We start from the raw sequence: 57,671 nt of genomic DNA, 5'->3' as shown, positions 1-57,671 counted from the left end.
CTTCACCAGAAGTAGCGCCAATGAAAGTTGCATTTTTGATTGTAGGGTTAGATCTAGGGTTTGCATCTTTGTTATCAGCATTGTTATCAGCTTCAATACCTCTGTTTCCTACACCTGTTGCTCTTCTTTTTGTATAGATGTTCGTTGCAGTTCCGTTCCAGCCTTCTGTCCAGTCAAAAGCATCATCTTCGTTTCCTACAGAAATGATATTAGATACATTTACAGTTCCGCCAAAGAATTCGATACCGTCATCAGTTCCGTTGATCATAGAAACATTGTCTATGACAGTTCCGTTACCAACTCCGAAAAGCGAAAGTCCGTTAAATTCTTTAGTTCCTGTATAAACTGCTCCTGCATATTCTATTCTTACAAACTTCAATGATCCTGAATTGTCATTAGCAACTGTACCACCATAGATTGCTTCACCTACTTCTGAAGTAGCAGTAGTACCTCTGTTGATCGGGGCTTTTCCGCAGATTACCAAACCTCCCCAGCTTCCTGGTGTAGGTGCCGGTGCTGTTAATACTACAGGAGCAGCAGCTGTACCGTTTGCAAAGATTTTACCATCCTGCTCAACTAAGATATAAGCAGATGTACCACCGTTAGCTTCAATTCTTGTTCCGGCAGGAATCACTAATGTACCACCCGCTTTTACTTTTAAAGCACCTGTAAGCTTGTATAATTTTGTTGCATCAAGAGTAACTGTTTCGCCAGACTTAATTTCACCTTTAAAGTTGTTTGGGTCTGAAGCAGCACCATTTCCGGGGTTTGTAATGATCAGCTCTTCATCATCGCTGTCGCTACAAGAATGAAATACTACAGCTGTCGTTGACATAATGAATGCAGCAGCTATTAATTTTAAAGTGTTCTTTTTCATTTTACAATATTTTTATAATTTATTTTTTATTTAGAATTCGTAAGAAACGCTGGCTCCTATACCAGATCCTCTTTTATATTTTCTTGAAACCTGCTCACCTACGCTGTTATCCTGAACCCTTGTGAAGTAAGGATTGAGTAGGTTTCTTCCGTTCACAGAAAAGCCCATTCCGTTGGCTAATTTGATTTTTAAGGTTGCATCTAATGTGCTGAATGCTTTGTCTACCAGATTGCCTTTTTCTAAAGTACCGATAGCGTAAACATTATCAGAGATGTATGAGTAAGAAACTACAAAATCCATTGTGTTTTTATTACCCCATTTCTGCTCTATACCTAAGTTTGCATTCGCTAAAAATTCTGAAGCTCCCTGAATTTTATCTTTATCTGAATTGAAGTTTACACTGAACTTACTGTTTCTGTTTTCGCGTGTTACTTTTTGATCATCAAGATCTTGTTCTGTATTAAGATATGTACCGTTTAAGAAGGTGTATAATCTTGTTTTACCAGAATCATAGATGTCTTTTCTTACCTCTGCTTCCAAACCAAAAACTCTACCTCTGTCGCCAACGTTTATAAAAGAAACTGAATTTGAAGATGATGCGATTACCACTCTTGCCAATGGGTTTTCAATCATTTTACCAAAGGCAGTAAGTGAAATCAATTCGTTTTTCTTTGGAAACCATTCCCATTTCAAATCAACATTGTAATTATCTGCAAGATAAGCGTCTCTGTTACCAATGCTTGATTCATCGATATCTTCATATTCGAAAGGTGCAACTTCAAGTAGTAATGGAGTCGTATATGTTTTTGAACCTGCCAATCTGAAGTTGTGCTTATCATTCAGACTATACTTTACATTGAATGCCGGTAAAATTTTTGAATAATCTTTGTTTACTTTTCCTCCGTCAGCAAATAGAGCAGTGTTGTATATAATTTCCTGTTTCAGATTATCATAACGTACGCCAACCTGTGCTGTAAGTTTTTCAGAGAACTTGTAATCTACATTCAAATATCCTGCATTGTTCATAATTTCAGATGTGAAATACTGAGGGACAAAAGCATTTTCGTTAGCTTTGATGTCACCTCTGAACGTTACGATATCAAAGAATCCACCCGACTGATAATTGGCATTGTTGAAGAAAGAATCGTAGTTGTTGGGATCAACAAAGTAAGATCCTTGTACCGGAAGAATTCTAAAGTTGTACTGAGTTGCTTTAAAATCGCTGTCCTTATATCTTCCGCTGTATCCTAAAGTAATTTTAGCTTTTTCGCCTAGTTTGTAATCTGCATGTAGATCTCCTACAAAATCATTTTCCAATAACCTGTCATAATATCTGTTGTTGGCTCCTGGGTTAGAACTAGCAAAGAAACTGGTGTCATTCAGCTTATCGTAAATTGTTACATTTTGCTGTCTGTCTGGTCTTCTGCTGTCGAGTCTGTTGTACCCAATATTCCAGCTGATTTTTAATGGCTCTGTAATAGTATGCTCACCTCTCAATTGGTTGACCAATAAATCATTGGTTCTGTATGTTGCACGTCTCAATTGAGTAACATATCTTTCCTGAGAAACGTCTACATCATAATAATCTCTGTTGTATCCATTATAATGACCAAGTTTCTGCTCGGTAGTGTGAATGTAGTTTGAAGATAAATTGATGTTGTGATTAGGATTAATCTTATAATTAATATTTACTAAACCTGTGGTGTTCGTAGTATATTTAAATTCTTCAGAATTGTCATAGATTTTGTTTGGACCTTTTGCGGTATCAAATGATCCTCCGGTAATTCCCTGAAAATAATCATAACTATTATCAAAGCCAGCGTATCCAAAAATGCTTAATTTTCCTTGTTCACCAATTTTAAAGTTGGTGCCAAAATCAAAACTTAGAGCAGAGTTTATAGGATTATTAATCTCCTGATTTTTTAAAGAAGTTGTGAAAACATAGCCTCTGTTTAAAACAGCATTTTTAGAAGGTTTCTTAAGTATTTCAGAACCAAAGTAGTTTGGTCCGTCTTGTAAGAAATAGTTGTTTTTCTGAACTGCATTAAAGTTTACGGAAGAACCCAAATTCACTTTAAAATAAGGCTTTCCGGTGTATACTTTCGTTACAATATCAACGTTAGCTCCGGACATATCTCCCCAAAGTCGAGGATTATATACTTTCTCCAGACCAATAAAATCGATCATGTCGGTTTTAATGATGCTCAGATCAATGTTTTTGAATAGCGGATCGTTTGACGGAACCTGAAGTCCGTTTATCGTTGTAGAATTGTTACGGTCACCCAATCCACGGATGAAGATTTGTCCGCTTCCTTCCTGTTTTTGTGATCCAGTCGCTTTAGTTACCGCTATAGAAACGTCACCTACGCCTTGTTTTTCAAGCTGTACAGATCCTACTCTTTCTATAACTTCCACAGATTTTCTCTGTACGCTGATAATATTAGCTTCCGTTCCTTTTTTTGTTGAGCCCTGAATGACAACTCCTTCAATTTTCTTTTCATTTTTTACGGTGTCAGTTTCCTGAGCGTAAAATAAAGTTCCGGATGTTGTAAGGAACAAAACAGCGATACTTAGTTTTCTAAAATTCATTTCTTTTTTTACTAATTACTTTCGGTGCAAAGGAATAAAAGAAATGTGGGGTAAATGGTTTAGCGAAATTTAAATTTTTCTTAACTAAATATTAATAAACTCCTATTAATATTAAGTTTATGTAAACGAAAATATATTATCGGTTGTATTATTTAAATTTTGTTAACTTTGGATTGTAAAATTTGAAAATGAACCAAAAAAAGATTCTATTAATTGATGATGAACTGGATATTCTTGAAATTCTTTCATACAATTTAGAAAAAGAAGGCTACGATGTTACTACCGCTACAAACGGAAACGAAGGTATAGAGAAAGCCAAAGAAATTATCCCGGATCTTATCTTATTAGATGTCATGATGCCAGAAAAAGACGGTATCGAAACTTGTCAGGAACTGCGTAAAATAAAAGAACTTCAAAAAAGCCTTATTGTTTTCCTTTCGGCAAGAAGTGAAGAGTTTTCTCAGTTGGCAGGTTTTCAGGCCGGAGCCAATGATTATATAGTAAAGCTTATCAAACCGAAAATTTTGATTTCAAAAGTAAACGCTTTATTACAGTTGACTTCTCAGGTTTCTGATAATGCGAAATTAATTGAAGTCGGAGATTTGGTAATAGATAAGGACAACTTTAGAGTTTCTAAAAGCGGACAGCAGTTTTTACTTCCGAAGAAAGAATTTGATTTACTGTATCTTTTAGCTTCAAACACCGAAAAAGTATTCAAAAGAGAAGAGATTTTAGAAAGAGTTTGGGGTAATGATGTCATCGTGGGCGAAAGAACAATCGATGTACACATCAGAAGGCTGAGAGAAAAATTAGGAATCAACACCATTCAGACTTTAAAAGGAATTGGATACAAACTGATTGTTTAGTTCAAAAATCCTATCTTTACAATTAACCTTTAAATTTTGTAAAATTGAAATTTTACAGGCTTAGTTTTATTTCATCTTCACTGCTGACGATGGTGATGCTTGCTTTAGTAATCATATTTGATTTGCTGAATCAAAAGTATTATCAGAATTCGTTCTTCAAAATTGGTTTTTTGATATGCATTATTGTAATGTTTATCGTCAATTATATTGTTTTGGAGTTACTTTTCAGTTATTATGCCAAAAAGCAGATCCGCAATATTTCCAAGATTCTTCCCGAAGAAATTGCTTATGATAAAGAGCAGAATATCACCTTAAAAGAATTGGGTGAAAGGTTTTCTGATTTTAACCAGCAGAAAGTCACGGAAATGGATATGATGAAGAAAATGGAAAGCTACCGAAAAGAATATATCGGAAACGTTTCTCACGAGCTGAAAACGCCGCTTTTTTCGATTCAGGGATATGTTGAGACGCTTCGCGAAGGTGGTGTTGAGAATCTTGTGATCAGAGACAAATATCTCGAAAGAATAGCGATTTCTGTGGAAAGGCTTATTGCGATTGTAAATGATCTTGATATGATCAATAGGCTCGAGGCTGGAGAAATCAATCTTACCATATCAAAATTTGATGTTAATATCCTTATTAAAGAAATATTCGATCTTCTCGATCTTGAAGCCGAAAAAAACAATACGGTTTTACAGCTGCAGACACTGCACAGCCAGATATTTGTAGAGGCCGACAAGCAGAAAATTTCTCAGGTTTTTATCAATCTTATTTCCAATGCCATTCATTATGCCAACAGGCAGGAAGCAAAAGTGGTGGTGAAAACAAGTGTGCTCAAAAATAAAGTTCTGATCGAAGTCATTGACAACGGAATGGGAATAAAATCTGAGCTTCTGCCAAGAATTTTTGAAAGATTCTACCGCGTGGAAACCAGCCGCAGCAGAAGACAGGGCGGTTCTGGATTGGGCCTTGCCATTGTAAAACATATTCTAGAAGCTCATAACGAAAACATTACGGTGGAAAGCGTTTATCTGGAAGGCGCAAAATTTAGCTTTATGCTCGAAAAAAGTAAATAAACGCCCCAAAAATGTAAGCAAAAAAAATATTCTAAAAAGTCATTAAATATTTTTTGTGAAATCTCATTTATTATATATTTGCAACATAATTTATCAAAGATAAAAAGGCAAAAAAAGTAATTGGAATAAATGATATGGTTTACAAAATCCGTGTAATATTAGATACAAAAGAAGATATTTTCCGAGATATTGAAATTAAAGGGAAACAGACGCTCTGGAATTTGCATTTGGGAATAAAAAGTGCATTCAATCTCAGTGGAGATGAGCTGTCTGCTTTTAACCTTTTGGAAGAGGACGGCACTATCGTAAAAAGTGTTCCGCTGGAAGATATGAGTGATGATGGCGATGGCGAAATTATGTCAGATGTTTACATCGATGAAGCATTTGAATCCGCTGGTGTTAAGGCTCAGTTTCAATATGGTCTGCTTGATCTTTGGGAATTTTTCTGTGAGCTTGTGGAAATAATTGATGAGACAAAAGGTGTCAATTATCCTATCACGGTTTACAGATTCGGAAATGCACCTTTGAAAGCACCCGGAAAAAGCGGAAATGGAGGTTCTAAAAACAAAAAGTCTGTAATGCCTCTCCTGGAAGATGATTTCGGTTTTGATGAAGACTTTGGCGCAACCACTAGTTTTGCAGACGAAGACGAAAGTTTTGATGATGACGAAGACGATGACTATAATGATGATGTTTTTGAGGACGATGATGACGGCGAAGACGACAGAATTTAAACATACAACCCTGAATTTTCACATTCAGGGTTTTTTATTGCTGGATTTATTCAGCCACAATTCTTATTTTTGTTCAAATTAAAAAGATGAAAAAATTAATTTTAATTGCAATTATCAGTTTGGGCATTATGTCCTGTACCTCTCAAAATACCAAGAAAAATATGGATTTACCTACAGAATGGAAACATACCACCAATATTTATGAAGTCAATTTAAGACAATATACTCAGGAAGGAACAATTAAAGCTTTTGAAAAAGAAATGCCGCGTCTCAAAAAAATGGGCGTGAAAACATTATGGTTTATGCCGCTCACTCCAATTGCCCAACAAAATAAAAAAGGAACATTGGGAAGCCAATATGCGGCTGCAGATTATACTTCCGTCAATCCGGAATTTGGGACAATGGATGACTTTAAAAATATTGTGAATGAAGCGCATCGATTAGGTTTTAAAGTGATTATCGACTGGGTTGCAAATCACACGGGTTGGGATCATGTCTGGACAAAAACTCATCCCGAATTTTATCTGAAAGATCCAGACGGAAAGTTTCACATCGCATCAGGGATGGACGATATTATCGAATTGGATTACAAAAATCAGGAAATGAGATTAGCTATGATTGATGCCATGAAATTTTGGGTGAAAGAAACCAATATTGATGGTTTCAGATGTGATTTGGCGGCATGGGTTGAGGTCGATTTTTGGCAGCAGGCAAGACCCGAACTGGAAAAATTAAAGCCACTTTTTTGGCTTGGAGAGTTTGATGAGCTGGAAAATCCGGAGCACGGTAAAGTGTTCGATGCCAGCTATTCCTGGAAATGGATGCACAAATCTGCCGATTATTACAAAAATAACGAGCCGATAAGTGAGTTGACAGATTTACTGAAAAAATATTCCGCAATTGGAGATTCTTCAATGCGCGCCTGGTTCACAACTAATCACGACGAGAATTCATGGAACGGCACGGAATACGAAAAATACGGCGACATTACAAAACCGATGGCCGTGTTTTCAGCTACTTGGAACGGCGTTCCTCTTTTGTATTCAGGACAAGAACTTCCTAATTTGAAAAGGCTTGAATTTTTTGAGAAAGATCCAATCGAATGGAACGGTAAATATGAAATGGCAGATTTTTACAGAACATTATTAGATTTAAAATCCACAAATCCTGCTTTAAGAGGCGGCGATTCCGCTGTTTCAACCTATCTTTTGAATACAACAGCCAATGATAAAATTTTTGCTTATATAAGAAAAAATGGTAAAGATGAAGTGCTCGTTGTTTTAAATTTTTCTAAAGAACCGGTCAACTTCAGTATTCAGGATGAACATTTAAATGGAAGTTTTAAAAACGTTTTTGACGGATCAAAAAGAGATTTCGGTACAGATAAAGATTTTAATTTTAAAGTTTCAGATTTTGCTGTATTTGAGAAATAATATTGCATTTATACTTTTAAAAAATTAATTGAAGCAGGCTTTGGTCTGCTTTTATTTGCAATAATAAATAAATCTCTATTTTAGATAGTTAATTCCACTTAAAACTAATGAATAAAGAAGAAATATTAAATATTTTAAAAGATAAAATTTTCCAAAAAATTCAGACTTTTGAAAATCTCATTGCCGAAACCAGAGCTTCAAGCAACGATACAAAAAGCTCGATGGGTGATAAATATGAAACCGGCCGCGAAATGCTGCAACAGGAAATCAATAATATTCAAAGACAACTGAATGAATCATTAAATCAACAGGCTTTTCTTCAAAAGTTAAGTATTGAAACCTGCTCAAAAGTTCAGAATGGAGCTTTGGTAAAAACAGATAAAGGACTATTTTATATCTCGGCATCTCTTGGCGAAATCGTTTTTGAAAGCTTAAAAGTCATGACGATCTCCAGCGAATCTCCTTTGGCAAAAGCGATGTTTGGCAAGAAAATAAAAGAAACATTTTCCATAAATAATACTCATCAAACGATTGAGAATATTTGGTAGCTAATCTTTGTAAAATGAAAATTAAAAGTTTATTTCTGATTGTTTTTGCTAGGTGATATTCTGATTAACATTTACTGATAGAAATTAAGAAAACTTTATTGCTTACTTTTGAAGCATTTGAACTTTTGGCCTTAAATTAGCTGTTAAAATAAAAATTTATCAATATGGGAATTTTACAAAATAAAGTTGCTTTAGTGACAGGAGCCGGATCAGGAATTGGATTGGCCATTGCCCAATTATACGCAAAAGAAGGTGCAAAAGTTATCGTGTCAGATATTAATGTAGAGCACGGTAAAGAAGCGGTAGAAAAAATCAAATCTGAAGGAGGTGAAGCCTCTTTCGTAAAAGCTGATACATCAAAAGCAGAAGAAGTGGAAGGATTGATAAAATCAACCGTTGAGTTGTACGGAAGATTGGATATTGCTTGCAACAATGCAGGAATCGGCGGTGAAGCCAGTCAAACCGGAGATTACAGTCTTGATGGCTGGAAAAAAGTAATCGACATCAATCTTGATGGCGTTTTTTACGGATGCAAATATGAACTTACTCAAATGGAGAAAAACGGTGGCGGAGTAATCGTCAACATCGCTTCGATTCACGGAACGGTTGCAGCACCACTTTCTTCAGCATATACTTCAACCAAGCATGCCGTTGTTGGATTAACGAAAAATATAGGTGCTGAATATGGACAAAAAAATATCCGTTGTAATGCGGTGGGTCCCGGATATATCGATACACCATTATTGAATCAGCTTGACAAGGAGCATAGAGATGCTTTGATAGCGAAACATCCTATGGGAAGACTTGGTACATCAGAAGAGGTTGCAGAATTAGTTCTTTTTCTAAGTTCTGAAAAGTCATCATTCATGACTGGAGGTTATTATCTTGTTGATGGAGGATATACAGCTGTTTAATAGAAAACTGCGTAAATTCAAAATAAAGCATTCATGAAAATGGATGCTTTTTTAATAGTTTTTTAAGTTACTTTTTTCTAAATTTGAACCTTGAAATAAGCTCTCAAAATGCAAAATTACTTAGACCTTTTACAACATATTTTAGACAACGGAACCGATAAAACCGACCGTACCGGAACAGGAACAAGAAGTGTTTTCGGATATCAGCTGAGATATGATTTGTCGGAAAGTTTTCCTTTGGTTACGACTAAAAAAGTGCATTTGAAGTCAATTATTTACGAATTGCTTTGGTTTCTGAAAGGTGATACAAATGTAAAATACCTAAACGACAACGGCGTAAGTATTTGGGATGAATGGGCTGACGAAAATGGTGATTTAGGTCCTGTTTACGGAGCTCAGTGGAGAAGCTGGAACGGTGCAGACGGTAAAATTGTTGATCAGATTACAGAAGTGATTGATCAGATTAAAAAAAATCCTGATTCGAGAAGATTAATTGTTTCTGCATGGAATGTGGCGGAAATTCCAAATATGGCTTTGGCGCCTTGTCATGCTTTGTTTCAGTTTTATGTAGCCGACGGAAAATTGTCGCTTCAGCTTTACCAAAGAAGTGCAGATGTATTCTTGGGCGTTCCTTTCAATATTGCAAGTTATGCTTTGCTTTTGATGATGGTTGCGCAGGTTTGTGACCTTGAAGTAGGGGATTATGTTCACAGCTTTGGTGATGTTCACATTTACAACAATCATTTCGAACAGGTTAATAGACAACTTTCCAGAGATCCAAAGCCGCTTCCTGTAATGAAACTGAATCCTGAAATCAAGAATATTTTTGACTTTAATTTTGAAGACTTTACATTAGAAAATTATGATCCGCACCCTGGAATTAAAGCGCCTGTTGCTATTTAAAAGTATATAAAAATCAATATAAGGTGAAGTAAGGAAGCTTCACTTTTTTTGTAACTTTCAATCTAAATCTGCTACTTATTCATTATGAAATCAATCAAGATTAGTATCGATCAAAATACGGATGCCGAAAAGCTGAAAGAGCTATTGCTTCAGGTAAAAGGTGTCAACTCAATAGAAATCATTGACGAAGAAAATCCGGAAAGTGAGCTTAAAAAAGCATTTGCCAAAACCAAAGAACAACTGAAAAAGGGAGATTATGAAACTTTAGTCAACGATATTTTCGATATTTTAACAAAAAGCAATTCAAAGAAATAATAAATTAAACATGAAGAAAGTCATTTTATCTATTGCAATTCTCGGAGCACTTTTTTCCGGAAATGTATCTGCTCAAACCGCAACTTCGGGTAGAGAAAAAGTGTACAGAGCAACCCATACAAAGCTTACAGAGCTGAAACATACCAAGCTAAAAGTGAATTTTGACTATCAAAAAGAGCAAATGAATGGCGAAGAATGGTTGACGGCTTCACCTTATTTTTATCCTACAAACGAATTGATTCTGGACGCAAAAGGAATGCTGATTCACGAGGTGGCTTTAGATAACAATGGTAAAAAATCTCCTTTAAAGTATGATTATAAAAATGATGTTTTAAAGATCAATCTAGATAAAACATACACGAGAAATCAAGATTATACGGTTTATATAAAATATACTTCACGTCCGAACGAAGTGAAGCAGGAGGGGAGTGCAGCCATCAATGATGCAAAAGGTCTGTATTTTATCAATGCTCAGGGAAAAGAAGAAGGCAAGCCTACTCAAATCTGGACTCAGGGCGAAACTGAATCTTCATCAGCGTGGTTCCCAACCATTGATAAGCCGAATCAGAAGACCACTCAGGAAATTTATATGACCGTTCCTGATAAATATGTGACGCTTTCCAACGGAATTTTAAAAAACTCTCAAAAAGAAGCCAACGGTTTGAGAACCGATCATTGGGTGATGGATAAAAAACATTCCACATATCTGTTCTTCATGGGAGTTGGAGATTATGCGGTAGTAAAAGATAAATGGAGAAATATTCCTGTAGATTATTATATTGAAAAGGAATATGAGCCGTATGCAAAGCAGATTTATGGAAATACGCCGGAAATGATGGAGTTTTTCTCTAAAAAATTGGGCTACGATTATCCTTGGGCAAAATATGCGCAGATTTCGGGTAGAGATTATGTGAGCGGTGCCATGGAAAATACAACTGCAACGCTTCATGGAAGTGATATTCTGCAAAAACCAGGACAATTAATTGACGAAAATAAGTGGGAAGATACAATTGCACACGAATTGTTTCACCATTGGTTTGGAGATTTGGTAACGGCAGAAAGCTGGAGTAATTTAACAGTGAACGAGTCTTTTGCCAATTATTCAGAATACCTTTGGAACGAATATAAATACGGAAAAGACCAGGCAGATTATCATCAGATGGTGGATGTGAATCATTATATTCATAATCCTTCCGATTTTAAAAAAGATCTGGTAAGATTTGATTACGAATCTCGTGAAGATGTTTTCGATTTGGTGACTTATCAAAAAGGCGGCGGAATCCTTCATATGCTGAGAAACTATCTTGGAGACGATGCGTTTTTTGCAGGAATGTCAGATTATCTGAAAACAAACGAATATAAAAATGCGGAAGCTCATCACGTAAGACTTTCTTTTGAAAAAGTTTCAGGAAAAGATTTGAATTGGTTTTTTAATCAGTGGTTTTTCGGGAGCGGAAATCCAAAACTGACTTATTCTTATACATTTGAACCTGTTAAAAAGCAGGTTACAGTTACAATCAATCAAACTCAGGAGCAGCCATTTCAGTTTCCTTTAGCCATCGATGTTTATGACAACGGAAAGCCAAAAAGATACAATGTGTGGGTAAATGCTGAGGCAAAAAACACGTTTGATTTTGATGTTTCGAAAAATGCAGATTTGGTGAACATCAATGCAGACGGAGTTTTAGTGGCAGACATTACAGATACAAAAACTCCTGAACAATATTTCCTTCAGTTTACAAATTCTAAAGAGTTTAAAAGCAGATACAGTGCTTTGGAAGGAATTAAAGACCAGGTTGGAAAAAATTCTTCTGCTACAAAGTTGTTGGCTGCGGCATTAAAAGATCCATATTTCAGAGTAAGAATCAAGGCATTGGAATTAATGGATTTATCAAATGCTGAGCAAATGAAAACTTTAGGATCTGAAGTTGAGAAATTGGCAAATAATGACCCGAAAACTTTGGTGCAGGCCGCTGCTATTAATGCTTTGGCTAAAACTAAAGATAAAAAATATCTTCTGGTTTTTGAAAAAGGAATTAATGCAGTTTCTAATTCTGTAAAAGGAAATTCTTTAGGAGCTTTATTGGCAATTGATCCTTCAAAAGCGAATACATTGGCTGATAAAATTGATCTGGAAGGTGCTTCTGAAGAAATGCTTACTCAATTATTACCAATTGTTGTGAAGAATAAAGTAACCTCTCAAATGGCAAATATTGCACCGATTGCTGCATTTTATCCTTTCATAAAGTTTCAGAATCCTGAATTGGGAAAAGTAGCTGAAGAAGGATTCAACTGGATTATGAGTTCTGATAATTTAAAGGCTACTGAAAGTATTACGAAGATTCTAAGTCAGGCAAAAAGTCAGATGGGAGATAATCCGCAGGTGAAAATGATGATTTCACAAATGCTGAAAAGCGGGTTGAGCAAGAAAATGGAACTGCTGAAACAGAATCCTCAAAAAGCTTCGGATATCAATCCTCAAATTGATGCAATCAATAAATCAATTGAAGAATTCAAATAATAAAGAATTATACTTATTTTAAACGTCTCTTTTTTTGAGGCGTTTTTTTTTATGAAATTAATATTAATTCTCAATATAGAAGTCTACAAAATTAAAATCATTACTGATTGCTATTTTTCGTGGATCTGAAAAGATTATTCTATGCAACTATAATAAACGAGCAATTAATGCGTTATATTTGTATACAATCCGGTAATGTGCCGGAAAACTCAATATTTCTCCTTATTCCAACACCCGATTTTAACACATCTGTTTGTTCGCGTTAAGTAGACAAACATGATATTTTATGTCACAAAAAGTAAAATTCTCATCCGCTTCCGGTTCACGCTTTTATGCAACCGTCCGAAGCAGAGTCGATCAATTTTTTATTCAGCAACAATTAAGTCAACATGCCAATGGCCATATGTGGGGCAAAACGGTGTTTTTCCTTGCTGGGTTCGCTGGAATTTACCTTTTAATCATTTCGGGCCTTTTGCCTACGTGGACGCTCTTGCCACTTGCGGCGGTTTTAGGTATGTTTAGTGCCTTTGTCGGCTTCAATGTATGTCATGATGCTATACATGGTGCGCTTTCCGGTAATAAAAAAGTGAATAAACTGTTCGGGTTTATTTTTAATCTGATCGGTGCTAATCCATACGTTTGGAGCATCACCCACAATGTAGTTCATCACACCTATACAAATATCCCCGGGCACGATGAAGACATTGAGGTAGCGCCGGGATTGATCCGGATTGCTGAAGAAGACGAAGTGAACAGGATTCAACAATACCAGCATTGGTATGCCTTTCCGCTTTACAGTCTGGCCTCCCTGTCATGGGTGTTCCGGAAGGATTATGTGAAGTTTTTTCAGAAAAAAATTGGTGCGCATCAGAACAAACATCCTAAGTTGGAGTATTTCAATTTATTTTTCTATAAAGCGCTTTATTACTTTCTGTTTATTGTATTGCCGCTATTGGTGCTGGATGTAAGCTGGTGGCAGTTTCTGATCGGTTTTCTGCTTTTACATATAGCCGAAGGATTGACGATGGGATTGGTGTTTCAACTAGCTCACGTTGTTGAAGGTACTAATTTCCCGATGCCTAATGAAACTGGACAGATGGAAGAAGCCTGGGCGGAGCATCAGATGCGAACAACAGCAAATTTTGCAACGCACAATAAGCTCGCGGCATTTTTCCTTGGAGGATTGAACAGGCAGATCGAGCATCATCTGTTTCCTAAAGTTTGTCATATACATTATGGAGAAATCTCTGTCATTGTGAAAAAGACAGCAATGGAGTTCAATTTGCCTTATATTGAAAATAAGAGCTTTTTATCTGCATTACGCTCGCATTTTCTAACGCTGAAAAAATTTGGCAAAGAGGCGGCCGTCAATTAATAAAATTATGCTTGATAGCTTTTAAGAAAAAGGATCAAACTTTAAGTTTTTAGAAAATCAAACCTTTAATAGTAGAGTTGGGCAAATTGCCAAACTCTATTTTTTCTTTATGAAGGATTCAAAGATAATTATTGGTATAAAAAAAGAGACAACTATACAAATAGTGTCTCCTTAAGTGAGCGCGAAAGGATTCGAACCTTTGACCGTCTGCTTAGAAGGCAGATGCTCTATCCAGCTGAGCTACGCACCCATTAAATAATTTTTGAAAAAATTACCAAAAAACAGTCGGGGCGGCAGGATTCGAACCTGCGACCTCCTGGTCCCAAACCAGGCGCGATGACCGGACTACGCTACGCCCCGATTAAGGTCATCTAAACGATATTATCTCGTTTTTTGTGGGTGCAAATATATGATGTTTTTGCTAATTAAAAAAGTAAAAATTGATAAAATATTATTTAAGTGTAAATCTTTTTTTTAGCTATAACCAAAAGCTTTTATCAATTCTTAAAACAAAAAAGACTCACAAAAAATTGTGAGTCTTGTGTGAGCGCGAAAGGATTCGAACCTTTGACCGTCTGCTTAGAAGGCAGATGCTCTATCCAGCTGAGCTACGCACCCATTGTGTAATTTTGAGAAAATTACCAAAACAGTCGGGGCGGCAGGATTCGAACCTGCGACCTCCTGGTCCCAAACCAGGCGCGATGACCGGACTACGCTACGCCCCGAATTATATTGTTAGGAAAAGAAAGCGGAGGGTAAGGGATTCGAACCCTTGCGACACTTTCGCGTCGACAGTTTAGCAAACTGCTCCATTAACCACTCTGGCAACCCTCCTTTATCTTTATATTTTAATGATCACTATTCCGTTATTGCGAGTGCAAATATAGAATAGATTTCTTTATTTACCAAATAATTTTAACAAAAAAATTGTGTATTTTTGAGGGAATAAACGATTAAAAATTTAAACTAATGCGTAAAACATTATATATCATCGGCTTAAGTGTGTTCGTATTTTCGTGCGCTCCACAGAAAAACGTTAAAAAGACTGTAAGTAAGCCTAAAACGGCAGTGACACAGCCTAAAACAGCTGTAAAATCGCCGATTCAGGAAAAAACGAAGCCGCAGATTACTAACGAAAGAGGTATAGAATTTTTTACTGCAAATATTGCAGATGTCACAAAAAATGACAACACAGCAAGTTATGGCTCAATTGTTTCGGCAAAACCGGCCGGATATAAAGTTGTGAAAACTTATTTCCCTGCAATTGCTCAAAATTTCAGACAGAAATATCTGATATTACATTATACCGTTTTGCCAGATGATAAATCTGTTACTGTACTTACGCAGCAATCGGTAAGTGCGCATTATCTCGTAAATAATTTAGGGGATAAAGAAATTTATCAGTTAGTTGATGAAAATAAACGTGCGTATCATGCCGGAATAAGTTCTTGGCGTAACGATAAAAACCTAAATGACACTTCTATCGGGATAGAAATTGTAAATATGGGCTATAAAACTGATTCAGCAGGTGTGAAAGTATTCGAGCCTTTCAACGATGAACAGGTGAGAAAAGTGGCAGCTTTGGCAAAAGATATTGTTACAAGATACCAGATTCCACCAACCAATGTTTTGGCACATTCGGATATTGCTCCTACAAGAAAACAGGATCCCGGGCCACTTTTCCCATGGAAAAAATTATATAATGAATACCAAATAGGAATGTGGTATGATGAGACAACAAAGCAAAGCTTTTATAATGCAGCAGAATCGGATCTTGTGACAAGGTATAATGAGCCTTCCTTTATCTTCTTGGTACAGACTTCGTTACAAAAATTTGGCTATGATATACAACCGAACGGAAAGTGGGACGATGCTACAAAAAAAACAATTGAAGCTTTACAATATCATTTCAGGCCTCAAAATTATAATGGAATTATGGATGCCGAAACCTGGGCAATTTTACAGGCTTTAAATTTAAAATATCCAACAAAATAAAATTGAAATGCATCTTAAACGGTGCGTTTTTAATAACTATTAAAAGTACTTTAATGGAAAATTTCAGAAAGGAAAGTGATTTATTAGGCGAATTAAACGTTCCTATAAATGCATATTACGGTGTTCAGACACAAAGAGCAATCAACAATTTTAAAATTTCCGGGCAGCTTTTGTCTTCATATCCCTATTTTATAAAAGGATTGGCTTTTGTGAAAAAAGCGGCGGCACAAACAAATTATGAATTGGGTCTGCTCGATGAAGATTTGTATTTTAAAATTGCTGAAACTTGTGATGAATTAATCAAAGGTGAATTGCATGAGCAGTTTCCTGTCGACATGATTCAGGGTGGAGCGGGAACTTCCATTAATATGAATGCCAATGAGGTAATTGCCAACAGGGTTTTAGAAAAATTAGGAAAAAATAAAGGCGAATACATATTCTGCTCGCCAAATGATCATATCAATCTTTCGCAATCTACCAACGATGCTTATCCTACAGCGATCAAAATCGGATTGTTGCAGATGAATGAAAATTTGACTGAAAAACTTCAGAAAATCGTTGAAGCATTCCGTGAAAAAGGCAAGGAATTTCATGATGTTATAAAAATGGGACGAACTCAGTTGCAGGATGCTGTTCCGATGACTTTAGGACAGGAATTTGAAGCATTTGCAGCAACTTTGGAAGAAGATATTTCAAAATTGAATAACAACGCCAATCTTTTTGTTGAGGTAAATATGGGCGCGACAGCGATCGGAACAGGATTAAATGCTCCGATCGGATATGCTACGCTTTGCGCTAAAAATTTAGCTAAAATCACAGGTTATCCTGTAATATCTGCTCCGAATTTGGTTGAAGCAACTCCAGATACAGGTTCGTATGTTATTTATTCATCTGCAATGAAGCGCCTTGCAGTAAAATTATCTAAAATATGCAATGATTTAAGATTGTTGTCTTCAGGGCCGAGAGCGGGACTTTTTGAAATCAATCTTCCGCCAATGCAGCCTGGCTCATCAATCATGCCGGGGAAAGTAAACCCTGTAATTCCGGAAGTCGTTAACCAGGTTTGCTATAAAGTGATCGGAAATGATTTAACGGTTACTTTCGCAGCAGAAGCAGGCCAATTACAGCTGAATGTGATGGAGCCTGTGCTTTCTCACGCAATCATGGAAAATATAAATTTCCTTTGTAATGCTTTGGACACTCTTCGCGAAAAATGTGTTGTGGGAATCACCGCAAATAAAGAAGTCTGCCTAAATATGGTACGACACAGCATCGGTATTGTTACGGCCTTGAATCCTTATATTGGCTACAAATTTTCAACAGAAATCGCCAAAGAAGCTTTAGAAACTGGAAAAAGTGTATACAATCTGGTTTTGGAAAAAGGTATTCTTTCTCAGGAAAAATTGGATGAGATTCTTGATCCTAGAAATATGCTGAAACCGCATAATTTAGAACTGTAAATGAAGTTTTTAATCATCATTCCTGCACACAACGAGCAAGATAATCTGGGATTCACGTTAGATTCTTTACAAAAGCAAAATTTTAAAAATTTTAAAGTTGTAATTGTCAATGATGGCTCAACAGATAAAACTCCTGAAGTTATAAAAAAATATGCGGATGAAGATTCTAGATTTGAAACGTTAAACCTTCAAAAATCTGAACATCAGCCCGGTTCCAAAGTCGTAAATGCTTTTAAAAACGGATTGCAGACTCAAAATATTGATGATTTTGATGTCATCTGTAAATTTGATGCAGATATTATTTTAGATGAAAATTATCTTCAGACGATAAATAATGCTTTTCAGGACAATTCAAAATACGGATTGATCGGCGGTTTGTTATATGTTCAAAAAAACGGAAACTGGGTGTATGAGGGAAATTCCAATAAAAGTCATGTAAGAGGCCCGTTAAAAGCTTACCGAAAAGAATGTTTTGTTGCAATCGGAGGCTTAAGAGAAACTTTAGGTTGGGATAATATTGATTCGATTTTGCTTGAAAACCTTGGCTGGAAGGAAGTTGTTTTGCCTGAACTGCATGTAAAATTAATAAAAGTAAAAGGAAAAGATTATACGGTAAAACCTTCGGATTATTATGGAAGATATTTTTATTTTTTGGGATTAAAAAGATTTTTAGCTTATGTTGCGGCCTCAAAAGAAGCAATGAAAATAAAGTCTTTTTCGTTTTTCTTTAGCATTATAAAGTCGTACGAAAATTGTCGTTCAAATAACTTAGAACTGAAAATTTCTAAGGCTGAACAAAAAGTTATCAATGATCAGCGTTGGAAAACTTTAAAGAAGAAATGGCTGAAAGTATAATAGTTTAACTTAGAATTCTGATCTTGAAAAAAATAGCCTACATAGAAATTGATACGCACGCTGAAATTGCTCAGGATTTTATGAATATTATGAGCGATTCAGATGCATTTTCTGTGGATTATTATTTTTCAGAGAAAATAAAAAAGCAGATAAAAGAAAATGATGAAACAGTTTATTTGTCAGATTCTTCAATGATTTTAGATCAACTGAAAGTTCAAAAATATGATTTGATCATTATCGGAACGGTTCATCGATATTTCAATACTTTTTTGGTAATAGTTCAAAAATATAACACTTCAATTATTATTCATAATCTGAATTTTTCACAGATTTCAAAATTGAATTTGTTTAAAAATATTTTTAAACATGATGTGATTTTCCGTCTGAAACTTTTGTTGAAAGAAAGTCTTTTTTATTCTTCAAAAGTTTATAAAAATGCTAAAAATCTATTGGTTTTAGATGAGCAAATTTCTTCTGAAAAGCATTTGTTTTTACCACTTTTTTATACTAAAAGTTATGAAAAAGTTGAGAATAAAATTCTTACAATTGTAATTCCGGGGGGTGTTTCTCAAAATAGAAGAGATTATCAGCGCATTTTTGAAATCATTAGAAAGGTTGAAAATAAAGAAAATTTAGCGTTTATTTTTTTAGGAAAAGCAAAAGATAAAGAACTGGAAAAGCTTCAGGAATTATCATCAAATCTGCCGCAAAATATCAATTTGACTTATTTTTCAGAAAGAGTCTCATCAGATATTTTTGATGAATGGATGCAAAAGGCAGATGTTTTGTGGTGTCCGATTCAGCAGGAAACAGAATTTTTTAGTCAGCGGGAAATCTACGGAAAAACAAAAATGACCGGAAATTTAGGCGATGCAATCAAATATGGCAAACCTGCTGTTTTCCCTAAAAATTATTCTTCAAAATTGGAGTTTATCATTCCTGAAAAAGAAAATATTATTGAACAGTTTCACGATTTGAAAAATTCAGAATTTGATTTTCAGACAGATTTTAACAAAGGAAAAGTTCAGAAGAATTTGGAAAGGGTTCTGAATCAATTGATTGTTACTTAAATTTCAAAACGCTTTTTATGAAAGCCAAATTCAGATATTGTTCTACCGGAAAGATTTTGGTGAAGTGATTCCCAATAAAAATCAATACTAAAACGACAGCCGGTTTGTAAACCAGATTGATGAAATTATTATCAAAAGTTGGCAAAACAATCGCCACCGTGATTGCCAAAGTACAGATTATAGACACGAAAATCATCTCAATACTTAATGGCGAAACCTTAAACATAAAGTAATTAAAAATAATTTTAATCACATTATAAGTTGTTAAAGAAATAGCGGTAGCTAAAGCAATTCCGATTAGTTTAAGATCAGTGTTTTTAATGAAATATAAATTTAAACCGATCGTCAACCCAGCCAATAAAAGCATCACTAAAATGTTGAAACGGTAATATTTTGAAAGCGAAATAATATTTCCATTGAAACCTGTCGCAAGATCAACCAAAACAGCGGATCCCCAAATCCAGATTACAGGTTCGTATTCTCTTAGCAAAACCCCGTTTTTAGGCATAAATTGCGCAAGAAAAGGAAATCCGACCATAATACATGAAAACAAAACTGCGCCAAGAAAGTAAAGTGAAAGCGATGTTTTTTTATGGAATCTGTCCAGTTCTTCCATGTCGCCTTCAGCTAAATTTTTACTGATAATCGGTGCGGAAATATTAAATAAACCAAGCTGCGGAATTGAAATAAGCGAAATCAAAGCATAAAGTACAGAATAAATTCCGTTTTCTTCCATCCCCAAAAATTCTCCGATCATAAAGCTGTTGATCGCCAAATAATTCCCGAACGTTCCCAAAAAACCAAAAAAACTGTAAGTTGAAAATTCCTTCCAGAAATTGTCTTTTTTGAAATATTCTGTGCTTACATCAAATTTTATTTTTTCGAGCCGATTTGTGTAATAAATATATCCGAAAAGCATTAACGCAAATATTCCGAAGAAGAAAGCAAAAGCAATTTTTTGTGATAAAGCAAAATAGAAAAACAGACAAAATGCACCAAGATTTGCTATTTTAGGAAATAAATTGTCGAAAATATTGGCAACAACAATTCTTTTATAATTGGAAGTGTATTTGTTAAAAACTGCACAAAACGAAAGCAGCAAAATCATCGGAAGAATAATTTCCTTGATATTCCAGGCTTCAGAATTTTTGAAATTTGGATAAAAATAAGGCAAAATAAAAAAAACAAGACAAAAGATACAGAAATTAACCAAAATAGCAACTAAAGAAAGCGAAAGCATATTCTGCTTCTTACCGTCTTCTTCTACTTTATGAAAAAATTTTACGTTTGAATAAGAAATTCCTAAAACTACAAACGGAACCAACATTTCTGCAGTTGGCAAAATATATCTGAGTTTTCCGTAAAATTCAAAATCATTCGGGAAAATAAATATCGCCGAAATGGTTCCCAATAAAAAACCTACATATCCAATGATAGAATATTTGAAGCCTTGCCTTGCAACTACACTCATAAAGGTTTTTGAGGTTTGGGAATGAAAATAATATTGTTGATATATTCGGTCTTATTCTTTTCGTCGGTTGTGTTTTTAATCAGAATTTCTTCGGTAAGCTTTTCAAGTTCGAAACTGTTTCTGTTGAGATAATTGGCTTCAAAACCCCAGCTTTCGACTTCTGAAATTTCATTCCAAATTGGTTTTTGATGATGTCTTTGCTCCATTTCAACCATCAAAACAGGTTTCAGCTCCTGAATAGTTTTTTTTCCGCCGAGCAAAGTTTTCATTTCATTGCCTTCAACATCAATTTTTATAAAGCTTAAATTTTTTAAATTCTCTTTTGCTGCCCAATCGTCGAGTTTCATCACTTCTACCTTTTCGGTATAGCTTTTTTCTTCGCCTTTTTCCTTGTAGGAAGTATTTAAAGTTCCCCTTGAAGCAACCATTTTTCCGTTGATAATTGGCACTTTGAATTCTGCGGTCGTATTTTCGTCTGAAAGCGCAAAAGGCAAAATATGCATTGAAGGAAAAAGCCTTTTCAGCCTTGAATTCAATTTTTTATTAGGCTCAAACGCATAAATATTGGAATGCGCAAGCTTGTTTTCAAGCTGATAAAGAAATGTTCCGACATTGGCGCCAATATCAAGAATAACAGCGTTTTTTGGTAAAAATTCTTTAATCCAGACCAATTCCGGTTCTACATTTCGGGCAGAAAAATTTTCTTTACTGAGATGATGCAAACTTTTGAAATATCTCTGTTTGTAAAAAGCCGGACTGATGTACTGCAGATTTTCTGCAAGTTGCTGGTATAAAGACATTGCTTTGTTGTTATGACGACCAACAAAGGTAAATAAAAATGTTAAATACTTATAAAATTAAATTGGGATTGCTTAAATAATTGAATGTTAGCGAATTGTAATTTCGTGAATATTATTTGAAAGGCGCATTCAGAAAATCATTTAAAGGTTTTGCTGATTTTAGAATTTCTGTAAAATTTTTGATTGAATTTTTATCTGAAACATCTTTATCAGTAAGCTTACGAACGCCGATGAAACTTTTCAGCTTCAGATATTCAGCCATCGGATCTTCCTTTTCAAAGCCTTGAGGTACATTTTTAAGGGTGTGTTCACGGTCAAGTTCGCCGTAATATTTTTTGAAATCTTTGTTGTTCACCGCTGCTTGAAAATCATTTTTAAAAACAGAAATTTCTTTTCTTATCTCTTTTAAAACAGGAGCTTCAGGCAGATAAATTCCGCTTGCTATAAAAGATTTTCCGGGTTCAATATGAAGATAATGCCCGGATTTCTCATTGCTTTTCCCCATTCCGAGTGAAGCGCCAAAATAAGTTTTGTAAGGTGTTTTATCTTTTGAAAATCTGATGTCGCGATAGATTCTGAGCATCGACTTTTTTGCATTCAGCTTTGCTATATTTTCATCGGATTTTCCAAGCTCATTAATCAATGTTTCAATGTAAAATTCAAAATCGTGCTGAGCTTCTGTAAAATGGTTTTTATGATCATTAAACCATTCGCGATTATTGTTTTCTTTAAGGCTTTTCAGGAAATCAAGAATTTTAGGCGAAATTGTAGGATTCATAATTTTAATTTATTCAAATTTAAATAAATCTGTTAATACTTCATTTCTTATTTAATGATTCTGAACGATTTTGAAGTTGATAGAATTGATAAAACAGGATAATTTTGAGAATTTATTAAATTTAAAATAAAATTTTTGTCCTTTTTTTGTATAAATATGAAAATGTTTGTAGTTTTCTAAACTAAAATTATCAATTCCTTAATATTGTATAAAGTGATATCCAAATATTAGTTGTATCTTTGCAGAAATTTTATAATACTTAATGAATTTATTTACGGAGACCAATTTAAGTCCTGATATCCTTAAGGCCATTGGCGAACTGGGTTACGAAAGCCCGACAGAAATCCAAAAACAGACTATCCCTTTTATTCTTTCAGATATTCGCGATCTTATCGCACTTGCGCAGACAGGGACAGGCAAAACAGCAGCGTTTTCGCTTCCGATTTTGGATATGATTGACGATACGAGTCGCAAAATCCAATTTTTGGTGCTTTGCCCGACACGAGAATTATGTCTACAGATTTCTAAAGACATAAACAACTATTCGAAGTACATGAAAAACATCAAAACTACAGCAGTTTATGGTGGAAGCAGTATTACGGATCAAATGCGTTCTTTGAGAGATAAGCCACAAATCATTGTGGGAACTCCGGGAAGGGTGATCGACTTGATCAACAGAAAAGCTCTTGACTTCTCTGAAATCCGCTGGTTGGTTTTAGATGAAGCAGATGAGATGCTTTCAATGGGTTTCAAAGACGAATTGGAAACAATTTTAAGCGAAACTCCTGAAACAAAACAAACTTTCTTGTTCTCGGCAACGATGAGCAAAGAGGTTGAAAGAATTTCTAAAAGTTACCTTACAACACCTCACCGTATTTCTGTGGGTTCTATTAACGAAGTTAAGAAAAACATCAAGCATGAATATTATGTGGTAGGTTACCGTAACAAAAAAGAAGCTCTTAAGAGATTAATTGACGCAAACCCTAATCAGTATTCCATTATCTTCTGTAGAACAAGAATGGAAACTCAGGAGGTTGCAGACTTTTTAATGCAAAACGGTTATGCAGCTGATGCCCTTCATGGTGATCTTTCTCAAGCGCAGAGAGATACGGTAATGAAGAAATTCAGATTGAAAAACATCGATATCTTGGTTGCGACAGACGTTGCTGCAAGAGGTTTGGATGTAGATTCATTGACGCACGTTATTCACTTCTCTTTACCGGATGATCCTGAAGTTTTTGTACACAGAAGCGGAAGAACAGGTAGAGCGGGTAAAGACGGTATTTCTATGTCATTGATCAAGCCTGAAGAAAGCAGAAAGCTTAAGCAGATAAAATCTACGACGAAAATTGATATTGTTGAAAAGAAAATTCCTACAGGTGACGAAGTTATTTCGGCTCAGGTGAAAGGAGTTTTTGAAAAATTAATGACTGAACACGAGAATATCTTTGATTTTGATCAAAGTCTTGTTCCGGATTTAAGTAATTTCACGAAAGAAGAATTGGTTGTACAGTTGCTACAGTTTCAGTTGAAAGACCTTGCTTTGTACTACAAAGACAAACAAGATCTTACAGATCAGAAATTCAGCAGCAGAGGAGGAGATGAAGATTTTTCACGAAGAGACCGAGACAGAGGCGGAAGAGATCGTGACAGAGGAAGAGACCGCGATAGAGGTGGTGACCGAGGTGAAAGAAGAGGCGAACGTGGAGGGAAACCTAAAAAAAGAGATGAAAATATGACCAGATTTTTCTTCAATCTTGGTAAAAAAGATCAGTTGAAGAAATTGGATGTATTGGAAATCATCAACAAAGCTACTTCAAGCAAAGGAAATAAAAGAGCCGAGATCGGAAATATCGAAATTCTTGAGAAATTCTCTTTCTTTGAAGTTGAAAAATCTTACAAAGGAGAACTTTTGGGCAATATTCAGTCTATGAAGTTTAAAGGAAAGGATATGAGAGCTGAAGAAGCGAACTAATCTTATTCTTAAAATATATTGAGCCGGCAGTTTTGCCGGCTTTTTTTGTATGTGAACAAATATTACGTCAATATTAACAAAAATTAATGCTAGATGCTTTTTGTTCAGATCCTTTTTTTGGAAATTTGCACTCGAATTAAATAAATACAACTTACAAATGGCAATTGGTAATATTTTCCACGCTTTTCAGCCGAAAGATAAAATCTTCTTTGTGCTTTTCGAAAAGGTAACAGAGAATTTAGTTGCAATGTCCAACGATTTCAACAACGGAATCAAAGATTTTGACCTAAACGACGATTCAATGCTAAAGCTGATGAGCGACTATGAACATAAAAACGATGAGCTTACTCATGAGATTTTTATAGAATTAGGGAAAAACTTCATTACGCCTTTCGATCGTGAAGATATTCATACGCTGGCTACCGGTTTAGACGATATTGCAGATTACATTTATGCTTCTGCCAAATATATTTTCCTGTACAAATCTCCTTTAATGAAGGCTTATGCAGACTTTTCGCTCTTGATACACAAAGCTTGTCTGGAAATACAGAATGCGATGAAAAACCTGAAAGGTTTCAAAAACATGGAGCAGGTAAAAGAAGCCTGTATCAAAGTAAACTCTATCGAAAATATTGCAGATGACCTTCTTTCAAATTCTATGGTAGAATTGTTTGAAACAAATGATGCCATCAATATCATCAAAATATCATCTGTACTTAATTATCTTGAAGTAGTAACCGATAAAGCAGAAGATGTTGCCAATACGATTGAGAACATCATGATTAAATACGCCTAAACAAAATAACATAAATGGAATTTCCTATTTTACTTACGGTTATTATTGCTTTGGCTTTAATCTTCGATTATATTAATGGTTTTCATGACGCTGCAAACTCTATTGCAACTATTGTTTCGACAAAAGTTTTAACTCCTTTTCAGGCCGTGCTTTGGGCGGCAGTCTGGAATTTTGCAGCCTTCTTCATCGCAGCATATATCATTGGTGAGTTTAAGATTGGTAACACCATTGCCAAAACCGTCAACGAAAATTTTATTACTCTTGAAGTTATTTTTTCAGGATTGATCGCTGCCATTGCCTGGAATCTTCTGACATGGTGGTTTGGTATCCCCTCATCATCATCTCACACGCTGATTGGCGGTTTCCTGGGAGCGGCATTAATGCACGCTTTCCTGATGGATTACCGTGAAGTTGTGACTGCCACTCCGGATTTGGGAATATTTGATACTTTAAAACATACAATTACTAAAGTAGCAAGTCAGGATGTTGTGAAATTCAGCAAAGTAATTCCTATTTTCCTTTTTATATTCTTAGCGCCGATTATCGGTATGGTGATTTCCATTATCATTACTTTAATTATTGTACATCTTTATAAAAAATCAAATCCGCATAAAGCAGATAAATCTTTCAAAAGACTGCAGCTGGTATCTTCGGCTTTATTCAGCTTAGGACACGGTCTGAATGATGCACAGAAAGTAATGGGTATCATTGGTGCAGCGTTGATCTATTATCATGTCGAAATGCTTCAGGATCCTATTTATTTAAATATTGCTACTGCTGAACGTTTTAATTATTTTGCAGAGCATTATATGTGGGTGCCATTGGTTTCGTTCATCGCTATCGCTTTGGGGACCATGAGTGGAGGCTGGAAAATCATTAAAACAATGGGTACTAAAATTACAAAAGTAACTCCATTGGAAGGCGTAAGTGCCGAAACTGCAGGTGCGATCACATTATTCATTACCGATCATTTTGGTATTCCGGTTTCTACGACGCACACGATTACAGGTTCAATCATCGGGGTTGGACTTACGAAAAGAGTTTCTGCGGTTCGCTGGGGAATTACGGTAAGCTTACTTTGGGCTTGGATTTTAACGATTCCTATTTCTGCGATTGTTGCCGGAATGACTTACTTGGTGATTACGTATTTATCCTAGAATAAGAAAAGAATTATCATTAATAAAACAAATAGAACCGAAGATATATCTTCGGTTTTTTTCATGAAATGCAGCCTTAAAGTGTTTCCATTAGATAATTATACTTTATCGGAAAGAATGTTTTCTAACGGGCAAGATTAATGAAGCTCAACACACGGATTTTTGTGTCCAAAGGCCGGATCTTTGAGCTTTTTACTCGGATGTTTGGGCTTTTTACTCGAACATTTGTGCTAAAAGCTCGGATAGTTGAGTCTAAAGCAAGGATATTTGTGCTAAAAGCTCAAATGTTTGAGCAAAATGCTCCGATTCTTAAGCTAAAAGCAATAGTGCCGGACAGATAGCGTAAAATATTAAGATAAAAAGATTTATTAGCCTCTACAAACCTTTTTGATAAAGTATTGTTTCTTTATTTCAGTTCTTTAATAATTTTTCGATCAACTTATTTTGTAGATCAATTAATTGGCTTATTTGTGCTTGGTTTTGAATTAAGCTTTCCAATACACTTTCAGAAGTAGTAGAATTGTTAATAGTTATGGTACTGTGATGCATGTTTCCCACCGCAGAATTATGATTATCCGTATTGGTTTGAATCATTTGTTCATCTAAGAAAAACTGTGGCTCAACCTTGAAAAAGTCTGCAACTTTCTGCATAAACAAAAAATCTATTTTTTCTATTACCCCGTTTTCTATTTTACTGAGATAGCTTTGAGAAATATCCAACTGATAAGCCATATCTTCCTGTGAAATATTTTTCTGTTCTCTTAGTTTTTTTATTTTAAAGCCTATACTGTTAATCATCGTTATTGAATTGAAAGGTAAAGATAATATTTTTTAAATGATTTTTGTATATTCCAAACTGAACAACGCTTTATTCCATTTGGAATTGTTTATTAGGGATTTATGTTACAATTTTAAGAAAAGTTTTCGCGAAAATACTTTTAAATTAATATTTTAATAACTTTAAATTTCAATTAACATGAAAAAAATTATTTTATTGGCAGCTTTCGGGGTTGCTGGATTAGTGAGCGCAAAAACATCTGAGGTTGTAGAGAAAGTTGAGACTGTAAATACAGATAATTCTACAATGGTTTCGAGGGTTGTAAAAGAAGCAATCGTAGACGATTGCTATACTGTGACATACGTTTTATCGTGTGGAGAAAGAATAACTGATTCTCATTGTGATAGCTATGATGATATTGAATGTGATATTATGGTCATTTGGGATGCTTGGGATAATGAACTTTGTTAATTAATATGAAAGAATTAATATCTATTATATTTTTACTTTCATGCTTTTTAACTAAGGCACAAAACAATGTTGGTGGAGCAACCTCCAACATTGTTTGCAGATATCAGGTTCAATTTCTAAAAGACACGCTGAATGTAGAAAGTAAAACAAATGAAATTATGGCTTTGCAAATTGGAAGCAATATTTCATTATATAAAAGTGAACAAAAAAGGAAAACAGACTCTTTAAGGCATGAATCTCTAAAAAAAAGTATGCAAAATATGCAAGATAAAAAATCTTTAGTCATAGATTTTTCCAAAATTCCCAAAGTTAATTTAGTTCATGAAGTATATAAAAATGGCGATGACTTATTTATTTTCGATAATATTATTAAAGATCAGTATGTCTATCCAGCTAACAAGAAAATTAATTGGAAAATAGATGTGGGAACTAAACAAATTGCAGGCTATACTTGTCAAAAAGCTACAGGAGAATATAATAATAGACTTTATACTGCATGGTTTACCAAAGAAATTCCAATTTCAGAGGGGCCATATATTTTTAAGGGGTTGCCGGGTTTAATTTTGGAAGTATATGACACCAATAAGTATTTTTTTATTTCCCTAGTCTCCATACAAAGATTAAATGAAGAAATTAAACCAACGAATAGAGCAATTAAAACAACTTATAATGATTTTAAAAAGAAAAGAAAAGAGGTAAATGATAATCCTATCGCTGAATTGCAAAAATTGTCAAAAAATCCAATAAGCAAAGAAGTTAAAGATAAGGTTATAGAGAATAGAAAGCGTAAAAATAATTATTTGGATTAATCGTTTAAGATATACAATGAATCCGCCTAAGTTATCAGGCGGTTTTTTCTTTTACAAAACGTTGAAAAAACCGTATTTTTGTTCAAATTAAAAGATTTTATGGAATTTTTAGACACCTACCAACAGATTGTTGCTGATGCCATTACGAAATACACCTTCAAAGACAAACCAAAAGAATTATATGATCCGATGAATTATATCATTTCGCATGGAGGAAAACGCCTTCGTCCGATTATGGTGCTCATGGCTTGCGATCTGTTTGGCGGTGACATGAAACAGGCTATAAAACCTGCTTTGGCGATAGAATTTTTCCATAATTTCACCTTGATTCATGATGATATCATGGATGAGGCTCCTTTAAGAAGAAACAAGCCCACAATACACACTTTACACGGCCTTAATGTAGGAATTCTTTCCGGAGACGGATTGATGCTGAAAGCCTACAAGTTTTTTGAAGACCTTGAGCCAGAGATTTTCAAAGCATGCGTCAGAATTTTTACGCATACAGGATTGCTATTGTGCGAAGGCCAGCAATATGATATCAATTTTGAAACTCAGGAAAATGTGACTTTTGATGATTATATCAGAATGATCACCTATAAAACAGGTGTTTTGAGTGCTTCCTCATTTGAGATCGGAGCATTGATTGCAAAAGCAGAGTTCAAAGACGCCAAAGCCATTTTCAACTTCGGAAAACATATTGGTATCGCTTTCCAGATTATGGATGATTATCTGGATGTATTTGGAAACCAGGCACAGTTTGGGAAAAAGCATGCAGGAGATATTTATGAAAATAAAAAAACGGTTCTATATCTTTTGGCAAGAGAACACGGCACGGAAGAAGAGCAAAAAGAGCTGGATTACTGGTATTCCAAAAAAACTGATAATATTGATAAAGTATATGGCGTTGAAAAGATTTTCAGAAAAGCCAAAGTAGACGAAAAAGCTTTAAGATTGATTGAAAAACACAACGAAATCGGACAAAGCTATCTCAATAAGATCAATATTCCGGAAGAAAAGAAAAAGCCTTTTGTAGAGTTAGCCAATTATTTATTAAGAAGGGAAAGCTAAACCTGCAACTTGCATTAATAATGAAATTCAGGACAGAAGTAGACATCAAATCATCTGAAAAGAAAATTGAAATTGAAGATAAAATATTTTCAATAGGTTCTTGCTTCGCCTCCGAAATGTCCGATTTGTTTGAGCAAGGCCAATTGCAAACGCTAAATAATCCTTTTGGGACGATTTTTAATCCTTTTTCGATCAATAATTCTATAAAAAGACTTCACGATTCAGACTTTTATACGGAAGAGGAATTGATTACTTTTAATGAAGAATTTATTTCTTTAGATCATCACACAAGCTTTGACACGAGATATGTTCATCAGACTTTAGAAAAGATCAATCAGAAATTGATTGAAGGAAATCAATTCCTGCAAGATTCAAATTGGGTGATTATTACTTATGGTACGTCCTTTATTTACGAGTTTGAGCCTAAAAAAAAGCTTGTTGCCAATTGTCACAAAATTCCCGGAAACTTCTTTGAAAAGAGATTATTAACCAATCAGGAACTTACGGATTCTATTTACGACACTGTTTTGAACCTGAAAGATATCTGCAAAGAAGATGTTCAGATATTATTCACCGTTTCGCCGGTTCGTCACACAAAAGACGGAATGATTGAAAATCAACTAAGCAAGTCGAAATTGATCACGGCGATTCATGAAACAATTTCTGTGATCGAAAACTGTCATTATCTTCCTGTTTATGAGATTTTGATGGATGATCTTCGTGATTATCGTTTTTATAAAGATGATCTGATTCATCCGAATTCCCAGGCGGTCAATTATATTTTTGAGAAATTCGGTGAAGCATATTTCTCGGAAAACACTAAAGATTTTATTAAAGAAAATCTTAAGATCAATAAAGCTTTGGAACACAAATTTAAAGATGAAACTGATCCGAAGTTTATCGATTTTAAAGAAAAGTTGAATCTCAGAATTGAATCTCAAAAACAGAAAGTAAAACATAAAATATTTATTTCAAATGATTGATTTTACAAAGCTTGATTATTTGAAAGAAGGAAATAGCAGACAAAAAAGAGCTTTTGAAGTTCTTACAAAGTACAAGATCTTCGAGAAGTTGAAGTATTATTCGCCTATTTTAGCAGGAACTGTTCCTATTGAAATTGATATTGAAGGAAGTGATTTGGATATTATCTTTGAAGTTGATCTTAAGTTTGAGGAAGATTTTTTGGATGATTTAATGTTTGCCAGATTTATTCCTTATGATATAGAAGGGATTGAATATCCTGTTATCAACGGTGAAAAATGCATTGTTTTAAACTTTATTCTTGAAGGGTTTCCGATCGAAATTTTCGGACAAAATAAGCCCACAAGTCAGCAAAATGCATATCTTCACATGATTGCAGAATACAAAATATTACAGGAAAAAGGAGAAACTTTTAAACAAAAAATAATAGATCTCAAAAAAAAAGGAATAAAAACAGAAGTCGCTTTTGGAATGCTTTTAGGCTTGGAAAATCCTTATGAAGATCTTTTGAAATTTTAAAAATAATGATTGATACACATACCCATTTATATTCTGAAGAGTTTGACGAAGATAGAAAAGAATCAATTCAAAGAGCTTTAAATAAAGGAATTACGGAGTTTTACCTTCCTGCAATCGATTCTGAATCACATGAAAAAATGCTTCAGCTGGAAAGTGATTATCCCAACCATATTTTTTCCATGATGGGGCTTCATCCGTGTTATGTAAAGCCTGAATCTTGGGAAAAAGAACTGGAAATTGTGAAAAATTATCTGGATCAAAGAAGCTTTCCGGCAATCGGAGAAATCGGGATCGATCTTTATTGGGATAAAACAACTTTAGACATTCAGGTAAAAGCTTTTGAGCAACAGATTGATTGGGCAATTGAAAAAGATTTGCCAATTGTGATTCATACAAGAGAAAGTTTTGATGAAACTTTTGAAGTTTTAGAAAGAAAAAAACATCTAAAGCTTCGTGGAATTTTCCATTGCTTTTCAGGAAACCTTGAGCAAGCAAAGCAAGCTTTAGATTTAAATTTTATATTAGGAATCGGTGGAGTATTGACTTTTAAAAACGGCAAAATAGATCAGTTTTTAAACGAAATTCCTTTGGATAAAATTGTTCTGGAAACAGATTCACCTTATCTTGCTCCCGTTCCACACAGAGGAAAACGCAACGAAAGCTCGTATCTTGATTTGGTGGTCGGAAAGCTTGTAAATATCTACAATAAAGATTTTGCTGAGATTGATAGAATTACAACTGAGAATGCGAAGGCAATTTTTAAAGGATAATTTTACATTATTGAAATGAGATTATTTATAGATTATATAAAAAGAAGCAGAGCTAAAATAAATAGTTTTTTATTGTTTCTTGTCTATTCTATTGTCAATCTCTCGTTTCTTACAAAATATGGGATTAGGCAATCTTTCATAGCAATAAATATCTTGATTATTGGTTTTATCGGCATCCATATTTTACTTTTTTATTTGGCGAGAAATAAATTTTTAGCCTCTAAAATAGGATTTAAAAGTGTTTACATTTTAATAATACTATTTTCTGTCATGTATCTTGTTTTTTGCCATTTACTGACAAATCCATACAAATTAAATATAGATAGGTGGCAAACTATAGAATATTCGCTTAAATTTTGGCTTGAAGGAAAATACATTTACACTGTAAAAAATTTTATGGGAAATATCTCCTCCTATCTTCCGGGACAATTGTTGATAGCCGTATTTTTTTATTTGATAGGAAATGTAGGTTACTTACAATTGGCTTGTCTCTTATTTTTTTCTTATGCCATTTCAAAGCAGTTCAAAGACGATTATTTAAAGGCAATTGGGATTTTTATGTTGGGAATATCCTTGTCATATATTTATGAAGCTATTTGTAAGAGTGATTTTATTTCTTCATTTATCGTTGTGGCGTCATTTATAGCTTTGTGGCATTATCATTATAAGGAAAATTATTTTAAGAGACCTCTTTTTTTAGGGTTATGTTTGGGTATTCTATGCTTAACCAGAAGTTTGGTCATCATTCCTTTGGTTGTTTTTTTATTAAAACCCTTTTTGCAAACAGATTGGCTTTCCAGAACGAAAACAGGGATTAGTTTTGCAATTACAGTTACAATCCTTTTAGGAACTGTTTTCTTGCCTGCTGAAAGTTTCGATAATATAAGAAAATATAATCCTTTTACATTGCAGACCCAAAGTAATGGCTTCGTTATGATGTTTTTCGTTTTATCATCTGTATTCGCATCTTTTTATGTGAGAAAAATTAAAGACGTTTTTTACTTTTCTTCATATATTGTATTTCTTTCGATGGCCAGCTTTCTTTTGGAGCAATATTTTCAGCTTGATTATAGCTATCAGAATAATTTTTTCTCTACTACTTATTTAGCAGCTTGTTTACCATTTGTGATATTTGCTTTTTGTTTTTCTCTTGAAAAAAGAATGAGAGCAGATATGTAGAATATTTGCTCTCATTTAATATATATTTCTAAAAGTTATTTCTTTCTGAAAAAATTACTCTTATTTTTCGGTTTCTTGCTGTGATCCGATTTTTGCTGACCTGCAGGTTTTGGTCTCGGTGTAAAAGGTTTGTTATTAGAATCCCTTTTCTCTACAACCAGATTATCAGTATGGAAAGGATGATTTTTCACGACAGGAATTTTCATTCCGATTAGTTTTTCGGTATCCTTTAGATTGAGCAAATCCAATCCGTCTACGAATGAAATAGATGATCCCTCAGCGCCGGCACGTCCTGTTCTTCCGATTCTGTGAACATAAGTTTCTGCAACATCTGAAAGTTCGTAATTGACAACATATTTAAGTTCGTCTATATCAATACCTCTTGCTGCAATGTCTGTTGCAACCAAAACACGAGTTCTTCCTGATTTAAAATTGCTTAAAGCATTCTGCCTTGCATTTTGGGATTTGTTTCCGTGAATTGCCTCTGCTGAAATATTGCTGGATTGTAATTTTCTTGAAATCTTATCAGCGCCATGCTTTGTTCTCGAAAATACCAAAACAGATTCTGATATATCGTTTTGAAGAATGTGCGTAAGAAGGTCAAGCTTGTTTTCTTTATCAACAAAATAAACAGCTTGCTTGATCGTTTCTGCTGTTGACGAAATCGGCGTTACAGATACTTTTATAGGAGTATTCAAAATAGAATCTGCCAGTTTCTGAATTTCTGTAGGCATTGTTGCGGAGAAGAAAAGTGTCTGTCTTCGTTGTGGTAAAAGTTTAATAATTCTTTTAACATCGTGCACAAAACCCATATCCAGCATTCTGTCGGCTTCATCCAAAACGAAAATTTCAAGGTTTTTTAAGCTGATAATTCCCTGAGCAATGAAGTCTAATAATCTTCCTGGAGTTGCTACCAGAATGTCAACACCTTTTCTCAATGCATTTTCTTGGCTTCCTTGTTTTACGCCACCGAAAATCACCAATTTTTTTAAAGGTAAATTTTTCCCGTAAGCGTTGAAGCTTTCTTCGATTTGTATTGCCAATTCTCTTGTTGGTGTAAGAATCAGTGCTTTTATATGATTGTTTTTAGGGCCTTTTCTTTCTGTCAGATTTTGTAGGATAGGAATGGCAAATGCTGCTGTTTTTCCTGTTCCCGTCTGTGCGGTTCCCAATAAATCTCTGTGTTCTAAAATTGAAGGAATAGATTGTTCCTGAATAGGTGTAGGTTTTTCATAACCTTCCTTTTGAAGCGCATCTAAAATGGGCTTGATAATGTTTAAGTCTGTAAATAACAAAATTGTATTGTGTATTAAAATAGTGCGGGTGAAGCAGTATACTTCATCATTTTTAGCAAATCTGCTAAAAAAATTAACAGAATTTAAGTAAATTAATTACTCACTTGGCTGAGAATGCCGCGAAATATGCTGCAAAGATAGTTTAAATAAATTGAAAGTGCTTATTTTACTTTTGTCCACTGTTGATTATGCTTTAGATCTTCAAAAAACTGGTAAACTTCTATCAGTTTTTCATTGCCTCTTTTTCCGTAATCTTCTGTGTTTTTTGATGTTCCGTCTGTGAACTTAATTCGAAGATAAGAAGTTGGCAGATCTGTAACATTTCTTTCGCCATATTTATCATTAAGAGATTTTACATCAAGCTGATCCAATAAAGCCACTAATTTATTGTAATCTTCATCTTTAATAGTCGTTTTAAAAGTTCCTTCTCTGGGTTTAGAAAATTCATCTTTCGAATTTCCTTTTGTGAAATTAAAATGTTCGGCTTCCAAAACAGCCGTTTTATCAGAATTAATTGTCATTGTAAAGATCGGGCAAAATCCGAAACATGCGCCGGCTTCATATTCTATCGTCGAATATTTTGACTGAACTTTTTGTGTGCTGCAAGAGAATAAAAGTATTGCTGCAAATAGACTGAATAAATATTTCATTGTTTAAATTTTATGGTGTCTTCCAAGAAGCGTTCCAAAAAGTAGATAATCATATTAACAAAAAAGGATAAACAAAAATGCTTATCCTCTTATATGTTTTTAAATTAAATTCTATCCGTGAAGTTTCTTCCAGATTGCATCTTTCAAGTCCATCAGATTTTCTCCGGTAACACCTGAGAAAAAGATAGGTTTTCTGTTTTCAGGGAATTCGGCGGCGATTTCTTTTCTAAGCTCATCATCCAAAAGATCGGATTTTGAAATAGAAACAATGAAATCTTTATCCAGCAATTCGGGATTATATTCTTTCAATTCGTTTTCGAGAATTTTAAACTCCTGAAAATGACTTTCAGAATCAGCCGGAATTAAAAATAATAAGATTGAATTTCTTTCAATATGTCTTAAAAATCTGTGTCCCAAACCTTTTCCTTCCGCTGCACCTTCAATAATTCCCGGAATATCTGCCATTACAAAAGATTTATAATTTCTGTAATCTACAATTCCTAAGTTGGGCGTTAAAGTAGTAAATGCATAATTCGCAATTTTCGGTTTTGCGGCAGAAACAGAGGCTAAAAGGGTTGATTTTCCGGCATTAGGGAAACCTACCAAACCTACATCAGCTAAAATTTTAAGTTCGAAAACAATATAACCTTCCTGCCCGTCCATTCCCGGCTGTGCATAACGGGGAGTCTGGTGGGTTGATGATTTGAAATGCTCATTTCCTTTTCCACCTTTTCCACCTTCCATGAGAATGATTTCCTGACCATCTTCCAGGATTTCGCCAACGATTTCTCCTTCTTCATTTTTAGCGATGGTTCCGATCGGAACTTCAATATAAACATCAGCTCCATAACCTCCCGTTAATTGGTTTTTAGCTCCGTTTTCACCACGTTCAGCTTTTACGTGACGTGTGTAACGAAGCGGAAGCAAAGTCCATTCCTGAGCATTTCCTTTCATGATAACGTGACCGCCACGGCCTCCGTCTCCACCATCAGGACCACCTTTCGGGATATATTTTTCACGGCGAAGATGTGCAGAACCTGCACCACCATGGCCGCTTTTACAATGAATCTTTACGTAATCTACAAAATTTGACATTTCTTACAATTTGAGTTATGAGTTATGAATTATGAGAATGAATTGTATTAATTTATAACTCATCACTCACAACTTTAAACTATTTTATTTTTTCTACTTCAGCGAAAAGCTTTTCAGAAATCTCGTTGATTTCGCCAACGCCGTTGATCTCTACATATTTACCTTGTTGTTTGTAAAGCTCGGCTACTTCTGCTGTTTTTGCGTAGTATTCTTTAATTCTATTTTCGATGATTTCCACATTGCTGTCATCGGTTCTTCCGCTTGTTTCTCCTCTTTTCAGCAATCTTTCTACTAAAATTTTATCTTCAACGATCAATGAAAGACAAACATCAATATCGTCATTCAATTCATCTTTTACAATTTTTTCTAAAGCTTCTGTCTGAACGGCAGTTCTCGGATATCCGTCGAAAATAAATCCTGCAGCATCCGTTGGCTTTCTCAATTCGTCGATCAGCATATCGATCGTTACCTGATCCGGAACCAATTCTCCTTTATCGATGTATGATTTTGCCAGTTTCCCGAGTTCGGTATCATTTTTCATGTTGAATCTAAAAAGGTCGCCTGTTGAGATTTGCTTTAAATTAAACTTCTCGATCAGGTTTTGAGCTTGAGTTCCTTTTCCACTTCCTGGAGGGCCGAACAGAACAATGTTTATCATAATTTTGATTCGCTTTGGCTTTTACAATAAAGCTTTGAGCCTTTAGCTTTTTTAGTTAATATTACTTTTATTTAGATATAATTTAAGCTAAAAGCAAACTGCAAATAGCTTAAGACAATTTACTCGTTGATTTTTCCGTCTGCTAACTGATATAAATTCGGAAGATTTCTCCCCAATTCATCATAATCCAATCCGTAGCCCAATACAAATTTGTTCGGAATTTCTTTTCCTATATAATCCAACTTGAAATCTTTTTTATAAACTTCAGGTTTTAGTAAGAATGAAGCGATTTTCACAGATTTCGGACGTTGCGTTTCATTGAAATATTTGAAAAGACTTTCAACCGTATTTCCTGTGTCTACAATATCTTCTACCAAAATAATGTGACGGTCTTTTACGTCTTTTGTAAGCTCCATTTTCTGGTAAACGATTCCTGTAGATTCAGTTCCGGCGTACGAGCTCATCTGAATAAATGCAATTTCGCATTCTCCAGGATAATGCTTCAAAAGGTCTGAGAAAAACATGATTACCCCGTTTAAAACACCAATGAAAACAGGAACTTCATCCTTGTAATCTTCATAAATTTTTAAAGCTGTTGCTTTTACGATCTCCTGAATCTCGGCATCCTTCATATAAGGAACAAAAGTTTTGTCGTGAACTTGAATACTTTCCATAAAAAAATAGTAGGCGGCAAAGTTACGGATTTTTGATGAAAGTTTTTTAAGGTTTAAATGTAGAGTTTTTAGAATTTTAGAGTTTAGAATTTTAAGGTTTAATAACATTTTTAGAACGTAGAAAAGCATGCGATGAACCTATCATTTCCTTCATAATAGATATCACTCTATTGTCATCTGAAATATAGTATTAGAAAATTAAAGTACATCATTGCGAAGAGTGAAGCGACGAAGCAATCTCATTGCATTATTTTAGTAAAAATCTTTCATCTCAACTGTTGTGATCTTTCAGGGTGACAACAGAACGTTGAATTGATCATGGCAATTTGAAAAAAACGACAAAAACCTAGCCCCGATTGCAGTATTTGTTTGAGCTCATTTTTGAGTTTCGGCGGCGGCTTTGCCGCCGCCGAAACTCAAAAATAGCGAGTGCGGAAAGCGGGAAAAAGCTCCTGAAAAAGATGAAAGTTTTATTGAGAATCGAGATTCTTCCTTCGTCAGAATGACAAACTTTGTGAGCAGAGGTTTTTGAAATATTAAAAAATTATTATCTTTGCAGTTCAAAACCCAAAGTAACAGAAATGTAGGATATAATTTCTTTCAGATTTTAATAAAGTGATAACCTTTTTGGTTGTCGATGTTTAACTGTATTAAGAAAGAAATCATGCTTTTTCTACACAATATATCTTTTGGGTTTCCTGCGGGGAATCTGCTTTTTAATTCTATCAATTTAATGGTACAAACTCACACAAAATCGGCTTTGGTCGGGAGTAACGGCATGGGGAAATCTACCTTGCTGAAAATTATTGCCAACGAAATTGAACCTTTGGTGGGAAATGTCAATGTTCAGAGTGAAATTTTCTATGTTCCGCAGATGTTTGGGAATTTTAATCACTTGACCGTTGCGGAATGTTTAAAAATCGACAAAAAATTAAATGCCCTTCAAAAAATAACCGATGGCGAAGTGAATGAAATTTATTTTGAAACTTTAAATGATGATTGGGATATTGAAGAACGCTGTCAAGTCGCTTTACAACATTGGAAACTTGAAAATTTAAATTTAAATCAAACATTAGAAAGTTTAAGTGGTGGACAAAAAACGAAAGTTTTTCTTGCCGGAATTCAAATCAATCAGTCTGAAATTATTTTACTCGACGAACCAACCAATCATCTCGACTGGGAAGGTCGAAATCTTTTGTACGATTTTATTGAAAAAACAAATTCAACCGTTATAATTGTGAGTCACGATCGTACTTTGCTGAATTTAGTTGATGTCATTTTTGAACTAAGCAATCAGGGAATTTCAACTTATGGCGGAAATTATGATTTTTATGCCGAACAAAAAGAAATCGAAGATGAAGCGTTACAAAATGATATTCATTCTAAAGAACGCGCACTGAAAAAAGCCAAAGAAAAGGAAAGAGAGACATTGGAACGGAAGCAAAAGCTCGATGCAAGAGGAAAACAGAAGCAGGAAAAATCTGGCGTCGCGAGAATTATGATGAATACATTACGAAATAATGCCGAGAAAAATTCGTCGAAATTGAAAAGTATTCATGCTGAAAAAATCAATGATATTTCGGGTGATTTGCGGGATTTGCGCTCGTCTGTGAGAAATGCGGATCAGATGAAAGTGAATTTTAATGATTCCAATCTGCATTCAGGGAAAATTTTGATTTCGGCGGAGGAAATTAATTATGCATATGATGAAGAAAATCTTTGGAAAGAAAATCTCAATCTTGAAATCCGAAGTGGTGACAGAATTTCTGTCAAAGGTTCGAACGGTTCGGGAAAAACGACGTTGATAAAACTATTGTTGGGAGATTTACAACCTTCTGTCGGAACTATTTCTAAATCAGATTTTCAAACGATTTATATTGATCAGGAATATTCTTTGATTGACAGAAATGCGACGGTTTATGATTTTGCAGAAGAGTTTAATAATAATACAAAGCCGGAATCGGAAGTTAAAACATTATTGTCAAGATTTTTATTCGGAAAAGAAAGCTGGGACAAAAAATGTGATGTTTTGAGTGGCGGAGAACGTTTGCGACTTTTGCTGTGCGGACTTTCCATCAGCAATAAAGCTCCCGATATGATAATTCTCGATGAACCGACGAATAATTTAGATCTTCAAAATGTGGAAATTCTGACGAATTCTATTAAAGATTATCATGGGACTTTATTGATAATTTCGCATGATGAGGTTTTTTTGAGGGAGATTGGGGTGATGAGTGAGTTTTTGTTGGGATAAGTTGTAAAACAAACCTAACAGGTTTCAAAAACCTGTTAGGTTTATATTTTATTCATTCAATCTTGATAAAATATCCATTTGCTGATGAAGAATTCTGATGATTTCAATTTCCTCATTTTTGAGATTGATTTTTCAAGAATTCTTTACGATCAAAATTTTCAGCAAACCGGATTTTTCTCCTTTTTTAAGTTCTTTGATTAATTCTGTCTTTTTAACTCTTCATATTCAAACATTCGTAAAGCTGTTCTTACAACCTCACTTGCAGAAGAATACTTTCCAGATTTAATTTTCTGATTTATAAAATAATCACCTAATAATATGGATGTGTTTTTGCCAGTTTAGATTTAAATCTAACTCAAAGATACCAATTATTGGTATATTCAAAATTATTTTATTCCAAAGACATCTAACAGATAATAATTTGAATATTTAATTATTGTTTAACATCCAATATCCATGTTTTATTAAGTTATTTGATTTACATCTAGAAGAACCTTTTTTTATTAATTTTAAAGAAGGATAAATAATACAATTATTTTTTTCAGTATTCTTTTTTTGATTAAAAATATAATGACGAATATAAACTAGTGTATTATCAATATAATAATATTCATTCTTTGTAATTCTATTTTTCCCTAGCGATTCTCTGATTGATGAAATTTCTTTATTTTCATTTCGGCTAATAAGAAATGAATAAGGAGTATGGTCAACATATCCTTCATGTATTTCATCATAATTTCTCAAGCTTTGGTCTTTTACATATTTATCGATTTGATCTGTTAAATCTTGACAGAAAGCTAGATTTGAAATTGAAAGTAAAAAAGCTAATAATATCCTCATTGTGATTTTAATATATAAAGTAAAAATATCATAATAATTTAATTAACCACACAATTTCCCTTCCTCCAAAAATAAAATCCCACACAAATTTGCCCACCCAATTTTTTAAAAGTAATTTTGCATGAATCTAAAAACAAAAGTAAAATATGTCAACTTACGTAGTTGTAGGTCTTCAGTACGGAGATGAAGGTAAAGGAAAAATCACGGATGTTTTATCGGCAAAATCAGATTACGTTGTACGTTTCCAAGGGGGGGACAACGCTGGTCACACGGTTTATGTAGGTGAAGAGAAATTTGTTTTACACCTGCTTCCTTCAGGAGTTCTACAGTGCAAAGGGAAGTGTATCATTGCGAACGGAGTAGTGGTAAATCCTAAATCTTTTATTAGAGAAGTTGGTCAGATCGAAAGTAAAAACATGAGAACTGATCATATTTTCATTAGCAGAAGAGCGCATGTGATCATGCCTTATCACATTCTTTTGGATACTTACCGTGAAGAGGAACATGGAGGGACGCAGATCGGAACCACCAAAAAAGGAATCGGACCTTGTTATGAAGATAAGATTGCAAGAATCGGTATCAGAATGGTTGACCTTTTGAATCCTGAAATTTTAAGAGATAAAATTGAGAAAAACTTAAAAGTTAAAAACTCTCTTTTTGAAAAATACTACGGAAAGCCAACATTGGACGTTGAAGAAATTTACAACGAATTTTTAGAGATCGGAAAACAACTTCAACACAGAATCGTTGATACAGAAGTTGAATTGAACGAAGCAATCAGAGACGGTAAAAACGTTCTTTTTGAAGGAGCGCAAGCGTTAATGTTAGATATCGACTTCGGAACATATCCTTATGTAACTTCATCTTCTCCATCTACAGGCGGAGTTTGTACGGGAGCGGGTGTTCCGCCAACTTCACTTCAAAACTTAATTGGCGTTGCCAAAGCATATTGCACAAGAGTAGGAAACGGGCCTTTCCCTTCCGAATTGGATAACGAATTAGGTGAAAAGATCAGACAGATCGGTGGCGAATTCGGAGCGACTACAGGTAGACCGAGAAGAACAGGTTGGTTAGACTTAGTTTCTTTGAAACATGCTTGTATGATTAATGGAATTAATAATTTAGTAATTACAAAATTAGACGTTCTTACGGGAATTGAAAATTTAAAGATCGTAACGCATTATAAAACTGAAGACGGGAAAATCATCGATTATTTCACTTCTTCAACAGAAAAATTATACAATTACGAGTCGATTTACCAAGATTTACCGGGTTGGAAAGAAGATCTTACAAAAGTGAGAAGCTACGACGAGCTTCCGGATAATGCTCAAAAATACATTGAATTTATTGAGCAGTATTTAGGAATCAATGTTTATTTAGTTTCTGTAGGACCGGAAAGAAGCCAAAATATTATCAGAAAAGAATTATTCTAAGGAATTTTCAAAAAATATATTTTAAAAGAGACTGTCAAATTTGATAGTCTCTTTTTTTGTTTCTTAGATTAAATCTCTCATTTATCGCAACTTGATAGCTGATATATATTATTCATTAAATAGTTAAATTTTTATTTTGTCATCTATTTTGACGAAAAGGTTTCGTTTTGATAAAGTTTTGGCAAATATTTTGATATTGTTTTAAATATTGAATGTAAACAGTATAGAAACTAATAATCACCATATTAACAATTTAATTTTTTAGTGATGAAACACCTACAACACAATCAGGAATTTCAGTTGAATGAAATCCTATTCGAGAACCGTAACAAAAATTATGGAGCTTATGCTTTAAGAAATGAATCGGACAAAATCTTGACCAAAGCACTCTTTCTGGGCGTCAGTTTGATGGCTGCGGTTGCGATTACGCCTTTGGTAATTTCGGCATTTAACCCGGTTGAAAAAGTCGTTCCTTTTGAACCTGTTTTCAGACCAGTTGATATTTTACCTAATGTAGAACCGCCCATTGAAGTTATAAAACCTGTTCAGCCAGTTTCTTCTTCAAATATTAAACAATATGATGATAGATTAGTAACTCCTACAAGAAATGCGGATGAAAGCAATATCATAAAAGAAATCCCAAAAGATGCGGTAGCGGGAGTTATAAATAATCCAACCGGTGTAATTGCGCCGCCTAATACTTATGTTCCACCAGCACCAACTATTGGCACAGGGCCAATTGTTCCTCCGACTCAGCCACCTGCAATTGAAACTACAAAAGATCCAAATGCGATCGAGGTTGCAAGCGTTGAAGCAAAATTTGAAGGCGGAATTGAATCTTTCAGAAATAAAGTAATGAATAAATTTGACGGTTCAGGTTTTGAATCTGATAATGTGATGAAAACAACAGTTACTTTTATTGTAGAAAAAGACGGTACAATTTCAGGACTGAAAGCAGACGGTAAAGATGTAGATTTCAACAGCGAAGCTTTAAGAACGATAAAAGCCGTTAAAGGAAAATGGATTCCGGGGAAAAATAAAAAAGGTGAACCCGTGAGAAGTTATTTCAAATTCCCGATTTCAATGAAGTTTGAAAGTTAATATTATTCAAAATAAATCTTGACAGTTATCCACAAAGAATTTTTTTTGTGGATAATTTTTTTTATACTTAAATAGCTTATTAACAATATTTTAACTCATCTTTCGTTTTACCCATTCCTTGAAGCAGAGAAAAAAGTGTATTTTTGAAACTTAAAGTTCAAATAATGGCAAAAATCATAGGTATCGCTAATCAAAAAGGTGGTGTAGGAAAAACTACAACCGCTGTTAATTTAGCCGCAGCATTAGGGGTATTGGAAAAGAAAATATTAATCATCGATGCAGATCCGCAGGCCAATGCGACGTCTGGTTTGGGGGTTGAAGAGGTTCAGTATTCCACATACAATTTGTTGGAGCACAGTGTGGAAACCAAAAACTGTATCCAAAAAACAAGCACTCCCAATTTAGATATTGTTCCTTCTCACATCGATTTGGTTGCCGCAGAAATTGAATTGGTAGACAAAGATAACCGTGAATATATGCTTAAGCAGGCGTTGGCAAGCGTAAGAGACGATTACGATTATATCATCATCGATTGTGCGCCGAGTTTAGGTTTGATTACCATTAATGCGCTTACGGCTGCAGATTCTGTTATTATTCCTATTCAGTGCGAATATTTCGCTTTGGAAGGTTTGGGAAAACTTTTAAATACAATTAAAAACGTTCAGAAAATTCACAATAAAGATTTGGATATTGAAGGTTTGCTGCTGACGATGTACGACAGCAGATTGAGACTTTCAAATCAGGTGGTGGAAGAGGTAAACGCTCACTTCCCGGAAATGGTTTTTGAAACAATCATCAGCAGAAATGTAAGATTGAGCGAAGCCCCAAGTTTTGGTGAAAGTATCTTAAATTACGATGCAGAAAGCAAAGGCGCAATTCAGTACATTCAGCTAGCGGAAGAAGTTTTATTGAAAAACGAAAATTTAGTACAACAAAAATAGTCAAATGTAAATGTTCAATTTAATTTTAAACTTTAAAACCTTGAACATTAAACTTTGAATTTTATATAAATATGAAAGATAAAAAAAGAGCAATGGGTCGTGGCTTAGGCGCTATTTTGAGTGCAGAATCCAAAGCTACGGTAAATTCTGCTACTGATGAAGGCGCTGATAAATTTGTAGGAAATATCGTGGAAGTTGCCATTGAAGATATTTATCCGAATCCTACACAGCCAAGAACTTATTTTGATGAAAAAGCATTAAACGAACTTGCGCAGTCAATCAGAAATTTAGGGGTAATTCAGCCAATTACGCTTAGAAAAGATGGCGAAAAGTTTGAAATTATATCAGGGGAAAGACGTTTCAGAGCAAGTAAAATTGCTGGTTTAACATCTATTCCGGCTTATATTCGTTTGGTAAACGATCAGGAATTGCTCGAGATGGCTCTTGTTGAGAATATTCAAAGAGAAGATCTTGATGCGATAGAAATTGCTTTGACTTACCAAAGGCTTTTAGATGAAATCGGCATGACGCAGGAAAATCTGAGCCAGAGATTAGGCAAAGACAGAAGTACGATTACCAATTCTATCAGATTGTTGAGATTGAGTCCGGATATTCAGAATGCGATCAGAAGCGGAGAAATTTCCGCAGGACACGGAAGAGCAATTATCAGTTTAGACAACGAAGAATTGCAACAGATTTTGTTTGATACAATTATTAAAGAAAAACTCAATGTACGCCAGACAGAACAGGCTTCAACAGCTTTAAAAAATCCAAAATCTCCGGACGCAAAAACGGCAAAGCCTGAACTTTCAAACAACTATAAAAGAGCTCAGAAAACAATTTCTGATATTTTGGACGTAAAAGTAGAAATCAAAACCTCCGGAAACGGAAAAAAAGGCAAAATTGTCCTTGATTTTAAAAATGAAGACGAGCTTGAATATATTTTGTCTCATATTAAATAAATGAAAAAAATACTTTTCACTTTTTTCCTGTGTTTATTTGCGACAGCTTTTTCTCAAGTTGTTCCTAATGATACGGTTCGTATAGAATCTGTACCGAACGACAGCATTGCTTTGGAAAATATTCCTGAAACCTCCATTGTTGAGACCATAGAAAAAGCAAATGCACCTACTAAAGTTGTTGTGACGAAGCTTAACCCGACAAAGGCGGGATTGTATTCTGCTGTTTTTCCGGGTTTGGGACAATTTTACAACAAAAAATACTGGAAGATTCCTATTGTTTGGGGAGCGGTCGGTACGGGAGTTGGCTTTGCAATCTGGAACCAAAATCAGTATAAAAGATACAGAGAATATTACATCGCAAAACTCAACGGAATACCAAACGAATTTGTAGATGCAAGGCCTTATCTCGATAAAGTGGCTCTAGGAAATGCGCAAGACAGAGCAAAAAGGCAGAGAGATTATGCAATCGCCATTACAGGTCTTATTTATATTTTGAATATTGTAGATGCTGTGGTAGATGCACATTTATATGAAGGCCGAAAGGACCCGGATTTATCTTTCAGTCCGGCCGTAATTTATGATGATTTCGGAACCAATCCGCCAAAAACAGGACTTAGTTTAAGCTACAGATTTTAACATAACATAAAACCGCAGTTATTTGCGAATTGAAAATTACATGAAAATTGCATTAGTTGGATATGGAAAAATGGGCAAAATCATTGACGAGATTGCCACCAAAAGAGGCCACGAAGTAGTTGCCCGTCTCAAAGAAACTCCGACTGCTGAAAACCTTAATAATCCGGATGTTGTTATAGAATTTTCTTTACCCGAAGTAGCTTTTGATAACATTAAAGCCTGTCTTGAAAATAAAATTCCTGTAATCTGCGGAACAACAGGCTGGCTCGAAAGAAAAGCTGAAGTTGAAAACCTTGCCTTGCAAAACGGAACTGCATTTTTGTATGGTTCAAATTTTAGTTTAGGCGTTAATCTTTTTTTTGCTTTAAATGAAAAATTGGCAGGTTTGATGATAAATGTTGATGAATATTCCTGTCAGTTGGAAGAAATTCACCATGTTCATAAGCTGGATGCGCCAAGCGGAACCGCAATTTCTTTAGCAGAAGGAATTTTTAAAAGCAATTCTAAATATGATGCTTGGAAATTGGAAGAAACAAAGGATAATCAATTAGGGATTTTCGCGATTCGTGAAGATGAGGTTCCGGGAACTCACAGCGTTTTTTACAAAAGTGAAGTCGACGAAATTGAAATAAAACATACCGCATTCAACAGAAACGGATTTGCATTAGGCGCAGTAGTCGCAGCAGAATGGATCAAAGATAAAAAAGGAAACTTCACAATGAAAGACGTCTTGGGACTTTAATTGTGTAACAAATTTCCTACATTGTAAACTAATAAGAGTGAATAGTAAATTGTCAATAGTGACTCTATTTTCATTTATCACTCATCATTAATCATTTATTACAGATTAGGCACAAAAATTTATGAATTATTTTTTAACGTATACAGTTTATGTTCTCATTTTATCAGTATTGATGGGGATTTCCACTTGGAAGCTGTTCAAGAAATTGGGTTATAATCCGCTATTTGCTTTTATACCTTTCTACAATTATTTCATTATTTTAAAAGAAACAAAACATCCGAAATGGTGGGCAATTTTATCTTACTTGCCGATCGTTGGGCCGATTATGATGTCGGTTTTTCATTTATATTTAATGAAAAAATTTGGAAAAAGACTTTTTCAGCATCAATTGCTTACGGTTTTGCTTCCGTTTGTTTACATGGCAACGGTTAATTATTCCAAAGATGCAGAACTTGAAGATGAAAGCGAACTGTATTTAACGGAAGAGGAAAAGAATGCCAAAAAGAAAGATACTTTTCTGGGCTCGATTACTTTTGCGGTAGTTTTTGCTACGATTATTCATGTTTTTGTGACGCAGCCTTTCGGTATTCCGACAGGTTCGATGGAAAGAACTTTATTAGTAGGTGATTTCCTTTTTGTAAATAAATGGAGCTACGGTTACAGATTGCCGATGCGTCCCGTTGCCATCCCTTTTCTACAAGGAACAATAATGGATACTGGCGAACCCGGTAATCCTAAAGACGATCCGAAATCTTACGCAGAAGCTGTGAAATTACCTTATGAAAGGATTTTCCAATTCAACAAACCTCAGAAAAATGATATTGTCGTTTTCAATTATCCTCGTGATTCTGTGCATACAGCCATTGATAGAAGAGATCCTTATGTGAAAAGATTGGTAGCTGTTGCCGGTGATACTTTTGAAATGAGAGGCGGAAGACTTTTTGTAAACGGAAAGCCGGAAACTGTTTTAGGAGACCAGGAAGTACAGCATTCTTATGTGGTAAATACAGGAACTCAGCTTGATGTTCCTAGTTTATATAGCGCTTACGGATTTTTGCCGGTAAGAGAAATGCAGAATGAAAAAGGTGGCTTCACTTATATGTTTCAAGGACTTACCGACAAAACTGCAAAAGAAATAAAAGCTCTACCGAATGTGATCGATATGGAAGAAAATATTTTCCCAAAAGATTCAGGCACAGTTTCTTACAAATTAAATGCTGACAGAACAGCGTATACAAAAAGTATCGATACAACACAATCAATTTTCCCCATCAATAAACCGTGGAATCAGGATTGGTACGGTCCTCTTAAAATTCCTAAAAAAGGGGATGTTGTAACAATTAATCAGGAAACTTTACCGGAATATCAGTGGATTATTTCTGAATACGAAAATAATAAGCTTGAAAACAAAAATGGTAAAATTTTCATCAACGGAAAAGAAACTAATCAATATACCATTCAGCAGGATTATTACATGATGGTGGGAGACAACAGAGATGCTTCATTAGATGCAAGATTCTTTGGTTTCGTTCCGGAAGAAAATATTGTTGGAAAACCTATGTTTACTTGGTTAAGCATTGAAGGAGCTTTTAAAGATTCCAGTTCTTCTTATCAGGCTGATGGCTGGAAAGTAAGATGGGACAGAATGTTTAAAGGAACAAATACTGGCGAAGCCAACAAAACTTCTTACTGGTGGATTGCAGCGATGATTTTGATTCTTTTCTTCGGATGGGAATATTTTGTTAAACTTTTCGGAAAGAAAAAAACTGAAGAAGATTTATAACTAAATTTGTAAACTAAAATAAAATGAAGTATTTGAAAAAGTACTTCATTTTTATATATAATAACAATGAAGAATGTATTATTACCGGTATTTTATCTACCGCCGATTTCATGGTTTTCAGTTTTTTTAGATCCTGAAAATAAAGTAGTTTTTGAGCAATATGAAAGTTTCCCGAAGCAGACTTTCAGAAACAGAACTAATATTTACGGAGCAAACGGAAAGCTTTCATTAATAATTCCGATCAACCATACCGGAAAAAGAATAATGAAAGATATTGAGATTTCTTACCGGGAAAATTGGTTGGCTCTGCATTGGAAATCGATAAAAACAGCCTATCAGAGTTCTCCCTATTTTGAGTTTTATGAAGATAAGTTCAAAGAACTTTATGAAGTGAAAGAAAAATATTTATTGGATTTTAATATCAAAAGCATAGAAACTGTTCAGAAAATCCTAAAAACAGAAAAGGCACAATCTTTGAATGAAGAATATATCAAAATCCCGGAAGAGATCAATTTTCGTGAACATTTTTCAGCCAAAATACCTTCTCAGTTTGAAATGGAAGAATATTATCAGACTTTCACAGATAAACATGGTTTTTTGAAAGATTTATCGATTTTGGATCTTATTTGTAACAAAGGACCGGAATCTTTGACTTATATTAAAAATATTAAATAATTCTCATACAATGAAGAAAGTCTTATTAGCTGCTGTTTTTTTAGCAGGCTTCAGTTTTACTTACGCACAGGAATCAAAAGCTCAAACGCTTGATCCTAATGAAGATAAAGATCTTATGACCTGGTACCATAAAGATTTTGCTACCGCAAATGTATATGGTGTAAATACAGAAAATGCTTACAAATATTTGGAATCCAAAGGTTTAAAGCCGACAAATGTTGTTGTTGGGGTTTTGGACAGCGGTGTTCAGGTAGATCATCCGGGTTTGGTAAAGAATATTTGGTCAAACCCAAATGAAGTTCCCGGGAATGGTAAAGATGATGATGGAAATGGCTACATCGATGATATCCATGGATGGAATTTTATAGGTGGAAAGAATGGCGATATCGATATTGACAATATGGAAGTAACGAGAGTTGTTGCCAAGTACAAACCTGTTTTTGAAGGAGATGACTCCACAAAAAATAAAGCAAATCAGGCAAAAATGCCGGAAGAATTTGCCATGTATATGAAGTCTAAAGAGCTTTTCAACAAGAAAAGTGTTGATGCAAGACAGAATTTTCAGCAATACAGCATGATCAATGAAGCAATTCCGTCAATGGTGAAAATGTTGGGAGGAAAACCTTTAACAAAAGAAAATCTTGCAAACATAAAACCTACAGAACAGAAAGAGGCTATCGGTCTTCAGGTTTTAGGAAATTTATCCCAAAGCCCTGAATTTGCCGGAAAATCTCCTGCTGAAGTTGAAGCTAAGCTGAAAGAAGAAATAAAAGGAGCGCTAGATCATTTTGGCCCTATGTCAAAACAATATGACCTTTCGTATGATCCAAGAACAGAAATTGTAGGTGACAACTACGATGACTATTCTGAAAAAAGTTATGGAAACAACCATTACCAAGGTCCTGATGCCGAACATGGAACTCACGTTTCCGGTATCATTGCAGGACTTCCTCAAGGGAAAGAAGTTCAGTATGGAGTAGCATCGAAAGTTGCAAAGATTATGGTAGTAAGAACAGTGCCAAACGGTGACGAAAGAGATAAAGATGTTGCCAATGCTATAAGATATGCAGTTGATAACGGTGCTAAAGTCCTAAATATGAGTTTTGGTAAGCCGGTTTCTCCTGGCAAAAATGTAGTTTGGGACGCGTTCAAATACGCTCAGGATAAGGGAGTTCTTTTAGTTAAGGCTGCCGGAAACGAAAACGAAGACGTTGCGGAACACCTTGCATATCCTACCAATTTTAAAAATGTGACTGATGAAGCTCCTTTTGTAAACAACGTACTTGTGGTTGGGGCAAGCACTAATAGAAATAGCGAATTGAGAGCAGGATTCTCGAATTACAATAAAAAAATGGTCAATGTCTTTGCACCGGGTGAGCAGATTTATTCTACTGTTCCGGATAATAAATACAGTTATCAGCAAGGAACTTCGATGGCCTCACCTGTAGTTGCAGGAGCTGCAGCAGTTTTATTGGCTTATATGCCTGGACTTACTCCGGCTCAGATCATCGAAGCTTTGGTAAAAACAAGTAATGCTAACACAGAAAACGAATTTGAAACTTATTCACAAGCTGGAGGTGTTATTGATGTAAAAAAGGCTGCTGAATATGCTTTTGATAATTTTTATAAGGGAAAAACATCAAATGTTAAAAAAGCTGCAAAGTCAAAAAAAGCTGTAAGAAGATAAAAGTCAGTTACTTATATTGATTTGAATGATTAAAGCCCGAGCAATCGGGCTTTTTATTTTTAAGAAATTTTTACTTTTGGCACGGTTTTTTGATGTAACTTTATAACAATAATAAACAACAATATGAAAAACTTAATACTTGCGGGAATGTTGGGAACATCACTTTTTGCAGTGTCTTGTTCCTCAGTAAAGAATGCCGGAAACGCACAAAATCAAAGAGCAGAGTTTCTTAAGATGAAAGGCGATTGGCAAATTGTAAGCATCGATTACGATAAACAGTACAAAATAAAGCCATTCGATGAAGGGGCAGATGCACAATGCTTCGTAGGAAGCCACTGGAGATTTATCCCAAACAACTATACAGGGGCTTATACCCTTAATGGTGGCGGAGATTGTCCTACTTTTACCCAACCTATCAAATTTGAAATAAAAAGCGGAAACACTTTTATGTTTAAAAAGATTGCTGACGGTACAAAAGCAAAACAAAATACCGTAGGATATACTCTTAATGTGATCAATCAGGCGACAGATCAATTTTCTTTAGAACAAAATGTTCCGTTTGACGGTTCCACAATAAGAGTTGTTTACAACTTTCAAAGAACTGGAATGAAATAATTAATATTAAAAATAAACATAATGAAATTTAACAAAGCATATATAGGAGCAGTATTTTTATCATCAACATTAATACTGACAAGCTGTGAAGCAGTACAAAATTCTAATCATCAGCAAAGAGGTACAGCCGTAGGTGTTGCATCAGGTGCTGTGCTCGGTGGGATTCTAGGTAATAATGTAGGAAAAGGTAAAAATGCAGCTTTAGGTGCAGTTTTAGGTGGTGTGATTGGAGGTGTTGCCGGTAATGTTATTGGTAACAAAATGGATAAGCAGGCTAAAGAAATTAAAGAAACTTTGCCTGGTGCTGAAGTAGAAAGAGTAGGTGACGGTATCAAAATTACCTTGAATGAAAGTATTGTAACTTTTGCATTTGATTCATCTGAACTTACCAGTCTGGCTAAAACAAATTTAGACAAGCTGACTCAGGTTTTGGTAAACAACCCTGATACCAACATCAATATATACGGTCATACAGATAATAAAGGTTCTGACGATTACAATCAAAAACTTTCAGAAAGAAGAGCCAATTCTGTAAGATCTTACTTAATGAGCAAAAATATTTCTTCAAACAGATTATTTGCTTTAGGAGAAGGTGAAGCGATGCCTGTTGCATCAAATGAGACAGAAGACGGTAGAGCCAAAAACAGAAGAGTAGAGTTTGCAATTACTGCCAACGAAAAAATGATTAACGACGCACAACAGGGCCAATAATCATTTAAATATAAATATTATCATAAAAGACCGCTTTGGCGGTTTTTTTTGTATTTTTATGGCGCAATTTTTTTGCTTTAAAATTCACTATTTTTGCAAACGAAATCACATAAATGAAGAAATATCTAAAACTACTTCGTGTAGAGCAGTGGGTGAAAAATCTCTTTGTGTTCGTGCCCTTGTTTTTTTCAGGTAACATAAAAAATTTAGATTTACTTTCTAAAAGTATTTTTGCTTTTATCATTTTCTCTCTTGCAGCAAGCATTGTATATATTCTGAATGATTATAACGATATCGAAGCAGACAGAAAACATCCTGAAAAAAGAAGAAGGCCACTGGCAAGCGGAGTGATCTCAAAAAGACGGGCATTAGGGATTCTTTCGGGATTAGTAATTATAGATATTGCTCTTGTATTTTTTGCGCAATATTATTTTCAGGAAAATCTTTGGAAGTTTGCGACCATTATCGGAACCTATTTTTTAATGAATCTTGCTTACACCTTTAAGCTGAAACATGTTCCTATAATTGATATTTTCATTATCGCGACAGGATTTGTTTTAAGAGTTCAGGCCGGGGGATATATTACAGAAATATTTATTTCACAATGGGCAACATTGCTCACATTCCTTTTAGCCTTGGTTTTAGCGATAGGAAAAAGAAGAGGCGAACTCATCAACGCTCAGGTTTCCGGAAAAACCAGAAAAGCTCTTGACGGTTACAATGTTCAGTTTGCAGATATTGCGCTTTCAATTTCGGTAACACTGGCGATTGTATGTTATCTTATGTTTACGTTATCACCCGAAATACAGTTAAAATTACATTCGGGGATTTTTTATACCGTAGTTTTTGTAGTTTTTGCTTTTTTAAGGTATTTGCAACAGACATTGGTATACAACAGAACCGAATCGCCAACGAAAATCGTTTACAGAGACAGATACATACAAATTACGCTAATATTGTGGGTTGCTGCATTTTTAATCTTAATCTATTTTAAAAAATGAAGCTAAATTTCAAACAGAAAGTTACAAATTGGGGCAATTTTCCTGTTGTTGAAAAGGAAATGAGGTCGGAAGACAGCTTCAGGAAAATCAAAGAATTTGTATTAAATAACAACGAAGTTATTGCGCGAGGCAACGGAAGATGTTACGGCGACGCTTCTTTGGGCGAAAATATTTTTTCAACTAAAAAATTAAATAAATTTATCAGTTTCGACCGTTTAAACGGAGTTATAGAATGCGAATCTGGTGTTTTGCTTTCAGATATTCTTGAAATTTCTGTTCCTCAAGGTTACTTTTTATATGTCACTCCGGGAACCAAATTTGTTACTGTTGGTGGGGCAATTGCATCTGACGTTCATGGCAAAAACCATCATTCCGAAGGTTGCTTTTCAGAATATGTGATCGAATTTAAATTAATGACCGAAAACGGTGAAGTCATTATGTGTTCAAGAGAAAGTAATTCGGATAAATTTTGGGCAACCATTGGCGGAATGGGACTTACCGGAATCATTCTTTCTGCAAAATTTAAGCTTAAAAATATTGAAACCGGATATATTCGTCAGGAAAGCATTAAAGCTGAAAATTTAGACGAAATATTCAGATTATTTGATGAAAGTGAAAGCTGGACATATACCGTCGCATGGATCGATTGTCTTCAAAAAGGAAAGAATATTGGCAGAAGTATTTTGATGAGAGGCGAACATGCTGCCAGACATGAATTAGCCGAAAACCAGTTGAATAATCCTTTAGTTTTAAAGAAAAAAATTTCGCCAACCGTTCCTTTTTATTTTCCGGGTTTTGTTTTAAATGCGCTTACGGTGAAGGTTTTTAATTTTCTTTATTATAAAAAGCAATCTAAAAAAGAAGTTAAGAATTTTGTTGATTACGAAACTTTTTTTTATCCTTTGGATTTTGTCAACGACTGGAATAAAATCTACGGAAAAGACGGCTTTATACAATACCAAATGGTGATTCCGAAAGAAAAAGGAAAAGAAGGAATGAAAAAAATCCTTGAAGCTATTGCCAATAGTGGAAACGGATCTTTTTTGGCTGTTTTAAAGCTTTTCGGGAAAAATAATCCTGATGCTTACAATTCTTTTCCGATTGAAGGATATACTTTGGCGCTTGATTTTAAAGTCAATTCAAAGCTTAAAAAGCTTGTCGATCAGCTTGATCAGATCGTTCAGGAATTTGACGGAAGAATTTACCTTACAAAAGACAGCATGAGCAGATCTTCGCTTACCGATTATCTGAAAAATGTTCAAAGCTCAAAATTTGTGTCTTTACAGCACAAAAGAATCTTAAATAATAAGTAGAAATGATAATTCTGGGAAGTACATCCGAAGTAGCGCAGGCTTTTGTAGAAAAAACTTTACAGGAAGGAGAAAAATTTGAAAAAATTTATCTTTTTACCTCTAATAAAGAAACTACCGAAAGATTTGCAAGACATATTGATGTGAAATTTCTACAGCAATCGGAAATTATAGAGTTCGATCTTACGAAGCAGATCAATTATTCAGATTTTGAGCATATCAATTCAAATCTGCTGTTTTGTGCGACCGGATATTTGGGAGAAAACACCGAAGAAGGTTTGTATGACAACAAGAATACAGAGAAAATTATAGATATTAATTATGCTAAATTGATCCCTGTAATTAATTATTTTGCGCAAAAGTTTGCGAACAGAAGAAACGGAACCATTATTGGACTTTCATCTGTTGCCGGCGATCGGGGAAGGCAAAGTAATTTTATTTACGGAAGCGCAAAAGCGGCATTTACAGCCTATTTAAGTGGTTTGAGAAACTATCTTTTTGATAAGAAAGTACATGTTTTGACGATAAAACCGGGATTCATGGCTACAAAAATGACAGAAGGCCTGCCGCTAAACCCGAAATTGACCGCTACTCCAAAACAGGCGGCAAGCTGCATTTATAAAGCGTATAAAAAACAAAAGAATGTGGCATACGTTTTACCGATCTGGGGCGTTATTATGATGATTATCAGAAATATTCCTGAGTTTATTTTTAAAAAATTAAAGCTTTAGCATAAAATGAAAAAATTGTATTGTTTTGATTTTGACGGCACCATAACGTATAAAGATACCATGTTTATGTATCTTAAATTTTACAATCCTGCAAAATTCCGTGTGCAGTTTGTAAAGCATATTCCGCTTTTTATTCTGTTAAAATTAAAATTAGCTGAAACCGAAAAGGTGAAAAAAAGCTTTATCGGCTCTATTCTCAAAGGCCAGCTTCAGACCAAAATCGAAGAAAAATCGAAACAGTTTTTTGAAGAATATTATCCGAAAATTGTCAGAGAAAATGCTTTGGATTTTATTCAGAATATGGATAGAGAAAATACTCAAAGCTTGATCGTTACGGCTTCTCTTGACATTTGGGCAAAACCTTTTGCGGAAAAATTACAAATGAATCTTGTGTCTACAAAAGCAGAATTTAAAAATGGAGTTTTCACAGGAAATTTCATAGGCAAAAACTGTAATGGCAAAGAAAAACTGGAAAGGATAAAACTGGAAATAAGTGATTCTAAATATGATAAAATCATTGCATTTGGCGATACTTCCGGAGATAAGTATATGCTGAAATGGGCAAATGAAGGTCATTACCAATTTTTTCACTAATTTTGAATAATAAAAAATAAAATGAATAAACTGCTAATTTTGTGCTTTGCAATGATCGTAAGTTGCATGAGCACAACGGCTCAAAAATCAAACGATATGCAAAAAGGCGAAATTCTCGTTACTCAATCTCAAGGCGGGGCAGATCAGCCTGGCTTTGTGCTTATCAATAATGAGCAGGAACTTCAGAAAGCGATGCAAAACCGAAGTAATTTGCTGGTTGAAGTTGGTAAAGAGCCTGAAATTGATTATCCGGAATTTCCTAAAGATAAAAAAGTTGTCTTGTATAATTTAGGAATGTTTAGATCGGGAGATCACAGCATCAAAGAAATTAAAAGTCTTTCGGTAAAGGAAAATGTGCTTTATGTAGAAGTTCCTTTTTATGAATCCGGCGGAATGGAAATACAGGTCATCTCAAATCCGTGGATGATTTTTACTGTTCCTTCAGAATATAAGTTTAATTCGGTACAATTAAAATATTCAAAATAAAATGAATAAAATATATTTAGATAACGCTGCTACAACACCACTTTCCCCAGAAGTTATCGACGCAATGGTAGATACAATGAAGGTGAATTTCGGAAATCCGTCTTCAACACATAGTTTCGGACAGGACGCTAAAGTCCTTATTGAAAATGTAAGAAGGCAGATTGCAGATTATCTTAATGTAAGCCCGGCTGAAATTATTTATACATCTTGTGGCACAGAATCTAATAATATGATTATCAAATCCAGTGTAGAACACCTTGGAATTGAAAGAATTATCAGTTCGCCTTTGGAGCATAAATGTGTTTCTGAAACTGTTTTGGATATGAAAAACAGAAAAGGTGTTGAAGTGGCTTACATCCGTCCGAATGAAAAAGGAGATATCGATCTTAATAAACTTGAAGAACTGCTGAAAGCTTCTGATAAAAAGACTTTAGTAAGTTTAATGCATGCAAATAATGAAATCGGAAATATTGTAGATGTCAAAAAGATTGCAGAATTGTGTAAAGAAAATAATGCGCTTTTCCATTCAGATACGGTGCAAACGATGGCTCACATGAATCTGGATTTTTCTGAAATTCCTTTAGATTTTGCTTCTTGCAGTGCCCATAAATTCCATGGACCGAAAGGAATAGGTTTTGCATTCGTCAGAAAAGCAACAGGCTTAAAAGGAATCATTACCGGCGGACCACAGGAAAGAAGCTTAAGAGCAGGAACTGAAAATGTTTGCGGTATTGCAGGTTTAGGAAAAGCATTAGAGCTTTCACTCGAAAATATGGATGCGTATACAAAACATATGCAAAATATTAAGCAATATACAATTGACAGAGTTTCAACAGAAATACCGGGAATAAAATTCAACGGTAGAAGTGCTGAGCTGGAAAACAGCTTATATACTGTTGTAAGTTTATTATTGCCATACAAAAATCCATTAATCGGTTTGCAGCTTGACATGAAAGGAATTGCAGTTTCTCAGGGAAGCGCCTGCTCGTCCGGAGCCTCAAAACCTTCAATGGTAATGATGATGGTTTTGTCTGAAGATGAGATGGATAATTGTACGCCTTTACGAGTTTCATTCAGTCATATGACGACAAAGGAAGATATTGATACTTTAGTAAATGCATTAAAAGAGATTTCTGAAGGGCTGATCATAGAAAATGCAAATGTTGAGCATAGATAAGCTTATCATTTAAATGTAGTAATTTTGAACTCAGAAATTAAATAGAATATTAATAATAAAAGATAAAAAAATGGCTTTAGAAATTACAGATAGCTCGTTTCAGGAAACGGTTTTAAAATCTGATAAACCCGTATTAGTAGATTTTTGGGCTGTATGGTGCGGACCATGCAGAACTTTAGGTCCGATCATCGAAGAAGTTGCAGCAGACTTTGAAGGAAAAGCTGTCGTAGGAAAAGTAGATGTAGACAACAATCAGGAAATTTCTATGCAATATGGCATCAGAAATATCCCTACTGTTCTTATTTTTAAGAATGGTGAGGTGGTAGATAAATTAGTGGGTGTTACTCCAAAAGAAGTAATTGCCGAGAAACTAAGCGCACACTTATAAAAAAATCAGTTTGATAATGAATGCTTTCCGTTATGGGAAGCATTTTTTTTATTAAAATACTTGTGCATTTGCTTAAAAGTTGTATTTTTGCAACCACAATAAACAAAGATACATTTTTGGCTGTTGTGAAAAGATCCGGTAGTTCA

General features: G+C 34.6%; 56 protein-coding genes and 5 tRNA genes (1 of these 61 running past the window's edge). 43 read left to right on the top strand and 18 right to left on the bottom strand.

Features of this window, described 5'->3' with window-relative positions:
* Positions 1-877 carry the 5' portion of a beta-helix domain-containing protein gene (locus AC6CHK_RS14225; protein ID WP_498097257.1) on the bottom strand. It extends 299 nt beyond the left edge of the window, so 877 of the gene's 1,176 nt are visible here — the first part of the coding sequence; the start codon lies at positions 875-877; its stop codon lies off the left edge, out of view.
* A 30-nt stretch (positions 878-907) separates the two neighbouring features.
* Positions 908-3,466: a TonB-dependent receptor domain-containing protein gene (locus AC6CHK_RS14220; RefSeq protein ID WP_498097255.1), complete on the bottom strand. Its 2,559-nt coding sequence runs from the start codon at positions 3,464-3,466 to the stop codon at positions 908-910.
* A 188-nt stretch (positions 3,467-3,654) separates the two neighbouring features.
* Between AC6CHK_RS14220 and AC6CHK_RS14215 the strand changes: the two genes are divergently transcribed.
* The 10 genes from AC6CHK_RS14215 (at position 3,655) to AC6CHK_RS14170 (ending at position 14,151) form a co-directional block, all read left to right on the top strand.
* Positions 3,655-4,332, top strand: coding sequence for a response regulator (locus tag AC6CHK_RS14215; protein WP_498097254.1), 678 nt, complete (start codon positions 3,655-3,657; stop codon positions 4,330-4,332).
* 44 nt (positions 4,333-4,376) lie between these two features.
* Positions 4,377-5,408: a sensor histidine kinase gene (locus AC6CHK_RS14210; protein WP_498097253.1), complete on the top strand. Its 1,032-nt coding sequence runs from the start codon at positions 4,377-4,379 to the stop codon at positions 5,406-5,408.
* A 134-nt stretch (positions 5,409-5,542) separates the two neighbouring features.
* Positions 5,543-6,142: an IS1096 element passenger TnpR family protein gene (locus tag AC6CHK_RS14205; RefSeq protein WP_498097252.1), complete on the top strand. Its 600-nt coding sequence runs from the start codon at positions 5,543-5,545 to the stop codon at positions 6,140-6,142.
* A gap of 86 nt (positions 6,143-6,228) precedes the next feature.
* Positions 6,229-7,575, top strand: a complete 1,347-nt coding sequence (locus AC6CHK_RS14200) for an alpha-amylase family glycosyl hydrolase (protein WP_498097251.1) — start codon at positions 6,229-6,231, stop codon at positions 7,573-7,575.
* 107 nt (positions 7,576-7,682) lie between these two features.
* Complete coding sequence (locus AC6CHK_RS14195; protein WP_498097249.1) at positions 7,683-8,123, top strand: hypothetical protein; 441 nt, start codon at positions 7,683-7,685, stop codon at positions 8,121-8,123.
* A 164-nt stretch (positions 8,124-8,287) separates the two neighbouring features.
* The gene (locus AC6CHK_RS14190) at positions 8,288-9,037 is read left to right on the top strand and encodes an SDR family NAD(P)-dependent oxidoreductase (RefSeq protein ID WP_498097247.1); all 750 of its coding nucleotides are present in this window, start codon (positions 8,288-8,290) and stop codon (positions 9,035-9,037) included.
* A gap of 108 nt (positions 9,038-9,145) precedes the next feature.
* Entirely contained in the window at positions 9,146-9,940 is a 795-nt protein-coding gene (locus tag AC6CHK_RS14185) for a thymidylate synthase (protein ID WP_498097245.1), read from the top strand.
* A gap of 84 nt (positions 9,941-10,024) precedes the next feature.
* Complete coding sequence (locus AC6CHK_RS14180) at positions 10,025-10,255, top strand: hypothetical protein (RefSeq protein WP_498097244.1); 231 nt, start codon at positions 10,025-10,027, stop codon at positions 10,253-10,255.
* A gap of 10 nt (positions 10,256-10,265) precedes the next feature.
* Positions 10,266-12,776: a M1 family metallopeptidase gene (locus AC6CHK_RS14175; protein ID WP_498097242.1), complete on the top strand. Its 2,511-nt coding sequence runs from the start codon at positions 10,266-10,268 to the stop codon at positions 12,774-12,776.
* A 286-nt stretch (positions 12,777-13,062) separates the two neighbouring features.
* Entirely contained in the window at positions 13,063-14,151 is a 1,089-nt protein-coding gene (locus tag AC6CHK_RS14170) for a fatty acid desaturase family protein (protein ID WP_498097241.1), read from the top strand.
* A gap of 176 nt (positions 14,152-14,327) precedes the next feature.
* Here the strand turns inward: AC6CHK_RS14170 and AC6CHK_RS14165 are convergent.
* From AC6CHK_RS14165 to AC6CHK_RS14145, 5 genes are all read right to left on the bottom strand, one after another.
* Positions 14,328-14,401 (bottom strand) — tRNA-Arg (locus AC6CHK_RS14165).
* Positions 14,402-14,436: 35 nt separating this feature from the next.
* Positions 14,437-14,511: transfer RNA gene (locus AC6CHK_RS14160), tRNA-Pro, on the bottom strand.
* Positions 14,512-14,695: 184 nt separating this feature from the next.
* Positions 14,696-14,769: transfer RNA gene (locus AC6CHK_RS14155), tRNA-Arg, on the bottom strand.
* Positions 14,770-14,801: 32 nt separating this feature from the next.
* A tRNA-Pro gene (locus AC6CHK_RS14150) sits at positions 14,802-14,876 on the bottom strand.
* Between the two features lie 24 nt (positions 14,877-14,900).
* Positions 14,901-14,985, bottom strand: a tRNA-Ser gene (locus tag AC6CHK_RS14145).
* Positions 14,986-15,120: 135 nt separating this feature from the next.
* On the opposite strand from AC6CHK_RS14145, the gene AC6CHK_RS14140 reads away from it, so the two are divergent.
* Genes AC6CHK_RS14140 through AC6CHK_RS14125 form a run of 4 tightly spaced genes read left to right on the top strand, consistent with a single transcriptional unit; the run spans position 15,121 to position 19,531 of the window.
* On the top strand, positions 15,121-16,146 hold the full coding sequence (locus tag AC6CHK_RS14140) for an N-acetylmuramoyl-L-alanine amidase (protein WP_498097239.1): 1,026 nt from the start codon (positions 15,121-15,123) through the stop codon (positions 16,144-16,146).
* Between the two features lie 53 nt (positions 16,147-16,199).
* On the top strand, positions 16,200-17,606 hold the full coding sequence (gene aspA, locus AC6CHK_RS14135; protein ID WP_498097238.1) for an aspartate ammonia-lyase: 1,407 nt from the start codon (positions 16,200-16,202) through the stop codon (positions 17,604-17,606).
* Positions 17,607-18,461 carry a glycosyltransferase family 2 protein gene (locus AC6CHK_RS14130; protein ID WP_498097236.1) on the top strand — a complete coding sequence of 285 codons (855 nt, stop codon included), beginning with the start codon at positions 17,607-17,609 and terminating at the stop codon, positions 18,459-18,461.
* Between the two features lie 23 nt (positions 18,462-18,484).
* Positions 18,485-19,531, top strand: coding sequence for a hypothetical protein (locus AC6CHK_RS14125; protein ID WP_498097234.1), 1,047 nt, complete (start codon positions 18,485-18,487; stop codon positions 19,529-19,531).
* Here the strand turns inward: AC6CHK_RS14125 and AC6CHK_RS14120 are convergent.
* The 3 genes from AC6CHK_RS14120 to AC6CHK_RS14110 form a co-directional block, all read right to left on the bottom strand.
* Complete coding sequence (locus tag AC6CHK_RS14120; protein WP_498097232.1) at positions 19,524-21,002, bottom strand: lipopolysaccharide biosynthesis protein; 1,479 nt, start codon at positions 21,000-21,002, stop codon at positions 19,524-19,526. The genes AC6CHK_RS14125 and AC6CHK_RS14120 overlap by 8 nt on opposite strands.
* A complete protein-coding gene (locus AC6CHK_RS14115; RefSeq protein ID WP_498097230.1) occupies positions 20,999-21,802 on the bottom strand; it encodes an FkbM family methyltransferase in 804 nt (267 codons plus the stop codon). Before AC6CHK_RS14115 ends, AC6CHK_RS14120 begins: the two co-directional genes overlap by 4 nt.
* 112 nt (positions 21,803-21,914) lie before the next feature.
* Entirely contained in the window at positions 21,915-22,580 is a 666-nt protein-coding gene (locus AC6CHK_RS14110) for a DUF2461 domain-containing protein (RefSeq protein ID WP_498097228.1), read from the bottom strand.
* Between the two features lie 262 nt (positions 22,581-22,842).
* Here AC6CHK_RS14110 and AC6CHK_RS14105 point away from each other — a divergent pair, with 262 nt between their 5' ends.
* The 3 genes from AC6CHK_RS14105 to AC6CHK_RS14095 all read left to right on the top strand — a co-directional run bounded on the left by AC6CHK_RS14105 (position 22,843) and on the right by AC6CHK_RS14095 (position 26,508).
* Positions 22,843-24,555, top strand: coding sequence for a DEAD/DEAH box helicase (locus tag AC6CHK_RS14105; protein WP_498097226.1), 1,713 nt, complete (start codon positions 22,843-22,845; stop codon positions 24,553-24,555).
* Positions 24,556-24,712: 157 nt separating this feature from the next.
* On the top strand, positions 24,713-25,351 hold the full coding sequence (locus tag AC6CHK_RS14100) for a DUF47 domain-containing protein (RefSeq protein ID WP_498097224.1): 639 nt from the start codon (positions 24,713-24,715) through the stop codon (positions 25,349-25,351).
* Between the two features lie 14 nt (positions 25,352-25,365).
* Complete coding sequence (locus tag AC6CHK_RS14095; RefSeq protein ID WP_498097222.1) at positions 25,366-26,508, top strand: inorganic phosphate transporter; 1,143 nt, start codon at positions 25,366-25,368, stop codon at positions 26,506-26,508.
* 411 nt (positions 26,509-26,919) lie between these two features.
* Here AC6CHK_RS14095 and AC6CHK_RS14090 read toward each other — a convergent pair whose 3' ends face one another.
* Positions 26,920-27,306 (bottom strand): helix-turn-helix domain-containing protein, encoded by a 387-nt coding sequence (locus tag AC6CHK_RS14090; RefSeq protein WP_498097220.1) that lies wholly within the window; start codon positions 27,304-27,306, stop codon positions 26,920-26,922.
* A 196-nt stretch (positions 27,307-27,502) separates the two neighbouring features.
* Between AC6CHK_RS14090 and AC6CHK_RS14085 the strand changes: the two genes are divergently transcribed.
* The 7 genes from AC6CHK_RS14085 to AC6CHK_RS14055 all read left to right on the top strand — a co-directional run bounded on the left by AC6CHK_RS14085 (position 27,503) and on the right by AC6CHK_RS14055 (position 33,086).
* Positions 27,503-27,757 (top strand): hypothetical protein, encoded by a 255-nt coding sequence (locus AC6CHK_RS14085; protein WP_498097218.1) that lies wholly within the window; start codon positions 27,503-27,505, stop codon positions 27,755-27,757.
* Between the two features lie 5 nt (positions 27,758-27,762).
* Complete coding sequence (locus tag AC6CHK_RS14080; protein ID WP_498097216.1) at positions 27,763-28,566, top strand: GLPGLI family protein; 804 nt, start codon at positions 27,763-27,765, stop codon at positions 28,564-28,566.
* A 99-nt stretch (positions 28,567-28,665) separates the two neighbouring features.
* Positions 28,666-29,637 carry a polyprenyl synthetase family protein gene (locus AC6CHK_RS14075; protein WP_498097214.1) on the top strand — a complete coding sequence of 324 codons (972 nt, stop codon included), beginning with the start codon at positions 28,666-28,668 and terminating at the stop codon, positions 29,635-29,637.
* 20 nt (positions 29,638-29,657) lie between these two features.
* On the top strand, positions 29,658-30,620 hold the full coding sequence (locus tag AC6CHK_RS14070; RefSeq protein WP_498097213.1) for a GSCFA domain-containing protein: 963 nt from the start codon (positions 29,658-29,660) through the stop codon (positions 30,618-30,620).
* Positions 30,613-31,137: a DUF4269 domain-containing protein gene (locus AC6CHK_RS14065; protein ID WP_498097211.1), complete on the top strand. Its 525-nt coding sequence runs from the start codon at positions 30,613-30,615 to the stop codon at positions 31,135-31,137. The genes AC6CHK_RS14070 and AC6CHK_RS14065 overlap by 8 nt, the downstream gene beginning before the upstream one ends.
* 5 nt (positions 31,138-31,142) lie before the next feature.
* Complete coding sequence (locus AC6CHK_RS14060) at positions 31,143-31,907, top strand: TatD family hydrolase (RefSeq protein WP_498097209.1); 765 nt, start codon at positions 31,143-31,145, stop codon at positions 31,905-31,907.
* Positions 31,908-32,303: 396 nt separating this feature from the next.
* Positions 32,304-33,086 carry a hypothetical protein gene (locus tag AC6CHK_RS14055; RefSeq protein ID WP_498097207.1) on the top strand — a complete coding sequence of 261 codons (783 nt, stop codon included), beginning with the start codon at positions 32,304-32,306 and terminating at the stop codon, positions 33,084-33,086.
* A gap of 35 nt (positions 33,087-33,121) precedes the next feature.
* Here AC6CHK_RS14055 and AC6CHK_RS14050 read toward each other — a convergent pair whose 3' ends face one another.
* The 5 genes from AC6CHK_RS14050 to AC6CHK_RS14030 all read right to left on the bottom strand — a co-directional run bounded on the left by AC6CHK_RS14050 (position 33,122) and on the right by AC6CHK_RS14030 (position 37,458).
* The gene (locus tag AC6CHK_RS14050; protein ID WP_498097205.1) at positions 33,122-34,381 is read right to left on the bottom strand and encodes a DEAD/DEAH box helicase; all 1,260 of its coding nucleotides are present in this window, start codon (positions 34,379-34,381) and stop codon (positions 33,122-33,124) included.
* Between the two features lie 161 nt (positions 34,382-34,542).
* Positions 34,543-35,031, bottom strand: coding sequence for a DUF6438 domain-containing protein (locus AC6CHK_RS14045; RefSeq protein WP_498097203.1), 489 nt, complete (start codon positions 35,029-35,031; stop codon positions 34,543-34,545).
* Positions 35,032-35,142: 111 nt separating this feature from the next.
* Entirely contained in the window at positions 35,143-36,126 is a 984-nt protein-coding gene (gene obgE, locus AC6CHK_RS14040; RefSeq protein ID WP_498097201.1) for a GTPase ObgE, read from the bottom strand.
* 79 nt (positions 36,127-36,205) lie between these two features.
* Positions 36,206-36,784 (bottom strand): adenylate kinase, encoded by a 579-nt coding sequence (locus AC6CHK_RS14035; RefSeq protein WP_498097199.1) that lies wholly within the window; start codon positions 36,782-36,784, stop codon positions 36,206-36,208.
* Positions 36,785-36,903: 119 nt separating this feature from the next.
* Positions 36,904-37,458 carry a phosphoribosyltransferase gene (locus tag AC6CHK_RS14030; RefSeq protein ID WP_498097197.1) on the bottom strand — a complete coding sequence of 185 codons (555 nt, stop codon included), beginning with the start codon at positions 37,456-37,458 and terminating at the stop codon, positions 36,904-36,906.
* A 664-nt stretch (positions 37,459-38,122) separates the two neighbouring features.
* On the opposite strand from AC6CHK_RS14030, the gene AC6CHK_RS14025 reads away from it, so the two are divergent.
* Positions 38,123-39,712 (top strand): ABC-F family ATP-binding cassette domain-containing protein, encoded by a 1,590-nt coding sequence (locus tag AC6CHK_RS14025; protein ID WP_498097195.1) that lies wholly within the window; start codon positions 38,123-38,125, stop codon positions 39,710-39,712.
* Positions 39,713-39,909: 197 nt separating this feature from the next.
* Here AC6CHK_RS14025 and AC6CHK_RS14020 read toward each other — a convergent pair whose 3' ends face one another.
* Complete coding sequence (locus tag AC6CHK_RS14020) at positions 39,910-39,999, bottom strand: ribbon-helix-helix domain-containing protein (protein WP_498097334.1); 90 nt, start codon at positions 39,997-39,999, stop codon at positions 39,910-39,912.
* A gap of 142 nt (positions 40,000-40,141) precedes the next feature.
* Positions 40,142-40,552 (bottom strand): hypothetical protein, encoded by a 411-nt coding sequence (locus tag AC6CHK_RS14015; protein ID WP_498097193.1) that lies wholly within the window; start codon positions 40,550-40,552, stop codon positions 40,142-40,144.
* 146 nt (positions 40,553-40,698) lie between these two features.
* Here AC6CHK_RS14015 and AC6CHK_RS14010 point away from each other — a divergent pair, with 146 nt between their 5' ends.
* The 18 genes from AC6CHK_RS14010 (at position 40,699) to trxA (ending at position 57,525) form a co-directional block, all read left to right on the top strand.
* Positions 40,699-41,985: an adenylosuccinate synthase gene (locus AC6CHK_RS14010; RefSeq protein WP_498097191.1), complete on the top strand. Its 1,287-nt coding sequence runs from the start codon at positions 40,699-40,701 to the stop codon at positions 41,983-41,985.
* A 267-nt stretch (positions 41,986-42,252) separates the two neighbouring features.
* Positions 42,253-43,086: an energy transducer TonB gene (locus AC6CHK_RS14005; RefSeq protein WP_498097189.1), complete on the top strand. Its 834-nt coding sequence runs from the start codon at positions 42,253-42,255 to the stop codon at positions 43,084-43,086.
* 164 nt (positions 43,087-43,250) lie between these two features.
* The gene (locus tag AC6CHK_RS14000; RefSeq protein WP_498097187.1) at positions 43,251-44,027 is read left to right on the top strand and encodes a ParA family protein; all 777 of its coding nucleotides are present in this window, start codon (positions 43,251-43,253) and stop codon (positions 44,025-44,027) included.
* Positions 44,028-44,098: 71 nt separating this feature from the next.
* A complete protein-coding gene (locus tag AC6CHK_RS13995) occupies positions 44,099-44,989 on the top strand; it encodes a ParB/RepB/Spo0J family partition protein (RefSeq protein WP_498097185.1) in 891 nt (296 codons plus the stop codon).
* A complete protein-coding gene (locus AC6CHK_RS13990; RefSeq protein ID WP_498097183.1) occupies positions 44,990-45,625 on the top strand; it encodes a DUF5683 domain-containing protein in 636 nt (211 codons plus the stop codon).
* A gap of 40 nt (positions 45,626-45,665) precedes the next feature.
* Positions 45,666-46,367 carry a 4-hydroxy-tetrahydrodipicolinate reductase gene (gene dapB / locus AC6CHK_RS13985; protein ID WP_498097181.1) on the top strand — a complete coding sequence of 234 codons (702 nt, stop codon included), beginning with the start codon at positions 45,666-45,668 and terminating at the stop codon, positions 46,365-46,367.
* A gap of 121 nt (positions 46,368-46,488) precedes the next feature.
* The gene (gene lepB, locus AC6CHK_RS13980; protein WP_498097179.1) at positions 46,489-48,150 is read left to right on the top strand and encodes a signal peptidase I; all 1,662 of its coding nucleotides are present in this window, start codon (positions 46,489-46,491) and stop codon (positions 48,148-48,150) included.
* Between the two features lie 66 nt (positions 48,151-48,216).
* Entirely contained in the window at positions 48,217-48,825 is a 609-nt protein-coding gene (locus tag AC6CHK_RS13975; RefSeq protein WP_498097177.1) for a WbqC family protein, read from the top strand.
* A 10-nt stretch (positions 48,826-48,835) separates the two neighbouring features.
* Positions 48,836-50,512: a S8 family serine peptidase gene (locus AC6CHK_RS13970; RefSeq protein ID WP_498097175.1), complete on the top strand. Its 1,677-nt coding sequence runs from the start codon at positions 48,836-48,838 to the stop codon at positions 50,510-50,512.
* A gap of 123 nt (positions 50,513-50,635) precedes the next feature.
* Complete coding sequence (locus AC6CHK_RS13965) at positions 50,636-51,127, top strand: lipocalin-like domain-containing protein (RefSeq protein WP_498097173.1); 492 nt, start codon at positions 50,636-50,638, stop codon at positions 51,125-51,127.
* 21 nt (positions 51,128-51,148) lie between these two features.
* On the top strand, positions 51,149-51,838 hold the full coding sequence (locus AC6CHK_RS13960) for a YiaD family glycine zipper/OmpA-like lipoprotein (protein WP_498097171.1): 690 nt from the start codon (positions 51,149-51,151) through the stop codon (positions 51,836-51,838).
* Between the two features lie 113 nt (positions 51,839-51,951).
* Entirely contained in the window at positions 51,952-52,839 is an 888-nt protein-coding gene (locus AC6CHK_RS13955; RefSeq protein WP_498097169.1) for a decaprenyl-phosphate phosphoribosyltransferase, read from the top strand.
* Positions 52,836-54,152, top strand: a complete 1,317-nt coding sequence (locus AC6CHK_RS13950; RefSeq protein WP_498097167.1) for an FAD-binding oxidoreductase — start codon at positions 52,836-52,838, stop codon at positions 54,150-54,152. Before AC6CHK_RS13955 ends, AC6CHK_RS13950 begins: the two co-directional genes overlap by 4 nt.
* Positions 54,153-54,154: 2 nt before the next feature.
* Positions 54,155-54,880, top strand: a complete 726-nt coding sequence (locus tag AC6CHK_RS13945; protein ID WP_498097165.1) for an SDR family NAD(P)-dependent oxidoreductase — start codon at positions 54,155-54,157, stop codon at positions 54,878-54,880.
* Positions 54,881-54,886: 6 nt separating this feature from the next.
* Entirely contained in the window at positions 54,887-55,474 is a 588-nt protein-coding gene (locus AC6CHK_RS13940; protein WP_498097163.1) for an HAD family hydrolase, read from the top strand.
* Positions 55,475-55,495: 21 nt separating this feature from the next.
* Positions 55,496-55,960, top strand: coding sequence for a hypothetical protein (locus tag AC6CHK_RS13935; RefSeq protein WP_498097161.1), 465 nt, complete (start codon positions 55,496-55,498; stop codon positions 55,958-55,960).
* Between the two features lies 1 nt (position 55,961).
* Positions 55,962-57,137: a cysteine desulfurase family protein gene (locus AC6CHK_RS13930; protein ID WP_498097159.1), complete on the top strand. Its 1,176-nt coding sequence runs from the start codon at positions 55,962-55,964 to the stop codon at positions 57,135-57,137.
* Positions 57,138-57,207: 70 nt separating this feature from the next.
* Complete coding sequence (gene trxA, locus AC6CHK_RS13925; protein ID WP_191177899.1) at positions 57,208-57,525, top strand: thioredoxin; 318 nt, start codon at positions 57,208-57,210, stop codon at positions 57,523-57,525.
* Positions 57,526-57,671 lie beyond the last annotated feature (146 nt).

This window comes from Chryseobacterium sp. GQ58, assembly GCF_059758895.1.
This window is presented reverse-complemented; position numbering and strand designations above follow the sequence as displayed.

Excerpts from the sequence above, each read along its gene's own strand:
- AC6CHK_RS14110 (WP_498097228.1), bottom strand. The coding sequence starts at position 22,580 with ATGAATCCTACAATTTCGCCTAAAATTCTTGATTTCCTGAAAAGCCTT.
- lepB (WP_498097179.1), top strand. The coding sequence starts at position 46,489 with ATGAATTATTTTTTAACGTATACAGTTTATGTTCTCATTTTATCAGTA.
- AC6CHK_RS14095 (WP_498097222.1), top strand. The coding sequence starts at position 25,366 with ATGGAATTTCCTATTTTACTTACGGTTATTATTGCTTTGGCTTTAATC.
- AC6CHK_RS14120 (WP_498097232.1), bottom strand. The coding sequence starts at position 21,002 with ATGAGTGTAGTTGCAAGGCAAGGCTTCAAATATTCTATCATTGGATAT.
- AC6CHK_RS14105 (WP_498097226.1), top strand. The coding sequence starts at position 22,843 with ATGAATTTATTTACGGAGACCAATTTAAGTCCTGATATCCTTAAGGCC.
- trxA (WP_191177899.1), top strand. The coding sequence starts at position 57,208 with ATGGCTTTAGAAATTACAGATAGCTCGTTTCAGGAAACGGTTTTAAAA.
- AC6CHK_RS13995 (WP_498097185.1), top strand. The coding sequence starts at position 44,099 with ATGAAAGATAAAAAAAGAGCAATGGGTCGTGGCTTAGGCGCTATTTTG.
- AC6CHK_RS14215 (WP_498097254.1), top strand. The coding sequence starts at position 3,655 with ATGAACCAAAAAAAGATTCTATTAATTGATGATGAACTGGATATTCTT.
- AC6CHK_RS14140 (WP_498097239.1), top strand. The coding sequence starts at position 15,121 with ATGCGTAAAACATTATATATCATCGGCTTAAGTGTGTTCGTATTTTCG.
- AC6CHK_RS14015 (WP_498097193.1), bottom strand. The coding sequence starts at position 40,552 with ATGAGGATATTATTAGCTTTTTTACTTTCAATTTCAAATCTAGCTTTC.
- dapB (WP_498097181.1), top strand. The coding sequence starts at position 45,666 with ATGAAAATTGCATTAGTTGGATATGGAAAAATGGGCAAAATCATTGAC.
- AC6CHK_RS13930 (WP_498097159.1), top strand. The coding sequence starts at position 55,962 with ATGAATAAAATATATTTAGATAACGCTGCTACAACACCACTTTCCCCA.
- AC6CHK_RS13945 (WP_498097165.1), top strand. The coding sequence starts at position 54,155 with ATGATAATTCTGGGAAGTACATCCGAAGTAGCGCAGGCTTTTGTAGAA.
- AC6CHK_RS14045 (WP_498097203.1), bottom strand. The coding sequence starts at position 35,031 with ATGAAATATTTATTCAGTCTATTTGCAGCAATACTTTTATTCTCTTGC.
- AC6CHK_RS14075 (WP_498097214.1), top strand. The coding sequence starts at position 28,666 with ATGGAATTTTTAGACACCTACCAACAGATTGTTGCTGATGCCATTACG.
- AC6CHK_RS14025 (WP_498097195.1), top strand. The coding sequence starts at position 38,123 with ATGCTTTTTCTACACAATATATCTTTTGGGTTTCCTGCGGGGAATCTG.
- AC6CHK_RS13940 (WP_498097163.1), top strand. The coding sequence starts at position 54,887 with ATGAAAAAATTGTATTGTTTTGATTTTGACGGCACCATAACGTATAAA.
- AC6CHK_RS14090 (WP_498097220.1), bottom strand. The coding sequence starts at position 27,306 with ATGATTAACAGTATAGGCTTTAAAATAAAAAAACTAAGAGAACAGAAA.
- AC6CHK_RS14005 (WP_498097189.1), top strand. The coding sequence starts at position 42,253 with ATGAAACACCTACAACACAATCAGGAATTTCAGTTGAATGAAATCCTA.
- AC6CHK_RS13990 (WP_498097183.1), top strand. The coding sequence starts at position 44,990 with ATGAAAAAAATACTTTTCACTTTTTTCCTGTGTTTATTTGCGACAGCT.
- AC6CHK_RS14065 (WP_498097211.1), top strand. The coding sequence starts at position 30,613 with ATGATTGATTTTACAAAGCTTGATTATTTGAAAGAAGGAAATAGCAGA.
- AC6CHK_RS13970 (WP_498097175.1), top strand. The coding sequence starts at position 48,836 with ATGAAGAAAGTCTTATTAGCTGCTGTTTTTTTAGCAGGCTTCAGTTTT.
- AC6CHK_RS14060 (WP_498097209.1), top strand. The coding sequence starts at position 31,143 with ATGATTGATACACATACCCATTTATATTCTGAAGAGTTTGACGAAGAT.
- AC6CHK_RS14205 (WP_498097252.1), top strand. The coding sequence starts at position 5,543 with ATGGTTTACAAAATCCGTGTAATATTAGATACAAAAGAAGATATTTTC.
- AC6CHK_RS13965 (WP_498097173.1), top strand. The coding sequence starts at position 50,636 with ATGAAAAACTTAATACTTGCGGGAATGTTGGGAACATCACTTTTTGCA.
- AC6CHK_RS13975 (WP_498097177.1), top strand. The coding sequence starts at position 48,217 with ATGAAGAATGTATTATTACCGGTATTTTATCTACCGCCGATTTCATGG.
- AC6CHK_RS14200 (WP_498097251.1), top strand. The coding sequence starts at position 6,229 with ATGAAAAAATTAATTTTAATTGCAATTATCAGTTTGGGCATTATGTCC.
- AC6CHK_RS14195 (WP_498097249.1), top strand. The coding sequence starts at position 7,683 with ATGAATAAAGAAGAAATATTAAATATTTTAAAAGATAAAATTTTCCAA.
- AC6CHK_RS13955 (WP_498097169.1), top strand. The coding sequence starts at position 51,952 with ATGAAGAAATATCTAAAACTACTTCGTGTAGAGCAGTGGGTGAAAAAT.
- AC6CHK_RS14180 (WP_498097244.1), top strand. The coding sequence starts at position 10,025 with ATGAAATCAATCAAGATTAGTATCGATCAAAATACGGATGCCGAAAAG.
- AC6CHK_RS14035 (WP_498097199.1), bottom strand. The coding sequence starts at position 36,784 with ATGATAAACATTGTTCTGTTCGGCCCTCCAGGAAGTGGAAAAGGAACT.
- AC6CHK_RS14185 (WP_498097245.1), top strand. The coding sequence starts at position 9,146 with ATGCAAAATTACTTAGACCTTTTACAACATATTTTAGACAACGGAACC.
- AC6CHK_RS14220 (WP_498097255.1), bottom strand. The coding sequence starts at position 3,466 with ATGAATTTTAGAAAACTAAGTATCGCTGTTTTGTTCCTTACAACATCC.
- AC6CHK_RS14170 (WP_498097241.1), top strand. The coding sequence starts at position 13,063 with ATGTCACAAAAAGTAAAATTCTCATCCGCTTCCGGTTCACGCTTTTAT.
- AC6CHK_RS14175 (WP_498097242.1), top strand. The coding sequence starts at position 10,266 with ATGAAGAAAGTCATTTTATCTATTGCAATTCTCGGAGCACTTTTTTCC.
- AC6CHK_RS14080 (WP_498097216.1), top strand. The coding sequence starts at position 27,763 with ATGAAAGAATTAATATCTATTATATTTTTACTTTCATGCTTTTTAACT.
- AC6CHK_RS14070 (WP_498097213.1), top strand. The coding sequence starts at position 29,658 with ATGAAATTCAGGACAGAAGTAGACATCAAATCATCTGAAAAGAAAATT.
- obgE (WP_498097201.1), bottom strand. The coding sequence starts at position 36,126 with ATGTCAAATTTTGTAGATTACGTAAAGATTCATTGTAAAAGCGGCCAT.
- AC6CHK_RS14055 (WP_498097207.1), top strand. The coding sequence starts at position 32,304 with ATGGGAAATATCTCCTCCTATCTTCCGGGACAATTGTTGATAGCCGTA.
- AC6CHK_RS13960 (WP_498097171.1), top strand. The coding sequence starts at position 51,149 with ATGAAATTTAACAAAGCATATATAGGAGCAGTATTTTTATCATCAACA.
- AC6CHK_RS14030 (WP_498097197.1), bottom strand. The coding sequence starts at position 37,458 with ATGGAAAGTATTCAAGTTCACGACAAAACTTTTGTTCCTTATATGAAG.
- AC6CHK_RS14010 (WP_498097191.1), top strand. The coding sequence starts at position 40,699 with ATGTCAACTTACGTAGTTGTAGGTCTTCAGTACGGAGATGAAGGTAAA.
- aspA (WP_498097238.1), top strand. The coding sequence starts at position 16,200 with ATGGAAAATTTCAGAAAGGAAAGTGATTTATTAGGCGAATTAAACGTT.
- AC6CHK_RS14115 (WP_498097230.1), bottom strand. The coding sequence starts at position 21,802 with ATGTCTTTATACCAGCAACTTGCAGAAAATCTGCAGTACATCAGTCCG.
- AC6CHK_RS13935 (WP_498097161.1), top strand. The coding sequence starts at position 55,496 with ATGAATAAACTGCTAATTTTGTGCTTTGCAATGATCGTAAGTTGCATG.
- AC6CHK_RS13950 (WP_498097167.1), top strand. The coding sequence starts at position 52,836 with ATGAAGCTAAATTTCAAACAGAAAGTTACAAATTGGGGCAATTTTCCT.
- AC6CHK_RS14100 (WP_498097224.1), top strand. The coding sequence starts at position 24,713 with ATGGCAATTGGTAATATTTTCCACGCTTTTCAGCCGAAAGATAAAATC.
- AC6CHK_RS14000 (WP_498097187.1), top strand. The coding sequence starts at position 43,251 with ATGGCAAAAATCATAGGTATCGCTAATCAAAAAGGTGGTGTAGGAAAA.
- AC6CHK_RS14130 (WP_498097236.1), top strand. The coding sequence starts at position 17,607 with ATGAAGTTTTTAATCATCATTCCTGCACACAACGAGCAAGATAATCTG.
- AC6CHK_RS14190 (WP_498097247.1), top strand. The coding sequence starts at position 8,288 with ATGGGAATTTTACAAAATAAAGTTGCTTTAGTGACAGGAGCCGGATCA.